Source organism: Labrenzia sp. 5N, assembly GCF_012395805.1.
GTDB classification, from domain to species: Bacteria; Pseudomonadota; Alphaproteobacteria; order Rhizobiales; family Stappiaceae; genus Roseibium; species Roseibium algicola.
On the sequence record NZ_JAAZTM010000006.1, the window covers coordinates 54823 to 101430 of the forward strand.

Sequence of the window (46608 nt, forward strand, 5' to 3'; positions counted from 1 at the left end):
CGGCTTTCGGGTCCACACCCAGCTTATCCGCCGCGAACAAAAACAGATCGGGCGCGGGTTTGCCGTTGGTTACCTGCTCGCCTGAATAGATATGCGGCTCGAAATAAGGGAAGAGCCCCGTGTGCTGAAGCTTGTGGGTCAGCCGGTGCAGGCGGGAGGAGGAGGCGACGGCACGTGGGCCGTCATGGGCTGCCAGCAGCTGTTTGATGCCCTTGATTTCCGCCAGTTCGCGGTCGATCCGCGACTGGGTGGCAGCGTCCAGATCCGGTCCGAATGTTTCAGGCAGCGGTCCCTTGCCAAGGGTCTGGTAATCCGCGTCGAGTGCCGCCCAGAAATCCGTGCTGCCCAGGCCCTGGAACCGGTCCATATACTCATGAAGCTCGTACTTCAGGCCGATCCGGGCCAGATGTTCGCGTTCGACATCGACATAGATGATTTCCGAATCCACCAGAACGCCGTCACAGTCGAACAGGATCGCTTCAAATGCCATGGATGAGGTGCCTTTCGGGTCGTTCTGGGAAAATTGGGGCAGGGACCGCCGGTTTCAATGCCGTATGTCGTTAGTGTGAGCCGTCGAACAGGCCTTTAACGACTTGTCGTTGAAACAATATGACAAGCAGGGCCGGAGGCACGAACGCGAGTACCGCCAGCATCAGTCCGCGCAGGCTGGAATTGCCGAAAAACTGCATGCCGCGCACCAAGGTGTAGGTGCTTTCCTCCGAGGTGACCATTACCGGCCACAGATACTGGTTCCAGCCGTTGACGAAGAGGACCAGGAACAGCGCGGCCGCCGTCGGCGCCGACAGGGGAACCAGAATGTCCTTGAAGAACTTCAGCGGACCAGCGCCGTCGATCCTGGCCGATTCCAGCAGCGCATCCGGAACCGTCATCAGGAACTGGCGGAAGAACAGCGTCCCAAGGCCGGAGGCGACCAGCGGCAGGATGAGGCCCGCACGCGTGTTGACGAGGCCAAGTTCGACGGTCACGGCATAGGTCGGCAGGAACCGGGATTCCAGAGGCAGCAACAGGGTCAGCAGAAGCACGGCGAAGATGGCGCTGGCAAAGCGAACCCGAAAATAGATCAGTGCATAGGCTGTCATGAGGGACAGAACGACCTTCAGGGTCGCAAATCCAGCGCCCAGCAGGAAGGAATTCCACATCATCGACAATGCTGTGACGTCACCGGAAAAGCCCGCGCCGGTCTGCAGAAAGTGTCCGTAGTTTTCCAGCGTGCCACTGCCCAGATCGAGCCTTGGCCGGACCCTTCCGCCCTCATGGGTGGTTGCGGCGAAGATCGAATAGACAGGCAGCGTCATCACAAGCGCGCCGCCGATCAGGATCAGATGATCAAGAAGCTGGGCCTGCCAGCGCCGCCAGTTGGGCATATGAGACTGGTTCCTCAAATCGTTCCGAAGTAACCGGGGCGTGCTGCGGGGACGGAGCGGGGAAATCTCGACGTTGCCGGGGCAGGCGCCAAGACAGTTCCGCAGTGAGCAAATGCCCGGTTCAGACCCGTCGGTGAGACGGCGGCGAGGATCGCCGGGTGCAGAGTATTATGGATTGTGACGGGCGAGGGCAAGACGCAATTCGGTCTGCCTGCAGGTGCCGCCGGCGGGAGACAGGCTGGTTGGCCGGGCCGGAAAAGACCTCGTCCGATGACGTAGCGTTCCAAAAGTGCTGCTATTTTAGGAGGGGGCGTTCTGGAAGTTGTTTTTACCCCTATCCTGTCCCTTGAGTGACAGGGAGCAGTTCTTCAGGCAATATTTCGCGGTATTACGAGACTTTCTTCATCCTGAAAGCCATGTTTCACATTTGGTGCCGGGGGCGCGATATGACACGGATACTCCTTTATAATGGTGAGCTTGATTTTTTGACGCGGGGATATATGGCCGCGCATTCCGGTTACAGCTATTCCTCGACCGATGAAATTCTGGGTCATCTGGTTCAAAACGCGCCATCGGGTGGCTTCGGCGTGGTCGAGCTGGTCTTTCACAGCGGCGTTCCCGGTCAGGTGACCCTTCTGGATGCAGACTGCGTAGGCGGATTCACGGCGGCCAGTCCGGTCGGGATGGTGTCGCACAGTTCCGGGATGGAGAACTTTTGGAGAACGCTGGGCCAATATATCCGCCCTGGCGGCGTCCTTTCCCTCAATGCCTGTTCGATCGCGGAGGGGCGCGCCGGCGGGCACCTGCTTCGGCATCTCTGCCGCGCCATCGGTGGTGGCAAGCGAGTTTGCGGTGGGCTGGGCGACCAGACCTCCGGTGTCTTCGAGTATAACAACGCCTCGCTCATGCGCGGTTATCCCTACTATTTTTAAGACCAGAGGGTTCGGGCCACCGCCTAGAGCACCACAATGCCGGAATGCTTGGCCTTGTGTTCCGGTTCGACGTGAATGGTGATCCGGGCTCCGGGGACATCTTCGACAATGGCAATCTCGATCCGGTCGCAGATCTCATGTGCCTTGTCGACGGACATTTCGCCCGGCACCACCAGGTGAAAATCGATGAAGGTGGATTTGCCGGCAATGCGAGTGCGCAGGTCGTGTGCCTCCAGGGCGCCTTCGCCATGTTCGGAAATCAGAACACGGATCTTGTCCAATGTGTCGTGCGAGGCGGCTTCGTCCATCAGTCCGCCGACGGATTCCTTGACGAGGCCCCAGCCGGACCAGAGAACGGTGAGGCCGACAAGAACCGCAAGCGCGGGATCCATGACTTTCCAGCCGGTGAGCATCACCAGCACAACACCGCCCAGAACCCCGACGGAGCTGACCACATCGGTCATCAGATGCTTGCCGTCCGCAACAAGGGCAGGTGATCTTGCGTGTTTGCCATATCTCATCAGGTACCGCGCCCAGGCGCCGTTGATGACGGCGGCAAGCAGGTTCATGCCGATACCGGCTGGCGAATATTCCGGACTGTCGCCACTGATGAAGCCGAGCCAAGCCGCGCGGAAAATCGACAGGGCGGCAAGCACGATCATCACACCGACGAGAACCGCCGCGAAATACTCAACCTTGTCGTGGCCGTAGGGGTGGTTGCTGTCGGCGGGTTTGGCGGCGAACCAGACGGCTGCAAGCGTAGCGATAGCGGACGCGATATTGACCGTCGTTTCCAACGCGTCTGAATAAAGCGCTATGGAGCCGGTCAACAGGTAGGCGCCGATCTTGAGACCGAGAACGACCACGCCGAAAACGATGCTCAAAAAGGCTATCTGAAGCCTGCGCTTCAACTTCATGCGTTCCCCCAGGACCGATTTGCTTCACCAGACGCCGGCAAAGCAGAGAACCTGACCGGCCACTGCGTTTCGCAAATTGCCCTTGCTTTGGGCGTTTACGATCCCGAGGCGGGTCGAACGGGGCAAGGGGTAGCAGTTTTCTCGGGGGTTACAACCCGGCTTCGAGGCCGGTGGGCTCGTTTTTCAGAGGGAATTGATATTTGGCCACACCACAGCGGCGGTTCACAGACCGCCGCTCTTGTTCATGGTTGCCGCGCCGATGATCCGGCCGGGGCCGTCGGGATTCTCAAGCTGCACGACAACTGCGCAGCGGGCGTCGCCTTTCAGCATCAGTTTGGACTTCGGCATGCGGAATGTCTCCTGGCCGCCGGACCACATTCCCATCGGCTGCAGATTGCGCACCACGTTGACGTAACGCACCTTGCGGCCCGCGTTTTCGCCGCGGCCGATATCAACGAGGGCTTCATCCTGCATGCGCAGGAAATAGACGGTCGCCATGTTGAAGCCCTTGGGCAGGGAGCCTTTCACCGTTGCCTGGACGACCATGTCGGTAATCTTCAGGTCGATTGTCGCGGTAAAGGGGTCGGTACGTGCCAGCGCGGCCCTTACATCGCCTTCGCGGCTGCCGACGACGTGTTCCTCGCCGTTGATCACCATTTGCGGGGTGTAGACCGACCGGTCGCCGCGCCGCGCGGCATAGGCTCGCTGACGCTGCGAGTTGACGGGACTTGCCAGCGTGTCCTTCCAGCCGAGATAATCCCAGTAGTCGACGGGCATCACCATGGTCAGGACGTTGTTATCTTCCTGCACCAGCTTTTCCGCCAGCCGATCGGCCGGCGGGCACGAGGAGCAGCCCTGGCTGGTAAACAGTTCGATGACTTTTTCGGGTTGCGCCTGCGCGCCGTTGATTGGCGCGGCCAGGGCAACTATTCCGCCGGTTACAATAAGCGCGGTGCGGAGGGCCTTGCCGGCCTTCCGGGAAAACGATCCCACCATTTGGCTCAATTCCTTGTTCGATTGCCCCTAAAATATGCAATGGAGCACTCAACCGAAAGTCACGAGCGGGTGACTTTCGTCTTAGACGGCCTCATTCGCGCGTTTGTGACAAGGCCTCACCATTTGGCGTGTCAGGCGTCTTGTGGAAAATACAGGTCGAAACGGGCGTTAGCGTTCTGGCCTGTCTGGCTTTCCGGACCTGCGATGGTGGATTGTCTCGGGCGGAGAATCATGTGTTCTGGTGTCTCGCGCCAGCCGGCCGCCACCTTCGCTTCAGGGCGCTGGCCGATCGTTGCCCGTGGTTCTGGCTGTTGAAACTGGAGACAAGTGCCCCTGTCTGGCGAACGTACCAAAGGTCAAGAGATCCATGACTTTGCGGTTCTGACGAGTGCCGCCCTGCCGTGGATGACCGGACCGTCCTTCATCTCGCTGTGGCACGCCTGCGGGTTGGCAACGCTTGGCTATCGGGTTGTCTATGTTCTTCCCTGGCTGGATGAGGTTTCACAGCAACGGCTGTGGGGCGAGACCCGTTTCGTCGATTTTGACGAGCAGGTCGACTGGCTCCGGACGGAACTTGAGGCATTCGGTCCCTACAAATTTCCGGAATGCCGGCCTTATCGGGCAAGGTTTGTGGCAGGCATGGGGTCGATAGTGCCGATGGAAGACGTCTACCGCGCCGCGCCGCCGGCCCGGTGCCTGATCGCGAGCGAGCCGGAGCATCTGTGCTGGTATCCGGTAACGACCGGGCGCAGGGGCATCCGGGCGGACAAGACGATCGGTCTCAGCATGACGGATTATGAAACCTACATCCGCATGTCCGGGTTGCCGTTTCCAAACAGCCTCGCCCGGCTGGTGTCCTTTCTTCACGGCCGCGCCCTGCGACTGCGCATCGATCTGCCCCTCAGCCTGTCGCCCGCCCTCACCCTGCCGGGCGTCACGATGCCTGTGGAACGGGTGACCGGTGTCATGCCCGGTTACGCGCAGGTGCCTCTCGTTACGCAGGAAACCGAAGGGATCTATTTTCTCGGAGCTTTCTTATGGGAAAAAGGCCTGGACGACCTTGCCCGCATCGCGGCTCGTGCCAAAAGGCCCATCGATGTCATTGGCGGCGGGCGTGATGAAGCAGAGTTTCGCACCTTCGCTCGAGAGGAAGGTGCGGATTTACGGTTCTTCGGACCGAACCGGCGGTTCTGGTCCGATATCGGACGATACCGGGTCATGGTGAACCCTTCGCGCAGCGAAATCCTGTGCACGGCAACCGCCGATGCGCTGGTTGCCGGCCGACATGTCATCCTGCCGGACTGTCCGGGCAACCTTCCCTACAAGGCCTATCCCAACGCCCATTTCTACACCGAACTGGAAGGGGCTCTCGAGGCGCTGGAGTATGCGTTGACGACTGTGCCGGAGCCGCCCATTGCCGCGCGCGAAGACTTCGACTGGATGAGCGCATGCCGCCGGCTGGTCCATCTTGCCGGGCTGGAAAGCGAAGATTGATCTTCCAGGCTCGTATTATCGCCGGGACATCGGGACGCACAGGCGTATCGGCTGCTCACAAACCGAGATCTGCGCAGGGGCATGCGCGACGATATCGCCGTCGGCCTGTATCGGGTCGCCCAGGGGACTCAGGATTTCGACTGTTCTGGCCGGCTGTTGGGCAACGAGACCAAGCCGCAGGAGCAGGCCTGCCGGTATCAGCAGAAAGCGTCCGAAGACAGACAGAGCGCTGCCTGGAGGAAATATCGTTGCGCAAAAAGACGGGTTGGCGAGGTCGCAATTCGGTGCGAGGACAAATGTCCCGCCATACCGTTTGCCACGGCTGACGATCAGTGTCGCTGCCTTTTCGGGCTCACCGTCCAGCCGGACGTCCACCGGCGGGCAGGACCATCGCCGCAGTGTCCGGAAAACTTCGATCAGATAGGCGGCCTTGCCGAAGCGGGTCTTGGTGGCGCGGCTGAGATCCGAAACCACCTGCGCGTCCAGCCCTATGCCGGCCATCATCATGAAGCGGTGCCCGTTGACCTGGCCTGGCCGGATCTTAAGGATGCGCGCTTCCATAAGGCAGTTCGCAATCCGGTGTGGATCCGTGCCGATACCGAGCTCATGCGCCAGCACATTCGCCGTGCCGAGCGGTATGAGCCCCAGAGGCGGCGTCTGCGGGCCGGCTCCCTGAATTGCATCGTTGATCGTGCCATCGCCGCCCGCGATTGCCAGGATATCGGCGTTGTCTGATGTCGTTTCCCGAACGAAACCGGCGGCATCGCCCGCCTTCGTCGTGATCAGGATTTCGCACGTGTGACCGCGTGCCTCAAGCAGCGCCAATACCGCCTTGAAACGCTTCTCGCGCTTGCGGCCTGTGCGGGGATTGTAGACGACCCTGATCTTCAGGCCACGCTCTTGAGGGCGGCTGCCGCCCGTCACGGGGCCCTGGTCGTCCTCAGGCATCGGTCAGGCTCTGGACACGTGCCGGGCGTGCGGCAATTCACCGGCCGGCTGCAAGGAGCCTGCTGCCGGAACACGGGAAGCGCCGATGCGGTCCATGATCTCAAGAATGTCGGCGGGCGATGTGTTGGCGGCAACCGGTTGCCGCGCTTGGCCGCGCTCGATGGCGGACATGGCCGCCTTGAAGCTCTCGCTGAAATCGGAGGACGTCGAAAAGGCCAGTCCGGCTCCCGTCTTCGTCACGTGGCGCAGGACCGCAGCTTCCTGCGGCAGCGCCAGGCTCTTGTCGAGCAGCATGGATACGCCAAGTGCCATGGCTTCGCTGGTGCTGCCCGGACCCGGCTTGCCGATGAAGAGATCGCTGGCGGAAAGATACTGGGCGACCCTGTCGGTAAACCCGAGAACCTGGACCGGAAACGGGAGGTCCATGGCGCGCAGCTGATCGGCAAGCGCTTCGTTCCGGCCGCAAAGAAACACCACCTGGGCGTTATGCGGAATGTCGCGCATCGCGGTTGCCAGTTCGATCATGCGCATGCTGCCCTGGGCACCATAGAGCACGGTCACGACAGGTCTGGAAGGATCGAGATTCAGCGCTTCCCGGCTGGAGCGTTGGGTGGGGTCGGTGAATTCCGGCCGGATCAGCAAGCCGCCCATCGCATGGATCTTGCCGGCAAGCTTCGGCAGCTTTTCGGCATTCCGCAGGGCGTCCTGCGTGCCACAAATTGCGTGATAGTCCGCCCGGTTGGGAAACCAGACACCTTTCGCCAGTTCCGCCCAGTCCGTGATCATCACGGCGCCTTCCGGCAACGGGCCTTCCGTTATGCCAGCGCGGTAGCGTTTCAGCGCCTCCAGCATCACCCGGTTGCCGAGCGGCATGACCGACAGCACGATGTCGGGGCGAATGTCTTCGAAATGCCGGGAAAGAATGCTGATGGCCGGCGGTTCACAGAAAACGTAGTTCAGGCGCAAGGCTGCATAAAACAGCCAACAGGTGAGGCCGGTACGTCCCTGACGCAAGATGACCTCGTTGTAGATATTCTCGCCTGTGCGTGATCCGAAGCGGCTGAAGAGGTCGAGATGCGGGATCAGCGATGTATAGGGATTTATCAGGCTGACCCGGTATCTGCCGGACCCTTCGAGGCATGCTTTCAGGGCGAAGGCGCTGGCCCGGTGGCCACCGCCTGCGTCCGTATAGATCACTGCCACATGGACGGGTTCCGTCATGCACCACCTTCTGAAGATGTACCGGTCGGGGAAGTGCCGGACTTCGGCAGAACCAGATGCTCCCGGGTCATCGGGACATCGTTTTTCAGGCCCCTGGTCATCAGCAGATGGTACAGCCGGTTGTCGCCCCAGCTGAAGGAGGAACTTGCGACTTCCAGATACAGCCGGAAGCTTCTGACGAAGGTGTCGTCATACATTTCGCGGATACGGTCGATATTGGCGTCGAAATTGGCGAGCCAGTATTTGACCGTCGGCGGATAGTGCAGCCGGATATTCTCAAGGTCGATCATGTAGAGATCATTGTTGCCGGCAGCCTCGACCATGGTCGTCAGCGGCGATGCCTGCGTTCCCGGGAAGATGTATTTGTCGATCCAGGGGTCGATCGGCCGGGGGATTTCGTTGCCGATCGTGTGGACGAAGGCAAGGCCCTGTGGCTTGAGAATGTGTGCGATCCGTTCGAAGACCGGTGCGATCTGGGCATTGCCCATGTGTTCGACCATGCCGATCGAGGCAACCTTGTCGTAAAGGCCGTCCGCTTCGCGAGCGTCCTGCAGGCGGATCTCGATCTTGTCGGAGAGGCCGCGCTCGGCGATCTTCTGAATTGCATAGTCGCGCTGTTCTGCCGAAATGGTGAAGCCTACGCCCGTGATGCCGTAGTTTTCGGCGGCATACATCAGGAAGCCGCCCCAGCCGCAACCGAGATCGGCAACATGTTCACCCGGCTTCAGGCACAGCTTGCGGCATACGAGTTCCAGCTTGTTGTTCTGTGCTTCATCCAGCGTGTTGTCGGGCGAGGTGAAATAGGCACAGGTGTAGATCATGCCCTTTCCGAGCAGGATCTCGTAAAAATCGTTGCCGATGTCGTAGCTGAAGGAAATGTTCTCGCGCGAGCGGGCAATGGTGTTGCGTGCGCGCAGGAAATGAAAGGCCAGTTTGATCCGCAGCATCAACGACATGGGCCGTTCCGCAAAATCGATGGCAAAGCCCAGGTAGAAGAGCTTCTTGATGTCGCCTTCCACCTCGATATCGCCCAGCATGTAGCTCTCGCCAAAGCCCATGAAGGCGTCCGAAAGCACCCTGGAGAGAGCCCGCTCGTTCTTGAAATGCAGAATGAACTCTGGCTCGGTCCCGATGGAGAAGCCGGTTCCGTCCCAGTAGCGGACCTCGAACTGCGCATCGGGAGAGGCCGCAGACATGGCTTCTGCGAGCTGGCGGATAACGTCTTTCATTGGCGGGCTTTCTAAATCAATGAAGAGAATTTGCAGGACGGCGCTTGGGTCCGCTGATCGCGGTCCAGAGCGAAATGATGCTGTCCCGGTACTCGGGAATGGTGCGCTTCAGCTCCTCGTGGAGCGCGGGCAGATTGTGATAGGGCACCCCGGGATACATGTGATGCGCCGTATGAAAGCGGAAGCCAACCGGCTGCACGATCAGGGCCAGCGGAGACTCAATCGTGAAGCTGTCGATCATCTGGTCTTCCCGTCCGGAGGTTTCGGCCAGGCGTTCCAGTTCATGTTCCAGCGGGATACGCGCGGTCAAAAGCGCCCAGCCCAGAACCAGGACGGCATAATAGAAAGGCAGCGCCGCGGGGAAGAAGATGATTGCCGCAATGAAGAGCGCGAGCGTAACCCGGGCGTGCCGGGTCACTTCGGCCTGCTGTTCCGGTGTCAGGGCGGAGCTGAGCGAAAAGCCGAGTTTCTCCGTCGCCCAGCGATCGAGCGCAGCTTCGACCCGGAACGCACCGAGCGCGGCGGTCACCGTCATCAGAAGGTTGGTAAAGGGCACCACAAAGGGGATCACGAGCAGAACCATGGCCATGGCAAACGCATTGCCGCGCACGAGCGGGTATTGCGGATCCTCGGGCGTTCCGAAAATGCCGAGCCGATGATGGGCCAGATGCGGCAGTTGAAACCGCAGCGGCGGAACCATCACGATGAGCGCCACTGTCCAGGTGTAGAGTGCCCGGAAACCGCGCAGCTTCTCGTCCTTGATGTGTACGATTTCGTGGCAGAAAAGTCCTGCGCGATGCAGGCCGAATGTCGCCAGCAACCAGGGCAGGATAACCATCGGCCAGGAGGCGTTCAGACCCCACGCAAACCCGACGACAAAAAGCGCCAGATAAAAGCAGAAATCGCGATAGTAGATGGCTGGTCGCGGTATGAAATAGTCACGGGCAATCATGTCGTTCCAACCTTCAGCGATAGGGTCGAGCAAGCAGCACTAGCTTAGGCTTGCGTCTCAGATCAAGCCTGTATTGAAGGCCGCGACACCCATCATGTAGTGAATCAGGATCACACCGGCGATGTTCTGATGCCTGATGTAGATCCAGCCGAAGATAAATCCGGTGCCGATTGTCATCAGCACGGCCGGAATGCCGAAATGAAGGTGGAACATTCCGAACAGCACCGAGGCGAGAAGGACCGACCGCCATTTGCCCTGGTCTCCCAGGAAACGCTGGAAGGAAGACTGCAGAAAGCCCCTGGCGATGATTTCCTGCAAGGCACTGTGAAGAAAGTAGCTCAGTGTTCCCAGCAGGTTGAAGGGCAGTGGCTTGCCGGGCAGCGCGTCGAAATATTTGAGCACTGCCGCCAGTCCCCAGGCAAAGATACAAAGCCCGACCGAAATGATCGCGCCCTCGATCAGGGATTTCTTCAGGCCGACGGTTGTCAGTCCGAGCGCCGAAATCGAAATGCCCATGTGCCGGATGACAAAGAGGCTTGGCACCATCAGGATGGCGAGATACTGCCAGGCGAAGACTTCGGTGTAGACGTCCACGTTGACGATCGTCCGCGCCAACACGTTGTTCACCAGCGTGCCGATGGACATCATGATCAGCGAATAGACGAAAAACTTGCCGAACTGCTGCTGTTCGTTCCGAAGGTCCAGTTCACGCTGCAGGGCTGCGACATGCTCCTGCGTGGAGGCGCGCATGCGCCGTGTCACGAAGGATGCCAGAGCCCCTTTGAATTCTGCAAGTCTGGCTTCGCCATCGGCCAGTTCGAGGATCCGTTCCGGCTCGATTTCAAGCACGGCACCGGCTGTTTCAGCACGCACGGTTGCCGAGCGTGGTTCACCGTCAAGAAGCGCCATTTCGCCGAAAGGTTGCCCCGGCCCAATTTCCGCAACACGGTGGTCCGAGGCCGTGCCGTCGCCCTTGCGGTAAATGCCGAAGGTGCCTTCGAGAACGATGTAGAGCCCGTCGCTTGTCTCACCCTCAACGATGACGTCCTGATGCGCCGCGACCGGCACCCTGCGCGAGGCCGCCCGTACCGCATCGGCGACCCGCTGCGGCATGAACTCCGTCATCCGATGAAAGATCGTTTCAAGATCTTCCGTTTCCTGGACCTTTTCTTCAACGGGGATGGAAGCCGTGCGCATGGGGTTACCCTACCTCGTGGTCCTGAACCAGCGGCCGCCGAAATACAGAAGCACGACGATCGGCATCAGCAGGACGTGATAGCTTCCATAGAGGCCAAGACCCCAGAACCCCGGGCTCTGCATCGGGATCATCGCTGATACACCCAGCGTGAGGAGAATGCCGGCGATCATCGGCAGCGTTCCCTTGTTCTGGCGGAACCGGACAACGCTCAGCACCAGCAGGAATATCAGGCCGATGGAATAATAGAGGATCACGGACAGAAAATCGTCGGAAGTCAGGATCATGAAGACCGGCCAGAGTGCGCCCAGCACGCCGGCAGCCACAAATCCCTGGCGCAGCGGCGAGGAAAGGTACTGAAAGCTGGCCGCGACGATCATGCTGAGACTGCCCAGAACGATGACGATGCGCGTTGCGATCACAAGCGGACGGTGCGCTTCGTGACCGATTGTTTCGAAAAACCCGTGGTCAATGGCACCCAGCATCGAGGCAAGCCCGATCAATGCCAGTGTCAGGCTCCAGATCCAGGCAGGTGAGAAGGTCTGAATGCCCGGACGCAGGCTCAGGCCGGCGAGAAAAAACAGCTCGCAGGCAAGGATCACATCAGTCAGGGCTGAAAGGACGAGTTCGGAAAGCAACAAGAATACTCATGGTTGGCGCCAATCTGACGGGTGGCGGCTGGCGGTATCCGGCCTGAAATTGGCCGGTTCGCCGCAATAATCCGTCGTCAGCATTGAGATTATGTTAAGCGGCTCGCCGCAGCGAGACGCGGAATTTGGTGCGTCAGGATGTTGCCTCGTTCGGTGTTTGTGCGGACCGCTTTCCCTTGACCCATGATTTCAGCGCCCGCTCCGCCGGCATCTCATAAATGCGGTAGAGGAAGATCGAAAACACTGCCGTGATGCACAGCGATACCGGAAAGAAAACGATATCCGCCGGGATGGACGGCCTGAGGAAGATGTTCATCAGGTGAAGCGACGGCTGGTGCACAAGATAGAAGGCGAAAGAGGCATTGCCGAGAAGCACGAGCGGGCGGGTTGAAAACACCCTTGTGAGTGCGGCGCCTTCCGTCAGATGTGCATAGAAGAACAGTGTGATGACCGGCAGGTAGAACAGGGAATAGCGGAAGGGATCCGGGACATCCGGTGCCAGCCACATCGCCAGGAACAGAAGAAGATAGCTGAGTGGCTGCACTGCGCCGGGCAGCCGGACGCCGCGACGCCAGACCTCATGCAGAACCATGCCGACCAGAAACTCCAGAATGCGGAAGCCGGGAAAGACATAGAACAGCCAATGCGAGAACGGGTATTTGCCGAAGAAGATCACATCGCCCAGGAATACCTGAACCAGCAGGGCGGAAACGAACACCACCACACCGAGCCCCAGTGTGACCGCCACAAGCTTTCGCGGTGAAAACGCAACCAGGCCGAAGAAGCACACATAGAAAAACATTTCATCCGACAGCGACCAGGACGGTGCGTTGAGAGAGAAATAGATCGAGGAAACCGGAATCCAGCTCTGCAGGTAGGTCAAATTCAGAACCGTCTTGATGACGCTGAATTCTTCCGAGTAGATCGCCTCGACCTGCATGATCGAGAAATAGAGAAACGGCAATCCTGTGAGGAAATGCAGAGGTGTCAGACGGGCAATGCGCAGCAGGAAGTAGTCGCGAAAGGACATCGTGCCGGCAAGGATTCTCGTCTTGTAGGACTGCGTCAGCACGAAGCCGGACAGGATGAAGAAGAAAGAGACGCCGACATAGCCCTGTTCGGCGATTGTCTTGACGAAGTCGCCGCTGGTATCCCAGCGGAAATGAACGCCAAATACCAGCAAGGCTGCGAAGAAGCGCAGTCCGGTCAGTTGTTCCAGTCGAACCTTTGCCGCGCCGTCGGTCACGTTCATGCGCAAATCATCCCCTCAATTAACCCAGGGACACTAATGACCGCAGGCTTCCGGGAAATCTATGCCAGCGTCGATTTTATTATGGGTAAATGAACTGATGCGGCGGGTCCGATTCAGTCAGTCGAAGATTTTCTGCAGGTTCCCGCGCCAACGGCACATCAAGGTGCGCTGTGCTGCTTCACCCATTCCCACGTTTCTCCGATGCCGCGCCGCAGGGGAACGGCAGGTTGCCAGCCGAATGTCGCTCGTGCCCTGGCAATATCCAGCACCACCCGTGGCACATCGAAGTTGCGGCCCGGCTTGTAGACAGGTTCCAGGGTGCGCCCTGTGGTTTGGCCGATGATGTCGACGACCTGCGAGATGGACGTGCCTTCACCACTTCCGGCGTTGAAGCTGCCGGACGCGCCGGAGATCAGGGCGCGATGGCACAGGTCGGCAATGTCTTCGACGTGAACGAAGTCGCGCACGACGCTGCCGTCCCCCCAGATTTCGATGGGGGCGTCCTCCGCCACCTTGCGCAGATAGGTTCCGATCACGCCCAGAAGGCCGACCTGTGCCTGGCGCGGTCCATAGATGTTCGCCGGACGAAGGGCGACGAACTCGAGCCCGTGGAGCTGTTGTTCCATGCGCAGGTACTGTTCGATCGCCAGCTTGACGATGCCGTAGGATGAGATCGGGTTCAGCGGATGATCTTCCGGCACCGGATCCTTTGTCGGGATGCCATAGACTGTGCCACCGGAGGAAAAGAAGACGAGTTTCCTCGTTCCGCTTGCCCGCATGGCTTCCAGAAGGTGAACCGTGGGAACGAGGTTGCCGGAGATGTCGGCGGCCGGATCGAGGTTCGAGGTCGAGGGAACGGTCGTGCTGGCCAGATGCACCACCGCATCCACACCGGACAGGGTGTCGGCGAGCCGGTGATAATCGGACAGGCTGTGGAAGACGTAGTCGACACCGGGAAGCGGCGGCCGATACAGTTCCGGCCGGGTGTCCATGACCCGCACCGACAGGCCTTGCTGAAGGCACTTGTCCACGACATGAGACCCGATGAACCCGCAGCCACCGATCACAAGTACTTTCAAGACGGGCCTCTCCGGAATCGGCTGAAAAAGATGATCCGGACTTTAGAACGGCCCCGTGGCGATTTGTAAATGGGGCTTGGCCGGTTCGCCGTTGTCACCGCAAACAATCAGCGGGGACAATGGCCTGCGCAGGTGACAGGCAGGCACCACAAGGTTGGCAAGATCAGGATTTGTTGCCGTCCATGATCTTCTGCAGTTCCGGCAGGAAGACGTCGTAATAGCTTTCGGGGCTCAGCGGACCGATGAACTTATACCGGATCGTGCCTTCGCCATCGACGACGAAGGTTTCCGGCACACCGTAGACACCCCATTCGATCGCAGTGCGGCCACCGGTATCAGCGCCGACGCGCTGATACGGATTGCCGAGACTGCCCAGGAAGCGGCGCGCGTTTTCCGGCTTGTCCTTGTAGTTGATACCGAGAAGCTGGATGCCTTCGACCTTTGCCAGCTCTTCCAGAAGCGGGTGCTCCTGGCGGCAGGGCACGCACCAGGATGCAAACACATTGACGACGGAAACCTTGCCGATGAGATCCTGACGGGAAAACCCGGCAACGGCGGTGTCACCATCGGTGAGGCCTTCAACCGGCGGCAGGTCGAATTCCGGCGCCGGCTTGTTGATCAACGCAGAGGGAATTTTTTGCGGATCGCCGCCGAGGGTCAGCTGAAACAGGAACAGGGCGGCGAGCGCTGCGAACACCACCAAGGGCAGCAGCACCAGAACCGGGAAACCGCGTTTGGCAGTCTGCTGCCCGTGTCGGCCGGCACCGGTATCGTGGGACGTCATGAGCTTGCTTTTCCTTCACCGGCCGGCCGGGCGCGGGAAATGCCCCGGGCTGCCAGGTCCTTGAGGGCTTTTTCCTGTTGGGCCTTGTCGATGCGCACCCAGGCGATCAGTCCGATGACCGTGAAGAGGCAAAGGCCGTAGGACGCCCAGATGAAGCCAGCGTGTGGGCCTAGATCCATGAGAATTACTCCGCAGGCTGAGCCGTGGCTGCCGCTGTGCCTGGCTGGGCAGCGCTGGCTGCGCGCAAGCGCAGGGCACGCACGCGGCGGCGCAGGATCTCGTTACGCATTGCCATCAGATGCAACACGAAGAACAGCAGCGTAAAGGCGATCGCCATGACCAGCAGGGGCCAGAGAATGTCCGGATGAATGGTCGGGCCGTCCATGCGCATGACGCTTGCCGGCTGGTGAAGCGTATTCCACCAGTCGACCGAAAACTTGATGATCGGCAGGTTCAGCGCGCCGACGAGCGTCAGCACGGCTGCCGCCTTGCCGGCCTTGATCGGATCTTCCATCGTGCGCCACAGCGTCATCAGGCCGAGATACATGATCAGGAGGACCAGGACCGACGTCAGTCGCGCGTCCCAGACCCAATAGGTGCCCCACATGGGCTTGCCCCAGAGCGATCCGGTCACGAGTGCCATGAAGGTGAAGGCCGCGCCGATGGGGGCCGCGCTCTTGGCGGAAACATCCGCCAGCGGGTGTTTCCACACAAGGGTGCCAAGTGAGGACAGCGCCATCACGGAATAGCACATCATGCTGAGCCAGGCGGCCGGCACGTGGATATACATGATCCGCACGGTGTCGCCCTGCTGATAATCTTCAGGCGCAACGAAGAAGCTCATGTAGAGCCCGGCGGCGAACGCAATGACGCACAAGCCGATAAGCCAGGGCAGAACCACCTGGACCAGCCTCAAAAATCGCGTCGGATTTGCATAATCCCAAATTGCCATGGAACCGTTCTAATCTAGAGCGTTGTCCGCTTCAATGGACGAGTATGCCGCAGGGTGCATTGCGCGGTGTCAAATTGCCGTCAATCTCCTGCAAACCGGAGCGCCGCGGCAGCGGCAAGCGGGCCGATCACCGCCGCAATCAGCGACAGCGAACACAGGATCAGGAACGGCGTCAGAAACGGCACGGGATCATGAATAGCGGCATCCGCGGCACTGACGCCGAAAATCAGCACGGGAATGGCCAGCGGTATCACCAGCACTGCCAGCAGAAGACCGCCTCGGCGCAACGAGACGGTGAGGGCCGCGCCGATGGCGCCGATCAGCGTCAGGGCCGGTGTGCCGACCAGCAGCGTGAGCGTGACGGCTCCCGTGGCGACGGGGTCGAGATTGAGAAAGATGCCGAGCAGGGGGGCGGCGATCACCAGCGGCAGGCCCGTTGCGACCCAGTGCGCCAGGCACTTGATCAGCACAAGCAGTTCCAGCGACCGTCCGGCCATCAGCATCAGGTCCAGCGTTCCGTCCTCCCGATCAGCCTGAAACAGCCTGTCCAGTCCGAGGAGCGTCGCCAGCAGCGCGCCAATCCACAAGATGGCAGGACCGATGCGGGAAAGCAGGTTCAGATCCGGACCGACGCCGAAGGGAATGACGGTGACAACGGCCAGGAAGAACAGCACACCGACAAGCGCGCTGCCGCCGACGCGCACAGACAGCCGAAGATCTCGCCGAAACAGCACAACAGCCCAGGAACTCATGCGGGCAGATCCTCCTCGTGCAGCGAAACGGGTTCAGCGGTGCGCAGATGCAGGATCTTGGTTTTGGCAAGTGCCAGATCGGTGTGGGTAGCAGTTATGATCATGCCGCCGGCGGACAGATGTCCGTTCATCAGGTCCAGAAGCTGGCCTTCCGATGCCTTGTCCAGCGCCGATGTCGGCTCATCCATCAGCCAGATCGGCCGGGGCGTGACCAGAAGCCGGGCAAGGGCCAGGCGCCTCGTCTGACCGGCGGAGAGAAATCCTGCCGGCAGGTCTGTCGTGTGGCCTATGCCGAGGAGATCAAGCGCTTCCTCGGGAGACATTGCCGTTGCGCCAAAGACAGATGCCGAAACCGGTGAGGTGAAGCCTTGCCAGAACGTCAGGTTTTCCAGCACCGAAAGCGCCGCCTTGACTGCGTTCTGATGGCCGAAATAATGGGCGTGTTCAGCCGGTGACCGGTCGGTTTCTCCCTGTTCCAGCCGAAGCGTGCCGCCAGCCAGCGCGACAAGACCTGCCAGCGTCCGCAGCAGCGACGACTTGCCGATGCCGTTCGCGCCCGTCACGACCAGCGCCGTGCCGGAGGGAAGATCAAAGGACAGGTCCTGAAACACCCGGCGTCCGCCGCGATCGATGGTCAGGTTTTCGGCAATCAGTCTCAGGGGAATGCTCCGGCGGCAGGTTGGGTTGAACCTTGTTAGTTGGCCGCACTGTTATGATGCAAGGAAAATTCCCCGCCTTGTCTTTGCTCAAAGACAAAACACCCGGGGCTTGCCCCGGGTGCTTTGGTGTCCGGACCCGCTTGCCGGACAATTTCAAAAAGCAGCGCGGTTTGCCCGCGTTGCAGGGCGATCAGTCGAACACAGATGCGATCTGGTCGACGCTGACGCCTTCCTTGATTTCACGCAGGCGCGCATAAATCAGTGCGACAAGGATACTCAGGAAACCTGCGCCGACTGTGGAAATGGCAGCGAACAGGATGATGCCGATGACCATGCCGATGCTGCCGGCCGAGGCCACGAGGCCGACGACGAACAGAGCGACGATGTTGATGATGGTGGCACAGATGATGGCCAGTACCAGCGCACCCAGGATCGGCCAGCGGTATTCCTTGGTGAGATACTTGCTGCGGCCAAGACCGCCGAAGCCGGCGCGTTCAATCACCACGGCCGGTGCCATGACGGCGAATACCGCATAGACCCAAAGGCCAGGAACGACCAGCAGGACCAGGCCGATACCAACCAGGATCGAGACGACGATCGAAAGGATCGCCAGCGGCACGACAGCACTCAGGGCCGGACCGAAGTAACGGCCAAGCTGTACCGGGCGCGACAGCTTCGCGTCATAGGCAAGCTGCACCAGAAGCGCGGTGGTGATGGAATAGACCACCATGCTGACGAGGATTGACAGCACGTTGGCAACAGCGCTGCCAGGGCCGGTGAACTCCTGCGGCTGGATGCCGAGTGCGGCACCGAAGCCGACCAGCAGGCCGGAAATCAGGAAGCCGATCAGGTTCGGCACGAAGCCTACGATGACGACCTGAATGAAATGCTTGAGGAGGATCGAGAAGCTCTCGCCGATGATGGAGCCAACGCCAAGGGAGGCCGTGGGCTGGCTTAGGGTCGTGTCGGTCATTCAATTGCTCCGTAAAACTTCCAATAGTTTTTTCAAAAGTGGTTATCTAATTCCAGCCCACATACCGACGAACGCTGCCCGCCAAACGGGAGGAGCGACGATCATCCGCCTGAAGCCGTGGACTGTCCGAAAACCGGTAGATCCCGATCGCATGAGCATCTTGCCCGCCCTCTGCCGAAGACAGTTACTCTTGCGATTTTTCACCATAAATCCTTCTGCAGCAGGTCACAAGCGGGGCCGAGCGCGGAAGTTCAACCCTCCTGACACTCAGTCGAAGACATCGGCGACCTGGTCAACGCTGATACCTTCCTTGATTTCGCGCAGTCGCGCGTAAACCAACGTGGCAAGAATTGCCAACGGTCCGCTTGCCAGCGCGTTGGTTGCGGCAAAGACGGGCAGGGCCCAGACGTAACTTCCCTCACGGGCGAGAAGCTCCACTGGAAAAGCGCCGGCAATCGTGACAGCCAGCGAGCAAAGCCAGACCGGCAGCAGTGCGCCGGCAATCTGCCAACGATAGGTTTTCGTCAGCGCCCAGCTGCGGCTCATGCCGCTGAAGCCAATCCGTTCAATGACGACAGCGGGGGCCAGAACCGAGAAGACCGAACATCCCCACAGGGCGACAAAAGGAAGAACCGCAAGCGCCGTGATGGAAATCAGGGTCGTATTCACGAAGATTGCGATGAAGACCAGCGGCAGCGCAATGCACACGAAGATGACGACCAACAGCCCGTTTTGCAGGCAGATCGGTGCGCTGGCCTTGAGGGCCGGGAGCAAATAGCGGGAAATCGAGACCGGGCGGTTCAACCGGGCGTCATAGGTCAGCTGGGCGAGAAAGGCCGCAGTCACGGCAAAAACGATCACATCGACAAAGGCCGTCGCAAGGTCGACGAGGCCGGCCAGGTCGCTGGTGTCGTCCGTTTCCAGATTGAGCGCGGCATCGACGCCGACAAGCGATCCAGCCAGCAGAGCGCCCAGGAGGCTGACTACAAAACCGATCGCAAGCACCGGCACAAGATTCCGGATCGTGATGGAAAAACTGGTTCCTATCAGCGCGCCGATCCCAAGTGACTGCCGGACATGGCGCCCCTGCGACCCCTCGGACTGGCCAACCCGATCAAGGAAATAGGCTCTGAGGCTATGATTATCCTGTTTCTGCAATCTGGCTGATCCACTTGATGACTGGAGCCGGAGAGGGCGAAAGGTCTATTTTTCCTCACCGGATTGGGCGTAGTGCTTGTTTTCCCGCTTGTCGCCGAACAGCTGGCGTTGCTCGAGATGTTCCCGCTGGGCGTTGTAGAACGCCTGCAGGAACGGCATACGATCCACCGGAGGAACCGGAGCGGCATAGCCGATCTTCTTGCGGATCTTTTCCACGATGGCTTCCAGGGTGGCGTTCCGCTGGTGGGCAGCTTCGGCTCCGGACGGTGTATTCTGGCCACGCAGCAGCGTTTCCAGTGTCTGCAGTTCGAAGGCGCCGTAGTGGTCGAGCTGATGGGACAGGAAGACGAATTTCTTGCGTGCAGTCCCGGTCGCGACCGTCTCGCTGGCCAGATCCTTCAAAAGCACCGGTACCGGCAGGTGGATGACATGGGTGCCTGCCATCATGTCGCCCAGCCGGCGCCGGTAGCGGTTGAACAGGGGGATCATCAGCGACATGGCAACCCAGGCAAAAGCGGCGAGCGAGGCAAGCGGCGTTGCCGAATCCAGCGTCAGCAGAAGCGTCCCGGGCAGGAAGATCTCCGCCTCCTTCATCAGGTTGCGCAGGACAAGAGCGCGGGCGGTCAGTGGTCCGCCGTCATGGGAAACCACCTTGATCTTCATCAGCCGTTTCCCGAGGGTCTGGCCGTTCCAGGCCAGTTCGGCCAGCACATAGTAGGGAACCCGGATCAGGAAGAACAGCAGGGCGGCGATGGCCATCAGTGTCTGCGGTGTCGTCAGGTTGATCAGAGCGAGCAGGATCACCAGGCAGGTCGCGGCAATCGCGGTCAGGATGATATCGATGAGCTGGGCAGAAAAGCGCACCCCAACACCCGCGATGGGCAGCGTCAGTGCAACGCCCTCCGGCGGCACAAGCGTTGACGCCGGTGGCCGGTCGGTCTTGGTTCGTTTCCAGAAACGCACTCTCATCGCCGGCTCCGGCCTCCCAACAGGAACCAGGACAGCCAGAGCGCACCGATCCCCCAGCCGATGATCAACCGGGCCTCAAGGCTTTGCACCAGTTGCCGGCCGAAGCCTTCCAGAAGTGCGGCCGCCACCAGCATGATGGCTGCGACAATCGCCAGTTTCACGGCATCGCGACCGGCTTCGCGCAAGGCAACGCTGCGCGATCTGTCACCTGGAAAAAGCACCGCGGCCCCCAGTTGCAACCCGCCACCGCAGGCAATGCAGATGGCAGAGATTTCGGTGACGCCATGGATCGACAGCCAGCCGACGAGATCGAGACCCAGGCCCCGGTCGACGTGAAGGGCGAGGAAGGCACCCAGCGACAGGCCGTTATAGAATGTCAGCAAGACGGCAGGGGCGCAGGCAAAGACACCAAGACCGAAAACGAAGATCGCGATGCGGGTGTTGTGGGAAAACAGATAGGTCGCGAAGGCACCGAGCCCGCTTGCCTGGTCGGTGCCGTAGATCACCGAGCGCAGGGATTCCGTGGTCGCGTCCGGCCCACGGTTGCCTGCAAGTTCGGCCGGCATCATCACGTAGAACCAGTCGTTGTTCTCGAAATAGAGCAGATAACCCGTGAGGGCGCCAAGCGCCATGCACAGGAATCCGATCAGAATGTAGAACCAGGACCGGCGCATCGCCCGTGGCGCACCCTCCCTCAGGAAGTGCTCCAGCAGGCCCCCAAGCCGTTCCTGCGGGGCGTAGACGCACAGATATGCCCGGGCCGTGAGCGCTTCCAGATAGCCGAGCAGGGCCTTGTCGAGCGAGATTTCGCGGGCAATCGCGAGCGAGGTCGTCGCCTGCCGGTAAAGAGAGGCAAGATCTCGGGTCTCCGCGAATTCCATATGCTGAAGGCCCTGGCCTTCGGCCTTGCGAACCAGGGTTTCCAGCCTCTGCCAGTCGGCTTCCCGCTCCTTTCGGAACCGGGCGGAGCGCATCAGATCCTGTGTGTCCATCAGATCAGCTCCCGGGCCTTGATTTCAAGATAGGCGGAAATCAGCCGCGCGGTCACGGCATTCGGTTTGGCGTCGACGATGGTAACGCCCATTCGGGACAGTTTTTCGAACACCAGGCGGCGTTCATTGAGTGCCTGGTTGGCGGCGACAAGCGTGGCCGCGCCATCAAGATCTCCCGGTGCCGTTTCCACCAGCTTCTCAAGGTCGGGATCGCGGATTGCGACGAAAATCAGCAGGTGCCGCTTGGCAAGGATGCCGATGTTCTCCACCAGCAACTCGGCCGATGTGGTGTCGACGAAATCAGTGAAGATGATCAGCAGGCTGCGTTTGGGCGTCCGGGCGTTCAACTCGGTGAGCGCGAGGGTGTGGTTGGTTTCGCGGCTGACATAGGAAAGCTCCGCCGTCCAGCTGCGCAGCCGTGCAAACGCCGTCCTGCCCGGAGCGGGTGCGGAGAAGGTGCGCGGTTTGACGTCGTAGGAATAATAACCGACCAGATCACCGCCAATGGCAGCCGCCCAGGCGGTCGCCAGCGCTGCGGTCACGGCGTGGTCGATCTTCGGCAGGCCGCCGATCTCCTCGCGCATCAGATAGCCGTTGTCGAGTGCGACAATGACATGGTGATTTCGCTCGGCGCGCAATTCCTTGGCGACCAGAGATCGCCGTCGGGCTGACCGCTTCCAGTCGATCGTCTTGATGTCCATGCCCTGGACGAAATCCCGCAGTTGCTGGAATTCCGATCCTTCACCGACAGCGCGGTTTTCCTTCACGCCGTAAAGCGTCGACAGAACGGTGGTGGTGATCTGCCCGGACTGCACCATGCGGATGTTCGGGACCACGCGGATTTCCGCCCCGACGGCCAGTTTCGGCACGAACTCCAGCAGTTTGAGGCGCGAGTGCCAGGATAGCCAGAGTTGGTCCACGCGCCAGACCCCACGCCGGATCGCCCGGCAGGCAACCTCCGCCCGCGAGCCGCCGTCCGCCGCCGGGGTAAACGCGAATTCCGCGTCGCCGCCGAGGCCTTCCGGCCAGTCCAGTTTCGCTCGCAGGGCCAAGGGCGCCTGGGCAAGTTCCAGTTGAAGCTTTGCCGTCTCGCCGACAAATACTTCCGCCGGAGCCTCGAACGTCAGGTTCTGCGGTCGCCGGAGTGACATGGCCATGTCGATGACGACCAGAAGCACGAGCACGATCCAGGGAACCGCGCCGATTTCACGCGCAGCACCCCCGGTGACAACCGTGATCACCGAGATGGCCAGAGCCAATGCGCCAAAGGCGAGCAGTCGTTTGGACGGCCGGATCAGCGGGGAGCCTCGATCTGGTTGAGGATGTTTTCCAGGACCTGCGCCGGGCTGCGGCCTTCGATTTCCGCCGCCGGGCCGAGAACGATCCTGTGGCGGAGGGCCGGTACGAACAGGCGTTTGACGTCGTCGGGAATGGCGTAATCGCGTCCATTGAGCGCCGCTGTTGCCCGTGCCGCACTTGCCAGCGCGTCGGCCGCGCGGGTCGAGGCACCGAAGGCGATCTCGGAGCTCTGGCGGGTCGCGCGGATCAGGCGCAGGATATAGGCGAGGATGTCATCCTTCAGAATGATGCTGTCGACCAGCGCCCTTGTTTCCTCAAGTGTGGTGGAATCGAGCACCTTGGACAGCGTGGCGGTTTCCATGCCGGCTTCCAGCGGCTTGTCCGCATGCTGGCGCAGGATCGCCATCTCGATGTCTTCGGGCGGGAAGTCGATCACCAGCTTGAACAGGAACCGGTCGAGCTGGGCTTCCGGCAGGGGATAGGTGCCCTGCTGCTCGATGGGGTTCTGCGTTGCCACGACAATGAATTCCCGTCCGAGGGAATGATCCGTGCCGTCGATGCTGACCATGCGTTCGCTCATGGCCTGTAGCAGGGCGGCCTGGGTCTTGGGCGGGGCGCGGTTGATTTCGTCGGCCAGCAGCACCTGAGAGAACACGGGTCCCTTGGTCAGCACGAAGGTGTTGGTGCGGAAATCGAAGATCGAGGTGCCGAGCACGTCGCCGGGCATCAGGTCCGGCGTGAACTGGATACGGCCGAAATCGAGTGCCAGAGCCGCCGAGAAACTGCGGGCAAGCAGCGTCTTGGCGGTGCCGGGAGGGCCTTCCAGCAGCACGTGGCCGCGGGCAAACAAGGCGATCAGCAACAGGTCGATGATGTCGTCCTGACCGAGTACGGTTCGGCCGATCTCCGTCCGCAAGGCATCGGTCCGTTCGCGCAGCGCTTCAAGCGTCATGGGTTATTTGCTCCAATACCTGTTCCAATTGGTCGATTTGCTGGATGGCTTCCGTAGCCGGAAGCCGGGCAGGCAGTTTTCGTATGTCGGCCAGGATCGCGCGCAGGCGCGGTGCAAGGGCCGGATGCCGACGTTCGGTGTAGGTCAGGAAGGCGTCTTCCCCGGCATAGTGGCGCGCATGGGCTGGACCGAACAGCGCAGAGGCCGTCGCCGAAATACGGGCGGTCGCATATTCGCGAATGAGAGCGCCATCCTGCCCGGAAAGCCGCATCAGCCTTGCGCGCGCCTGGACCGCCAGATCCTTGCCGGCGCCAGGTCCCGCCTCTTCGTCGCGGATGGGGCCGTAGCGGATGAAGCTGCGCCAGAGCGCCAGCCCCAGCAACAGTGCCGTGCCGAGCCACAGGGTCAGGAAGGGCGGTCCGAAGAAACGGAGCAGATCTTCCCAGGTGCGCTCGCGCTTGGGTTCGTTCACGGGATCGCGCAGCCAGGAAGAGCGGCTGTAGTCGATGACGATATTCCGGGTGCCGGCCTTTTCGGTCAGAACATCAAGGGCAATGCCGGCATTGTCGCCCAATCGCAGGCCATGGTTGTTGATCAGGTCCGGATCGGACAGCACCAGAATACGATCCTGTTCGCCGTCACCGGCATCGGCGAGCGGGCAATCGGCCAGCAGCATTGCGCCGGTGTCACCGACGATCGGGCGGCAGGCCTCGTTGGCGAAGGTCTGGGCGGCGTAGATCTCCGCCCGCAAGGGCTCGCCTTGCTGTGACTGGTGCCGGAAGTCGGAGAAGGGCCGACTTGCGGCGGCAATTTTCGTGCCGCTGGTGCCGGTCACCTTGTTGACGATTGTCTGAAGACGGTCCGCCTCAACCTTCAGGAAAGGGTGGGCAAGGCCTGTCAGGCGCATGCCGCTGCGCCATTTCGGCAGCACAAGCAGCGTTGGAACACGCTCGGCCTTTTCCAGGACGACCGCGGTCGCCAGATCGTATTCATCCTGCTGCAGCAGCAGTTCTTCCTTGGTGCGCGGGCTGCTGCGTTCGCTGTCCGGCAGCGTATCGTAGAGCGGTACCACCAGCAGGCCGACCGCTGTCTGGTCCATCAGCCAGCCGCCGGCGAAATTCTGCGCACTGGCCCCATTTGTCGCCAGCCAGACCTGCAGGCCGTCCAGCCCGGCGGGCGAGCGGCGCAAGACCTGCTGGCGCTGGGACAGGATGTACCAGCCGGCTATCAGAACCGCGACGCAGATCAGTGCGATGACGGCGGTTTCCAGGCTCGGGCCCTTGGGCCGCGTATTTGCAGCGCTCTCGCTCATGCCGCCTCCGGGCCCAGCAGGTAGCGGCAGTTCGCAACGTGGTCGTTGAACTCGTCTTCGCTGACGTTCCTGCCGCCGAATTGCACTCGTTCGGCCATGGTCACGAGCTTGCGCAGCAGTTCCCTCGCCTGGCTTTCGGGCAACTGGCGCAAGGCGTCGCGTGCCGTCCAGCTGCGCTGCATCAGGATGCCGTTGGCTGCAATGGCGGTGGCCAGCACCTTTTGCGTCAGCAGCACAAGCGCCCTCTGTCGGTCTTCCATGCGCAGGATCTCGTCAAGCGGGGCGAGTTTTTCCGCCCAGATCGGGGCCTGTCCGCGGATTCGGGGGCGGGTGCTGTCGGGGTTGCCGGCCTCCCGGCCTAGCGACACCGTGAACCGTCCACCGAAGCGCAGGAAGAAATAGGCAACGGCAACAAGGATGCCGCCTACGATCAGGCCCGGAATCCAGCGGTTGTCGATGGTCGGGTCTGCCTGATCCGCCGCAGGCTTCGGCGGTTCCTGGGTTGTGTCCAGTTTGGGGGGCGGTGCGGAGGGGTCGAAATAGGCCACGTCCGTATCGATCCCGCGCAGACGGATTGCACGCAGGTATTCCGTGCCCGAGTCGCCGATTTCAAGCGGTTCCTGAACGGCTTCTTGTGCATATGAGTGGAGCAATGTCCCTGAAAGGATCAATAAAAAACAGACGATCAAAAATCGGCGCATGACGGGTTTATTAGCGGCTCGGTCTAAGCTTCGCAACCGACAGCTGCTGCCAGGGTTCCGTTAGGATCTCGCTCCCCGTTTTTACCCAGGGCATTCACTGCCCGATCCGCTCCAGATGCTCGCCGAAATGGAGCATGTTCCCGTCCGGGTCCCTTGCGCCGAATTCGCGCATGTCCCAGGGCCGGTCGGTGAGTGCCTCGGCGATATCGGCGCCCGCTTCTGTCACCGAGGTGTAATAGCCGTCGATCCCGGCCACGAAGCAATAGGCCGTCGCCGGATGCCGTCCGGCCCCGGCCGACAGATGCAATTCGACATGGTCCCGGCACAAAATGGCATAGCGGACGGGCTCGGCCTCCGTATCCGCCCATTCGAACCGGCTCTCGAACAGGAGCCTGTTCCGGTAATAGGCGACAGCCGCCTTCAGGTCGGAAACCGGAAAGACCGGAGCGATATTGGAGAGATGCGGTGGTTTGGTATCTGGCATGAGTAAACCTCCGGAACTGCCTGAGGTTGAGCCTGACGGACTTTTCCACCAGTGGCAAATAACAAAAGCGCCCTGCAGGGTCCGCGGCCAGGCGACTAACTCTCGGCTGGTCATTCCGGACGGTCTGCAGCGTAGCTGCATGGCCCGATCCGGGATCCAGTGAATCAGCGTGAGCGAAAGCGAGCGCAAACTCAAACAAGCATCCGACACTTAAAAAGACGCGCCTGCGGCGCGAAGCATGCGCTGGGTTCCGGATCAGCGCGCAGCTTCGCTGCACTTGTCCGGAATGACCCACCGGGGGGTGTTATCCAAAAAAACGGGCCCCTCAGGGCCCGCTTCGATCTCATCTGACTTGAAAAGCCGGCCCTCAGCTCGTCACGAGGTTCCTGAGCACGTAGTGCAGGATGCCGCCGGCCTTGATGTATTCCAGCTCGTCCAGCGTATCGACACGGCACAGGCACTCGATGGTCTTGGTGGTGCCGTCCTCATAGGTGACTTCCACGTCCATCATCTGGCGTGGCTGGATGTCGGCGATGCCCTTGATGGTCACGCGTTCCTTGCCGGTGATGTTGTGCGACTGCCAGCTTTCGCCTTCCTTGAAGGTGAGCGGGATGACGCCCATGCCGACCAGGTTGGAGCGGTGGATACGCTCGAAGGATTGCGCGATGACCGCACGCACGCCAAGGAGGTTGGTGCCCTTCGCGGCCCAGTCACGGGACGAGCCCGTGCCGTATTCCTTGCCGGCGAAGATGACCAGCGGAACACCTGCTTCCTTGTATTCCATGCAGGCGTCGTAGATCCATTCCTTCTTGCCGTCCTTCATGGTGACGCCGCCTTCGACACCCGGAACCATCTGGTTCTTGATGCGGATGTTGGCGAAGGTACCGCGCATCATGACCTCATGGTTGCCGCGGCGCGAGCCGTAGGAGTTGAAGTCCTTCTGGGCGACCTGGTGCTCGGACAGGTATTTGCCTGCCGGGCTGTCCAGCTTGATCGAGCCGGCCGGTGAAATGTGGTCGGTGGTGATCGAATCCAGGAACAGGCCCATGACCGCCGCATTCTCGATGTCCTGAAGCGGCTTCGGCTCCATGGTCATGCCTTCGAAGTAGGGTGGATTCTGGACGTAGGTCGAGGACACCGGCCAGGAGTAGGTCAGGCCGCCTTCCACCTTGATGCCCTGCCAGTGCTCGTCGCCCTTGAAGACGTCGGAATAGCGGGTGCGGAACATCTCCTCGTTGATCGAGGCGCGGATGAGGTCGGTGATCTCTTCCGTGGTTGGCCAGATGTCCTTCAGGTAGACCGGGTTGCCGTCCTGATCCTCGCCGAGAGGATCCTCGGTGATGTTGATGTTCAGGTTGCCTGCAAGGGCATAGGCGACCACCAGCGGCGGCGAGGCCAGGTAGTTGGCACGCACGTCCGGATTGACGCGACCTTCGAAGTTGCGGTTGCCGGACAGCACCGAGCAGGCAATCAGGTCGTTGTCGTTGACCGCCTTGGAGATCGCCGGGTCCAGCGGACCGGAGTTGCCGATACAGGTGGTGCAGCCGTAACCGGCCAGCGTAAAGCCGAGCGCGTCGAGATCGTCCTGAACGCCGGCCTTTTCGAGGTAGTCGGTCACGACCTGGGACCCGGGCGCCAGGGAGGTTTTCACCCATGGCTTCACCTTCAGGCCCTTCTTCAGCGCGTTGCGGGCCACGAGGCCGGCACCGATCAGAACGGACGGGTTGGAGGTGTTGGTGCAGGACGTGATGGCGGCGATCACAACGTCGCCGTTGCCGATGTCGTAGTCCTTGCCTTCAACGGCAACGCGCTTGGACAGCTCGCCTGCCTTCTTGAACTCGTCCGTCATGGTCTTGGCGAAACCGGCTGCGGCATCGGCAAGATTGATACGGTCCTGCGGGCGCTTCGGTCCGGAAATCGACGGAACGACGGTGGAAATGTCGAGTTCCAGCGTGTCGGTGAAAACCGGCTCCTCGCCGCCGGAGCGGTACATGCCCTGCGCCTTGGAGTATTCGGCAACCAGGGCGACGCGGTCCTTGTCGCGGCCGGTGGCTTCCAGGTACTTCAGGGTTTCCTTGTCGACCGGGAAGAAGCCGCAGGTCGCGCCATATTCCGGCGCCATGTTGGCGATGGTGGCCGCATCTTCAAGCGACAGGTTGTCGAGGCCGGGGCCATAGAATTCGACGAATTTGCCGACGACACCCTTCTGGCGCAGCATTTCCACGACGCGCAGCACGAGGTCGGTCGCGGTGATGCCCTCGTTCAGCTTGCCGGTCAGCTTGAAGCCGACAACTTCCGGGATCAGCATGGAGATCGGCTGGCCGAGCATGGCGGCTTCCGCCTCGATGCCGCCGACGCCCCAGCCCAGAACCGCCAGGCCGTTGACCATGGTGGTGTGGCTGTCGGTGCCGACCAGCGTGTCGGGATAGGCGACGGTTTCACCGTCTTCGTCCCTGGTCCAAACGGTCTGGGCCAGATACTCCAGGTTCACCTGGTGGCAGATGCCGGTTCCCGGGGGGACGGCACGGAAATTGTTGAAGGCGGACTGGCCCCAGCGCAGGAACTCGTAGCGCTCGCGGTTGCGCTCGTATTCCAGTTCGACGTTCTGCCTGAAGGCGTCCTTGGTGCCGAAATAGTCGATCATCACCGAGTGGTCGATGACAAGGTCGACCGGAACCAGCGGGTTGACCTTTTCCGGGTCGCCGCCGAGCTTAACGGCAGCATCGCGCATGGCGGCAAGGTCGACCACGGCCGGAACACCGGTGAAGTCCTGCATCAGCACGCGGGCCGGGCGATAGGAGATCTCGTGATCGGACTTGCGGGTCTTCAGCCATTCGGCGCAGGCAAGGATATCTGCCTTGGTCACTGTGCGGCCGTCTTCGAAGCGCAGCAGGTTCTCAAGCACCACCTTCAGCGAGAACGGCAGCCTGGAAACACCTTCGAGGCCGTTCTTCTCCGCTTCGGGAATGGAAAAATAGGTGTAGGTCTTGCCGCCGGCGGTCAGTGTTTTCTTACACTTGAAGCTGTCGAGGGACTGGGTCACGACGTGCGATCTCCTTTATTGTCCAAAAGGCCCGGGCCGTGTGTGCACCGGTGCCTGGCATACTCTCTCAAGGCTCCGGAAACGGAGCTGCAGCGCTCTGTCATCCGGCATCCTTCCGCGCGGATACGATGAGAGCCTCTCCCTCAGTCGCCGCCGCAAATTGATGCGCCGCACCTATAGCAATCTTTGGCTACAACCACCAGACACGACGCCGTCGCCGTTGTCGAGACTTCGGTTGAAGTTTCAGCCTCTTGAAACGGCATCGTCCGGAAATCGAAGCCAGAAAACACCTTCGGAAATTCGAAAATGCGATCTTGGGTGCATGCAGATGCGCCAACCGGTATATAGACATCATTTATTGGATGGGAAGATATTGCATACCATTGTATACTGAATTAAAACGCCGCTCAGCTAGCCTGTCCCGGCCCGCCAGACCTCTCGGCGATTCGGAAGCCAGGCTTCAAACAACACCAGGACGCCGGGATCATCATGAGCTTGTATGAAGACTACCTGAAAGAGATCGAAACGCGCAAAGGCCAGGGTCTGCATCCCAAGCCCATCGAAGACGCTGCTCTCGTTGAAGAGATCGTCGCGCAGATCAAGGATACCGGTAACCAGCACCGGCAAGAGTCGCTCAAGTTCTTCATCTACAACACGCTGCCGGGCACCACGAGCGCTGCCGGCGCGAAGGCGAAGTTCCTGAAGGAAATCATCCTCGGCACGTCTTTTGTTGATGAGATCACCCCGGCGTTTGCCTTCGAACTCCTGTCCCACATGAAGGGCGGCCCTTCCGTCGAGGTTCTGCTGGACCTGGCTCTTGGCGACGATGCCCAGATCGCCAGGGACGCTGCTGAAGTCCTGAAGACGCAGGTTTTCCTCTACGATGCCGATACGGACCGGTTGAAGGCCGCCTATGAGGCCGGCAACGAAATCGCCAAGGACGTTCTGGAAAGCTACGCTCAGGCCGAGTTCTTCACCAAGCTTCCGGACATCGACGAGGAAATAAAGGTCGTCACCTATGTCGCCGCCGAAGGTGACATTTCCACCGACCTTCTGTCCCCCGGCAACCAGGCGCATTCGCGTTCCGACCGCGAGCTGCATGGCAAGTGCATGATCTCCGAAGCGGCCCAGAAGGAAATCGAGGCGCTCAAGCTGCAGCATCCGGGCAAGCGCGTCATGCTGATTGCCGAAAAGGGCACCATGGGTGTGGGGTCGTCCCGCATGTCCGGCGTCAACAACGTCGCCCTGTGGACCGGCAAGCAGGCCAGCCCCTATGTTCCGTTCGTGAACATTGCCCCGGTCGTTGCCGGCACCAACGGCATTTCACCGATCTTCCTGACCACTGTCGGCGTGACCGGCGGCATCGGCATTGACCTGAAGAACTGGGTCAAGAAGCTGGACGAAAACGGCAAGCCGATCCTTAACAATGGCGACAGCCCGGTTCTGGAACAGAAGTATTCCGTCGAGACCGGTACGGTGCTGACCATCAACACCAAGACCAAGAAGCTCTACAACGATGCCGGTGACGAAGAACTGGCCGATGTCGCTTCCGCGCTGACCCCGCAGAAGGTCGAGTTCATGAAGGCCGGTGGTTCCTACGCCATCGTCTTCGGCAAGAAGCTGCAGAGCTTTGCCGCGGAAACCCTCGGCATCGAGATGCCGCCGGTGTTCGCACCCAACAAGGAAGTGTCGCACGAAGGCCAGGGCCTGACGGCGGTCGAGAAGATCTTCAACCGGAACGCTGTCGGCGTTGCGGAAGGCAAGGTGCTGCATGCCGGATCCGACGTTCGTGTGAAGGTCAACATCGTCGGCTCGCAGGACACGACCGGCCTGATGACTTCCCAGGAACTGGAAGCCATGGCGGCAACGGTGATCGCACCGACCGTCGACGGCGCCTACCAGTCCGGCTGTCACACGGCTTCGGTCTGGGATCTGAAGGCACAGGCCAACATTCCGAAGCTGATGAGCTTCATGAACAAGTTCGGCCTCATCACCGCACGCGATCCCAAGGACGTCTATCACCCGCTGACGGACGTGATCCACAAGGTGCTGAACGACATTACCGTCGACGACTGGGCAATCATCATCGGCGGCGACAGCCACACCCGCATGTCCAAGGGCGTTGCCTTCGGTGCGGATTCGGGCACGGTTGCGCTGGCGCTGGCCACGGGCGAAGCAACCATGCCGATCCCGGAATCGGTGAAAGTGACCTTCAAGGGCACCATGAAGGATCACATGGACTTCCGTGACGTCGTTCATGCCACCCAGGCACAGATGCTGAAGCAGTTCGGCGACAACGTCTTCCAGGGCCGCATCATCGAAGTGCACATCGGCACGCTGCTCGCCGACCAGGCGTTCACCTTCACCGACTGGACCGCGGAAATGAAGGCCAAGGCCTCCATCTGCATCTCCAACGACGACACCCTGATCGAATCCCTGGAAATCGCCAAGAGCCGTATCCAGATCATGATCGACAAGGGCATGGACAACGCCAACAAGGTTCTGCAGGGCCTGATCGACAAGGCAGACAAGCGCATTGCCGAAATCCGCTCCGGCGAGAAGCCGGCCCTGACGCCGGACGACAGCGCGAAGTATTTCGCGGAAGTCGTGGTGGATCTGGACCTGATCGACGAGCCGATGATCGCCGACCCGGACGTGAACAACGAGGATGTCTCCAAGCGTTACACCCACGACACGATCCGCCCGGTTTCCTATTACCGCGGCGAGAAGAAGGTCGATCTGGGTTTCGTCGGTTCGTGCATGGTGCACAAGGGCGACATGAAGATCGTCGCCCAGATGCTCAAGAACCTCGAAAAGACCAACGAGAAAGTCGAGTTCAAGGCACCGCTCGTGGTGGCTGCGCCGACATACAACATCATCGACGAGCTGAAGGAAGAAGGCGACTGGAGCATTCTGCAGAAATACTCCGGTTTCGAATTCGACGACAACTCGCCGAAGAACACCGCCCGCACCGAATACGAGAACATTCTCTACCTTGAGCGTCCGGGCTGTAACCTTTGCATGGGTAACCAGGAAAAGGCCGCCAAGGGCGACACGGTTCTGGCAACCTCCACGCGCCTCTTCAAGGGCCGTGTCGTGGAAGATTCCTCCGAGAAAAAGGGCGAATCCCTGCTGGCCTCGACGCCGGTCGTGGTTCTGTCGGCCATCCTTGGCCGGACGCCGAGCCTCGACGAATACAAGGCAGCTGTCGAAGGGATTGATCTGACCAAGTTCGCTCCGCCGAACCAGAAGCCGCTCGACGCACGGTCGGTTCATTTCTAAGAGCAAGCTGCGTTCATTCAGAACACAGACGCAATCTCGGGCCGCCCGATCGATGCCGATCGGGCGGCCCTGCTGCATTTGAGGGTCAGGATGGGACGTTGAAGCCAACGAGGTGATTGTTTGGCGGCAGGAAAAAGTGTTCCATGAGAATGGCCGGTGATTTCGGCCGATTTCTTAAATTCATTTCCATGGGGGCTTTCATGAAATACCGCGTGCCCGCAGTTCTTTTTCTTCTTGCCGGCTCTATGCAGAGCGCACTGGCTGACCCGTGTCAGGATCGTTTCACGGAACTCTATCTGCAACTCGATCAGACGACGCCGACCAAGACCCAGGTGACCACCGCCTTCAAGGGCGCGCCGCCGACCACCAATGACTTTTTCTACCTGTCGCAGGATCACTATCTGACCGTGCCGACCTCACCGGAAGGCCCGTGGGTGCTTGGCTACGGCAATGTGCTCTACCAATCCGCGGACCAGGGGTCGACCTGGGAAAAGATCCGCGAGATGGACACCGGCCAGAACGCGGATCAGGCACGTGCCGACAAGGAAACGAACGCAGCCACAATCCGCAACGCGGCCTGCAGCGAGGAAGAGCTGGAGGGTGAGGCCGTGGAGGTGGTCGCAGCGGATATCACCGTCAGCCAGGGCATGGTCACGGAAAACCGCTACACCTACTATGTTCGCCGCAGTGACAATTTCATCGTCAAGGCGATCTACGACAGCAAGGCCCCGTCTTTCGAGATGGTGACCACCCAGGTGATCGAAAAAGCCCCTGGCCTGAACCTGCCGGTGCCGGAGTAAGGCAGCCAGCCAGGCGGAAGGATCGCGGGGCGGACGGCGGGTGTGCCGATTGCGCGGTCTCTTGCGCGGAACAACAGGTGTTTCTGGTAAGCGGATGGCAAGCGAGGCTCGCCCCACCCTCAGATGTCATCCCGGGCTTGACCCGGGATCCAATCCCCATCACGGCGAGCTCGGAAACCTCTATTGCGTTCAGGCAGTCGCTTTGAGCCTTGGGCAAGTCTTGAGGCTCTGGAAATGAGTTGACCCCGGGTCAAGCCCGGGGTGACACCTCCGGGTGGGGTGCGGCCTGGCGTTGATCGATGGTTCCGAATTCCTGCCCGGACCTCGGGATCGCCATATCCGCGAAGGTAGCCCGTTAGCCTTAGCCGCGTCCGCGATAGGGGGCGACGCCCTGGTCGGGGATCCAGACGCCGTCTGGAGTTGGGCCGGTCTGGTAGAAGACGTCGATCGGGATGCCGCCGCGCGGGTACCAATAGCCGCCGATGCGAAGCCACTCCGGATCGAGCAGGTCTACCAGGCGCTTGCCGATGGAAACCGTGCAGTCCTCGTGGAAGGCGCCGTGGTTGCGGAAGGAGCCGAGGAACAGCTTCAACGACTTGCTCTCGACCAGGAAATCCCGCGGCACATAGTCGATCACCAGATGAGCGAAGTCCGGCGCACCGGTGATCGGGCAGAGCGAGGTGAATTCCGGGGCAACGAAGCGGACCATGTAGCCCGTGCCAGCCTGCGGGTTCGGCACTTTTTCCAGAACCGCCTTGTCGGGATCGTCAGGAAGTTCGGTGGAAGACCCGAGCTGGGTCAGGTTCTCGTAGATGCTCTTGTCGGACATGACTGTCTCCTGATTTTGAGCCCGCTCCGGGGACACGCTTTTGCGCTGTCGGTGGGTGGGCTACGTGTTCTTGAATGAACTCGCAAAGACCCAAAATTTGGACTTTCGCTTCTCTGCGCCCTCATCCTGAGGAGGACCGTCAGGTCCGTCTCGAAGGATGGGCCGCTTGTTCTGTGCGCGCCGCCCCTCCTTCAAGACGCCGCTGGAGCGGTTCCTCAGGATGAGGGAGAGGTTTTGAAAAGCTTCCTCTCCGTCGTCATCCCGGTCGAAGATCCGGGACCGGAGAGGCGAAGGCCTGTCGATTCTGCTCGCGACACCGTTGGCTTCCCGGTCCCGGCTCGCGCTACGCTCGGCCGGGATGACGCCGGAGAGGAAGGTTCTTAAACCCCGCGCAAATTGCCCCAGATCATCGTGTGAAGCTGCGGCAGGACGGTGGCTGCGTACCATCTGTCGGAGGTAACCCGGTCCACAAGCCAGCGCATGCGCTCCATGATGCCGGCCATGTCGATGGTGGCATCGGTGTCGGCTGCCGCCGGCGGGGTGTGGTTGCCCGGCTGCAGGAAGCAGCTGAGGTGCGGGTAGCGGTCTGAGACGTCCCGTGCGAAGGCATAGTCCGCCTCGTCGAAGACGACGACCTTCAGCACTGTCTGCGTCTCCGGCCCTGCGGCCTCGACGCATTCCGCCAGGCGCTGCCAGTCGGTGACCATGCCCGAGGAAGGCGGTTTCGGGCTCAGCGTCAGGACGTCGAGATCGGCAAACCAGTCCTTGGCGAGGCTGCCCTGCGTTTCCAGCGCGAAACGGTAGCCCTCTTTCCGGCCGAGCTCGATCAGGCCTCCAAGCGGCTGGATCGCCGGATTGCCGCCGGAAAGCGACACTGTCAGCGGATTGCCGCCGGACAGGATCTCCACCTGCATCAGGATGGCTTCCGGCGTCATCGGGCACCATTCGTCCCGATGAGCGCTGTCGACCGCATGCAGCGTGTCGCACCAGGAGCAGCGGTAATCGCAGCCGCCGGTGCGCACGAACACGGTGGGTTGGCCAATCAGGGCGCCTTCACCCTGAATGGTGGGGCCAAATATTTCGCTGACCCGGATCTGTTCGATACTCATGCCGCACGCGCCCCCGGATAGACGAGGGGTCGGAATTCGGCGCAGGTCTTCGGCGTTTCCTTCACGCGAACGGCCGAGGTTTCCGGCCAGCGCTGGCGGCACCAGTTGTAGAAATAGCGCGCCATGGTCTCGGCGGTCACGCAATCATCGCCCAGCACGTCATTCAGGTGCCGGTGGTCGAGCGTGTCGTCGATGAAGCGCTTGAATTCGGAAAGTTCGCGGTAATCGCGCACGAAGCCGATGCCGTTCAGCTCTTCCGACATCAGCTCCACCTCGACCACATAGTTGTGGCCATGCAGGCGGGCGCAGGGGTGGTCTTCTCCCAGGCCAAGGATCTGGTGGCTGGCGGAGAAGTGGAATTCCTTGGTGATCCTAAACATTGCACGCCTCCTTCCAGAACGCTTCGTCTGCGTAGACCGTCGGGTCGATGCCACCGGCCAGGTGGAAAGCTTCGCGCCGTTCCACGCAGGTGCCGCAGCGCCCGCAGTGAACCTCGCCGCCCTTGTAGCAGGACCATGTCTTGCGATAGTCGACGCCAAGCCTCAGTCCCTCGGCGGCGATGTCCGCCTTGGAGGTGTGGACGTAAGGCGTGAAGAGGCTGATCTCGCCCATGCCTTCCAGCGCGTGGCGCTGCATGGTCTCGAAGCTTTCGGTGAAGGCCGGACGGCAGTCCGGATAGATGAAGTGGTCGCCGCCGTGGACAGCGGTCGCAACCGCTTCGGCACCGCGCGCGCTGGCAATGCCGAAGGCAATGGAAAGCATGATCGCGTTGCGGTTCGGCACAACGGTGATCTTCATGGTTTCCTCGGCATAATGCCCGTCCGGCACGTCCAGATCGTCGGTCAGCGCCGAGCCGGTCAGCTGGCGGCCGATATTGGAAATGTCGATCAGGATATGCTCGGTGTTCAGCTCATCGGCACAGGCCTTCGCGTAGTCCAGCTCCTTCTTGTGGCGCTGGCCATAGTCGAAAGATACGAGGCCGATCAGCTCGTGTTCCCGCGCAACCTTGTGCGCAAGGGTGACGGAATCCATTCCGCCGGAACAGATGACAAGTGTTTTCAACGATGTGGTCCCTTGTTTTCGCTGGCACCGGGTAGGCTGCGACCGGTGGTTCCCTTTTGGGGAACGGCGCGCGTTTTAGCAGGTTTTGGCGAAAAGGGAAGGGTGGGGCATGCCTTGAAGGATTTTCAGGAAAAGCAGGAAAATGGACAACGCGAGCGCATTACGCCCAGATCGCCATCCTCAGGCCGCGCTCATCGCGGCGGAAGTCCTTCGGAAACGGTTCCGCGTCTCCCCGAAAAATCCGCTCGGCAATCAGGCTGTTGGCGGCGGCATCCAGAAGGTCGTCGCGGCCGCAGCCGCGCGGGGGCTTCTGGTCGAGAAACTCTCCGGGCAACCCCTTGGAGACGAGAAGGTCCCGCCGCTGGTCGAGGCCTGCCGGGTTGGCGCGGCTCTTGACCTTCTTGGGCAGGCTCATTTCCGCTCCGCCGTTGAGGCGCCAGAAGGCAAGTTCCGGGTGCACCTCGTGGACGCATGTCTCCAGCTCCGGTGTCATCAGGGCGTCGATTTCCCGCATTTTCGGGAAAAGGAAGAAACACTGCTTGGAGACTTTTTTCGGCGGGTCGGACGTGGCGAGTGCCGTGTTGCAGGCCTTCAGGTAATCGTCTTCATAAACGGCGGGGCGAGCGGGCACAGAAAACACCGAGGATTGGCGCATGCCAAGGTGCTTGCGAGCAGCCTTTTCCGGGCCGCGACCGCCAGGGCCGATGCGATCCGGAAAGCCTATGGGCATGTCGACAGCGACAATGGCAAGATGCGGGGTGTGTCCGACAATATCCGCGAAGGTCGGAAAGACGATCAGATCCAGATCGGCGGGGTCTTCCAGATTGCGGATGACCGCAACCCAGCCGGCCTTGCAGCCGTCGACACCGGCAACCCTTGTGCCTGCCTTGTCAGGCACGGGCCTTTGCTTCCAGAACCCGGCGCGAGGTGACGAGAGCCATGGCCTTCACCACGGAGTTCTGTTCCTCGGCGAACAGCAATTCGTCCGCGCCCTTGCGCACGCTACGGGCAACCAGTTCAAAAACAGAGGCCGACGCACGTTTCAGGGCTTCCTCGTCGTTTTGACCGGCCAGAAGGTTGGCCAGGAACAGGCCTGCGATCAGGTCTCCGGTGCCGTGCGGTGGATTGGCGATGGAAGCATGTTCGGCTGCAACAGCGCCGCGCGGGCCTGCCAGAAGGTTGGCAATGGCGTTGCGGCGCAGGGCTGGCGAGGAGGTCACCATCACGCGCTCGTTGCCGAGAACCCGGGCGGCGGCGAGAGCCTGCATTTCGCTGTCGATCTCGCGGCCCGTCAGCCAGCCGAGTTCAAAGGCGTTGGGCGTGACGACATCGGCCAGGGGCACCAGCTGGTCTCGGATTGCCTCGGCCGTTGCCGTGGGCACATAAAGGTTGCCGCTGCCGTCGTGCTGGTCGCCCATGACCGGATCGCACAGGTATGGCGCATCCGGATTGTGGGTCTTGACCGCCTTCACAAGTGACGCGATGGCGGCCGCCTGTTCCGGATTGCCGAGATAGCCGGAAATCACCGCGCCGACTTCTGCCAGTTTCGGGGATGCGGCAAGATCCTCAACAATGGCTGTGAAATCTGCTGCAGGGGCAACAATGCGGGTGCCCTTGCCCTGTCCGGGATGCCACGGCAGCAGGATGGTCGGCAGAAACCAGACATCGTGGCCGATCCGTTCAAGTGCGAAGGTCAGACCGCGACCGCTGATACCGCCACGGACCACCTGGGAGGTGATCACCAGAACCGGCTTTCTCTGTGGCTCGGGAGCGCCCGGCTGCATCATGGGGTCGTGTTCCTTCCGGGGTCAGGCAGCGTCGGAGGACGACTTGCTGCCGGTGCCGTAGCGCTTTTCGATATAGTCCAGAACCATCTGCTTGAACTCGTCGGCAATGCCGGGCCCGCGCAGGGTCATGACCTTCTCGCCGTCGATGAAGACAGGGGCTGAGGGGGTCTCTCCGGTGCCGGGCAGGGAAATGCCGATGTCGGCATGCTTGGATTCGCCCGGGCCGTTGACGATGCAGCCCATCACGGCCACGTTGAGGCTTTCGACACCCGGATATTGTTCACGCCACTTGGGCATGGAAACACGGATGTGGTCCTGAATGTCCTGGGCCAGTTCCTGGAAAACGGTGGACGTTGTGCGGCCACAGCCCGGGCAGGCGGCCACCACCGGCACAAAGGCGCGGAAGCCCATCACCTGCAAAAGCTCCTGAGCCACCTGCACCTCGCGGGTGCGGTCGCCGCCCGGTTCCGGCGTCAGCGACACGCGGATGGTGTCGCCGATGCCCTGCTGCAAAAGGATACCCATGGAAGCGGCGGAGGAAACAATACCCTTGGTGCCCATGCCGGCTTCGGTGAGGCCGAGATGCAGGGCATAGTCGCAGCGACGGGCGAGATCGGCATAAACGGCGATCAGGTCCTGCACCTGGCTGACCTTGGCCGAGAGGATGATCTTGTCGCGGCCCATGCCGAGGCCTTCGGCGCGCTCGGCGGACAGAAGTCCGGACTGGATAATCGCTTCGCGCATGACAGCCGCTGCTGAAACCGGATTTGCACTTTCGGCATTCTCGTCCATCAGCTTCGTCAGAAGCTCCTGGTCGAGTGAGCCCCAGTTGACGCCGATCCGGACCGCCTTGTCGTGCTTCTGTGCGATGTCGATGATCTGCGAGAATTGCGTGTCGCGCTTGGCCTTGAAGCCGACGTTGCCCGGGTTGATGCGGTACTTGTCGAGCGCGGCGGCGCAGTCGGGATAGTCGGTCAGCAGCTTGTGGCCGATGTAGTGGAAGTCGCCGACGAGCGGCACTGTAATGCCGATCCGCTCCAGCCGTTCCTTGATCCGCGGCACCTGGGCGGCCGCTTCCGCACGGTCCACGGTGATGCGGACGATTTCGGAGCCGGCGCGGGCAAGCGCGGCCACCTGCGCGACGGTTGCATCGGCATCTGCCGTGTCTGTATTGGTCATGGATTGCACCACGATGGGTGCATCGCCGCCAACCATCACATTGCCGACCTTCACACCGACGGAGGAGCGGCGGGGCAGGGCTTTCGCGAAATCATCGATCATCACAGGAACCAACGGGTTTTGAGCGTTTACCCCTCATATGAGGGAACTGGGGCCGACTTTCCAGCGCATGATTAGGGCGTGCGGCAAAAAAGGGCAATGGCAGAGCCGCGGCAAAGGCAGGTCGATCTTCAGGCTCGCGGACGTTGCCACATGGTTTTCAGCCCGCTATGAGCTTGCATGGGCCGGCCCTAACCGTCGGCCGTCTTGTTGTGGAGGGTGCTGCATGTTGAAACGGTTGCTGTCGGACTCTGTTTCCATTGTCTTTGGCAATCTGGAAACCGTGTTCAAGGTTTGTGGTGGCTGGTTTCTCCTGCAGTTTGTGCTGTCTCTCTTCATTCTGGCATATGGCGCGCAGATCGATGAGGCGACCGCGCCTGAAGATATTTCCGGAACGACGGTCCTGCTGCTGGTAACGACCATGGTGATTGCCTTGTTATCGTCCGCTTCCATTTCGGTCGCCTGGCACCGGTTCGGTCTGTTGAACGAGCGGCCGGGACCTCTGCACTTTCGCGTTGGCGCTGTCGAGTTCCGCTTCATCGGGCAAATGCTTCTGCTGTCGCTGGCCGCGGTCGTTGTCGTGCTGCCTGCAGGGCTGGTGATTGGTGTGCTGTCGAGCCTGTTCAACAGCACCGCCATGACAGTGGTTTTGTGGATCGTCGCGATATTCATTCTCGCCCCGTTCCTGTTCCGCCTGAACCTCAGCCTGCCGGCCGTTGCCGTCGAGCGACCGCTCGGTTTCAGTCAGATGCTTAAGTTCGGAAAGGGCCTCGGCATGCCGATGTTCCTGGCCGCACTCATCCTGATCCTGCCGTTTGTCGTCGTTGGCGAAGCGCTGCAATATGTCCTCGGTCTTTTGTCCGGAGGCCTTCCGGCGGCCCTCATCCAGATGAAGATCCTGGTGCTGAACGTGCTGGTGCAGATCATCGTCACGGTGCTGGGCATCTCGATCCTGACGGCAGGGTACCGGATCGCGATGGAGCGGCCGGAGGGGGCTGGTGCGTCGGCCTGAATCGCGTATCCTGCGGCCGTTGCAAGCAACCGGAGCAGACCATGTTTTTCACCGTTCTGGAACGTTCGCTGTCGTTGGCGCAGCATAATTTCGGGACGCTTCTGAAAACCGGCTGGGCCTATATCCTGCTTCTGGTCGCCCTGAATTTCGCCATTGGCGGATCGCTGATGCCGGAAAGCGGCTTCAAGACCGTTTCCTACATGACCGAGCCGGTGGCCGCTGCCGACGAAGGCGCGCTCAGGGCGCTGGCAGCCATTGCCAACCTGCTGGTCGGCTTTTCCATCGCCATTGCCTATGTGCGGCGCATCCTGATCGACGCGCGGGATTTTCCGGTCACCTTCGGGGCGCGCAACATACGCGTCATTCTCAACCAGATCGTCCTCAGCCTGATCGGCGCCCTGTCACTGATACCGCTGGTGATTGTTTCCCTGCTGCTGGCCGCGGTCACCGCGGGCATCGGGCTGCTGCTTCTGTTTCTGGCACCGTTCATTGCACTGATGGTGGTGCAACGCTTTTCCGTCGTGCTGCCGGCATCGGCGGTGGACGATCCGCTGACGCTCAAGGAAAGCTGGCGGGCAACGTCCGGGCTTGGCTGGGCCATGGCATTTGCGGCGCTGGTGATGAGCCTGCTTGCAGGTTTCCTGGTCGGCATCTGGGCGGTCGTTCTTGGCGTTAGCGATGGATTGATGCCTGCCAGCGTCTTGTGGCAGCAGATCCGTTCGGCGGTCTTTCCGATGGGCACCATGCTGATCCTGGTCTGGGCGTTTGCCAGCCTGCACGCGACCTTCTACGGCCTGATCCGCGAACGCTTTGCCGCGCAACTCGGGCTTCGACAGGAAGATCTTTCCAAAGTGGAGGAAACGCGGGATGCCGCCAGGGCCCGTGCACGCAAGGCGCTTGACGGGGCGCAGCGCATGAACCGGCGCTGATGAAGGCAACATGGATCAAATTTCATCATTCCGATGTTGCAGTGCGGCGACAACTGGTCGAATGTGTGCCTGAAATTTTCTGTTCTGACGCCTTGTTGCCTTCCGTGGAAGGCAGAACGAGGCCAAGCCTTTCAACGATCCGTTTCCGGATGGCCGGACACTCCCGGCCGATGATCCGCCGATCAAGGGAGATCCCAAATGCTTGCCAACAAAACCGCCGTCATCACCGGATCCACTTCGGGCATCGGGCTCGGATGCGCCCGCGCCTTCGCGGAAAAAGGCGCCAATGTCGTGATCAACGGGTTGGGTGATGCCGATGAGATCGAAAAGACCCGGGCCGCCATCGAGGCGGATTTCGGGGTGCGCTGCACCTATTCGCCGGCAAACATGCTGAAAGGCGACGAGATCGCCGGCATGATCGCCGATGCGGAAAAGGAATTTGGCGGTGTCGATATCCTGGTCAACAATGCCGGCATCCAGTTCGTGTCGCCGGTCGACGAATTCCCGGTCGATAAGTGGGATGCCATCATCGCCATCAACCTGACGTCCGCCTTCCATGCGATCCGCGCCGCGTTGCCCGGCATGAAGTCCAAGGGCTGGGGACGGATCATCAACACGGCTTCCGCCCACGCGCTGGTCGCCTCGCCCTACAAGTCCGCCTATGTGGCCGCCAAGCACGGCATTGCCGGTCTCACCAAGACCGTGGCGCTGGAAGTCGCGCAGCAGGGCATCACCGTCAACGCCATCTGCCCGGGCTATGTCTGGACGCCGCTGGTGGAAGCGCAGATCCCCGACACAATGAAGGCGCGCAACATGACCGAAGAGCAGGTCAAGAACGACGTCATGCTGGCCGCGCAGCCGACGAAGCAGTTCGTGACCATTGAACAGGTGGCGGGCTATGCGGTGTTCCTGTGCTCCGATACGGCATCATCGATCACCGGCTCGATCCTGCCCATCGATGGCGGCTGGACCGCACACTGATCCACGCTGCTCGCGGTGCGGGCTGATGCCTGCCCGCGACCATCGCCGAACCACCGGAACGAGGGAGCCGTCATGGCCGCGCCTAAGAAGATCAACCTTGCCCTTCAAGGTGGCGGCGCCCACGGCGCCTTCACCTGGGGCGTTCTGGACTGGTTCCTGGAAGACAAGCGGCTGAAGATCGACGCCATCAGCGGCACGTCGGCCGGTGCCATGAATGCGGTGGTGCTTGCCGGCGGCATGCAGGACGGCGGCGAAGACGGTGCGAGAGAGCGCCTTGAAGCTTTCTGGTACGAGGTCAGCCGACAGGCCAAATACAGCCCGATCCAGCGTTCGCCGCTGGACGTGTTCCTGGGGGAGTGGAGCCTCGATCATTCCCCCAGCTATCTGTTCTTCGATGTGCTGACGCGGTTTGCGTCGCCTTACGAATTCAATCCGCTCAACGCCAATCCGCTGCGCGATGTCCTGGAAAAAACCGTCGATTTCGACCGTGTTCACCAATGCGAACACATGAAGATCTTCGTTTCGGCAACCAACGTCTTCACCGGCAAGATCCGGGTGTTCAGCGAAAAGGAAGTCACGCTGGATGCAGTGATGGCATCCGCGTGTCTGCCGCAGGTGTTCCAGGCGGTGGAAATCGAGGGCGAGCCCTATTGGGATGGCGGCTACATGGGCAATCCGCCGCTCTATCCGCTGTTCTACGACACCGACACGCCGGATGTGATGCTCATCCAGATCAACCCGATCGAACGGCGCAAGGTGCCGAAGACCGCGCGGGAGATCGTCAACCGGCTCAACGAGATCACCTTCAATTCCACTCTCCTTCGCGAGCTCCGGGCCATCGACTTCGTCACGCGCCTGATCGAGGAAGGCAAGCTGTCGAGCGAGGAATACATGAAGGTCAACATGCACAGGATCTCCGCCGGGGAGCTGAAGCCGCTGCAGGCCTCGTCGAAACTCAATGCCGAATGGGCGTTTCTCACCGATCTCAAGGACCTTGGGCGCAAGACCGCGCAGGAATGGCTCGAGCGGCACTATGACGACATCGGCAAGCGCTCGACCATCGACGTCAAGGAAGAGATTTCCTGACGGGCGTCCGGCTCAATTTCTTAACCTTTTGTTAGCCGTGTTTGCAGGTGGCGTTGCAATTTGCAATGCAGCAGATGTGAAGAAAGTCTAAACGGAATCAGCATCTTGTGTCAGGCGGTTTGAACGGAACCAGATCTGGTTTGAATGGCTTTGAAAACAAATTGGCAAGGCTTTTGCGTTTTGATTGGCACGCTGATTGTCAGGTAGTGCGTCGTCAGCGCTTAGATGGACGGAAGGAGTGGGCACTCGCGACCCCGCCTGCTTCTTCCCTCCCTCCCTTGCTTCCCGGCGATGATGCCGCCCTGCGGCAAAGGATCGCCACGAAGTGAAGCGGATCTGCCTCATTTTCTCACTTTTTCAATCTTCTGATCGGATACAGTCCTTCAACCGCCACAAGTGCGACCTATCTTTAGGTGGAGATTGGCAAAGGGATTCGCGATGAAAAACAGGGTGACCCGAGTTCTTGCAGGCTGCGTTGGCGCCATGGCCCTGCTGGTGGCAGCCGGTGGAGCACAGGCTGGCAGTGACCAAGAGCGCATGGCCGAGATCAAGGAAAAGGGCGGTTGCCCCGGTTGCGATCTTCGGCTGGCGGAACTTCGTGGTCTGGTTCTTGAAAACGGTGATTTCGGCCGTGCCAATCTGCGGGAAGTCGACCTCAAGGAAGCCCTGTTGAAAGACGCGAACTTCAAGGGCTCCGATTTCCGGCGGACGGAAGCCGAGCGGGCGGATTTCTCCGGCAGCGATTTTTCCGGTGCGAACATGCGCTCCGTCGATCTTGAAAAAGCCAATCTGAACAAAACGAATTTCCAGGATGCGGACCTTCGGGACGCGGACCTGAACACGGTTGAGGCAAATGGAGCCGTTTTCGACGGCGCGGACATGCGCAATGTCCTGTTGACCCGGTCGATTGCGGACGCGGCTTCCTTCAAGGGTGCCAAGATGGATGATGCCAACCTTGAGCGCGTGGACCTGAATGGCGCCAACTTCCAGGATGCCCGCATGCGCCAGGCCAAGCTCGACAGGGTCAAGGCTCATAACGCCAATTTTTCCGGGGCGGATTTCACCGGCGTGCGGCTGGTCAGTTCGGACCTGACGGGCGCAAACCTGAAGGGCGTTGATTTCGACGGCGCTCTTCTGCGCCGTACGCGTCTTGCCGGGGCGGATCTCTCGGGTGCCTATAATCTCGACCCCAGCCGCATCCTCGGTGCCTGCGGCGACGAGAACACCAAGCTGCCGAACGGCATCAAGCTCGTCCCCTGCGCCTACTAGGTGCGTCCGAGCGGTTCTCCGCCCATCCGACTTGCCACTTCGCAAAGTGAGCGTTCCGGCTTTGCCGAAACGCGTACACGGGTTGCGCAATGATCGTGCCTGCAGGACAGGTCAAGCCGACTTGAACTGAACAACTTTCATGCGTTCCCGGGATGAATGTCCCGAACAGGCGGATCATCCGGCGTGTCGGTCGACCGGAAACAAAAAATGCTGCCACACGTGGTGCGGCAGCATCTTGAAAATTGCGGAAACGGGTTTCCTAGAACAGGTCGAAGGCGAAACGGTAGGTGACGCCGGCACCGATGCTGAACTGGTTTTCGCTACCGTTCTTGGCGATCGGGCTGTCCGCCGCGTCGCCAACCAGCCGGTCATAGCCACCTTGCAGGTGCAGGCGGACGTCGTCGTTGAAATCGTAGCTGGCGCGGGCTGCCAGGCCGACGCTCTTGAAGCCGGCGCTCGGGTTGAACTTCGTCAGGCGACCGCCACTGTTGGCTGCTTCGGTCGAGCTCACGCCGAAATAGGTGTCCATGTATTCGTCAGAGGCAAAGCCCGCACGCGGACCGAAGCTAACTTCCCACTTTTCAGCGGGATAGACGATGCCGTCGAGGCCGAGCTGACCAACCTGGCCCGTGTGCCCGTTGATGCCCTGACGCAGTTCGGCGAAAGCGCGGAAATGCTCGGTGCGGAAACCACCGCCGAGACCGAGTTCAAGCGCCCAGTCGATGGTGTTGGTGCCGGTCAGATCGGTGCTGTCGCTGGCCTTGCGCTCGCCGATGAAGTTGAACGACGGGTAGAAGAACACACCGGACTTGCGGCGGCCATCGACAACCTGGCCCAGGCCGGGGAAGTAGAAGCGGCCGACCGAAACGATCGGGAACGGGTAGACCAGATAGGAGTCTGCAGCCTCGTAACGCGGCTGGACAATGGCGCCGACACCGAGGTCAACCACGAACTGGCGGGTCGCATCCTGCTCAGACAGGTCTCCACTCTGCGCCAGAGCGGCTCCAGACACAGCGCTTAGAGCAAGCGCCAGCGCGGCGCGCGTCATCAACTTGAACATTCAACCCCATCCGACAAGGAATTCCGTTGGCAGGAAGATAGCACGAGAAGAGCTTACACAAACCCTAAGCTGAGAGGGTTTTGCCGGACTGTTGCATTTCCGCACCGCCCTGTTGCTGGTGCGAAGCTTAAGCACAATCAAATGTCGGTGACGCTGCCGTCTTGCAGCAAGGCTGTCAGGAAGCTACATGAGGGCAAGACCAGATTTCGAACGGCAACGGACCGGACCATGACCGCACTCTTCAACGTGATACTGCTCGCCCTGGAACTCTACACGTATGTGATCATCGCCAGCGCGATCTTCTCCTGGCTCTATGCCTTCAACATCGTCAATTCGAGCAATCAGATCATCAATTCCATTGGCCGGGTTCTCTACAATCTGACGGAGCCTGCGCTCAGGCCGATCCGGCGGTTCCTGCCCGATCTCGGCGGTGTCGACATTTCTCCGGTGATCCTGCTGCTGGCGATCATCTTTGTCCGCCAGCTGATCATCCTGAACATCCTGCCGATGTTCCGCGGCTACTGACGCCCTCACCATGAAGGGCCCGGGCCGGTGTGCCGGGCTTCAATAGGTTGCTCCGGCCTCTTCGTCCCAAGTGCTTCACGCACATTTGCATCGGGATGGCGGGTCGCAACAGGTTATAAAAAAGCCCGGGTCAATCGCCGGGCCTCTAAGCCTAAGTGTGGTTGCAAGTAAAACGGCTCCAGCGTTTAGCGAAGCAGACATTCGCGCCAGATTGGCTCGCAGGCGCTTCCCGGCCCAACGGGACGTTCGATCAGTCTGCGGCGAAGGTCTGCCTGGAGCCCGTTCAAGACCTTCGGTGCTTTGCACTCAACGACTTTTA

The 46608-nt window shown here is 60.8% G+C and carries 45 protein-coding genes (1 of these 45 only partly in view); 10 read left to right on the forward strand and 35 right to left on the reverse strand.

Annotated elements, in window-relative coordinates:
- Both HEP89_RS09500 and HEP89_RS09505 read right to left on the reverse strand, forming a co-directional pair.
- On the reverse strand, window positions 1-490 hold the 5' portion of the coding sequence (locus HEP89_RS09500; RefSeq protein ID WP_168691891.1) for an HAD family hydrolase. 194 nt of this gene lie to the left of the window's left edge; only the first 490 of its 684 coding nucleotides appear in the window; its start codon is at window positions 488-490; its stop codon lies beyond the left edge, outside the window.
- A 70-nt stretch (window positions 491-560) separates the two neighbouring features.
- Window positions 561-1385 carry an ABC transporter permease subunit gene (locus HEP89_RS09505; protein WP_168691892.1) on the reverse strand — a complete coding sequence of 275 codons (825 nt, stop codon included), beginning with the start codon at window positions 1383-1385 and terminating at the stop codon, window positions 561-563.
- Between the two features lie 446 nt (window positions 1386-1831).
- On the opposite strand from HEP89_RS09505, the gene HEP89_RS09510 reads away from it, so the two are divergent.
- Window positions 1832-2317: a hypothetical protein gene (locus HEP89_RS09510; RefSeq protein ID WP_023002729.1), complete on the forward strand. Its 486-nt coding sequence runs from the start codon at window positions 1832-1834 to the stop codon at window positions 2315-2317.
- A 23-nt stretch (window positions 2318-2340) separates the two neighbouring features.
- Here the strand turns inward: HEP89_RS09510 and HEP89_RS09515 are convergent, their stop codons facing one another.
- Both HEP89_RS09515 and HEP89_RS09520 read right to left on the reverse strand, forming a co-directional pair.
- Entirely contained in the window at window positions 2341-3234 is an 894-nt protein-coding gene (locus tag HEP89_RS09515) for a cation diffusion facilitator family transporter (RefSeq protein ID WP_023002730.1), read from the reverse strand.
- A gap of 222 nt (window positions 3235-3456) precedes the next feature.
- Entirely contained in the window at window positions 3457-4230 is a 774-nt protein-coding gene (locus tag HEP89_RS09520; RefSeq protein ID WP_023002731.1) for a DUF1223 domain-containing protein, read from the reverse strand.
- Between the two features lie 327 nt (window positions 4231-4557).
- On the opposite strand from HEP89_RS09520, the gene HEP89_RS09525 reads away from it, so the two are divergent.
- Window positions 4558-5724, forward strand: coding sequence for a hypothetical protein (locus tag HEP89_RS09525; protein ID WP_197923186.1), 1167 nt, complete (start codon window positions 4558-4560; stop codon window positions 5722-5724).
- A gap of 15 nt (window positions 5725-5739) precedes the next feature.
- On the opposite strand, the gene HEP89_RS09530 is transcribed toward HEP89_RS09525, so the two are convergent.
- The 23 genes from HEP89_RS09530 to acnA form a co-directional block, all read right to left on the reverse strand.
- Window positions 5740-6672: a diacylglycerol kinase family protein gene (locus tag HEP89_RS09530; RefSeq protein WP_168691893.1), complete on the reverse strand. Its 933-nt coding sequence runs from the start codon at window positions 6670-6672 to the stop codon at window positions 5740-5742.
- A 3-nt stretch (window positions 6673-6675) separates the two neighbouring features.
- The gene (locus HEP89_RS09535) at window positions 6676-7893 is read right to left on the reverse strand and encodes a glycosyltransferase (RefSeq protein WP_168691894.1); all 1218 of its coding nucleotides are present in this window, start codon (window positions 7891-7893) and stop codon (window positions 6676-6678) included.
- Complete coding sequence (locus HEP89_RS09540; protein WP_168691895.1) at window positions 7890-9122, reverse strand: cyclopropane-fatty-acyl-phospholipid synthase family protein; 1233 nt, start codon at window positions 9120-9122, stop codon at window positions 7890-7892. The genes HEP89_RS09535 and HEP89_RS09540 overlap by 4 nt, the downstream gene beginning before the upstream one ends.
- Before the next feature lie 16 nt (window positions 9123-9138).
- On the reverse strand, window positions 9139-10074 hold the full coding sequence (locus HEP89_RS09545) for a fatty acid desaturase (RefSeq protein ID WP_168691896.1): 936 nt from the start codon (window positions 10072-10074) through the stop codon (window positions 9139-9141).
- A 57-nt stretch (window positions 10075-10131) separates the two neighbouring features.
- A complete protein-coding gene (locus HEP89_RS09550) occupies window positions 10132-11271 on the reverse strand; it encodes a cyclic nucleotide-binding domain-containing protein (RefSeq protein WP_077291497.1) in 1140 nt (379 codons plus the stop codon).
- A 9-nt stretch (window positions 11272-11280) separates the two neighbouring features.
- Window positions 11281-11910 carry a hypothetical protein gene (locus HEP89_RS09555; protein WP_168691897.1) on the reverse strand — a complete coding sequence of 210 codons (630 nt, stop codon included), beginning with the start codon at window positions 11908-11910 and terminating at the stop codon, window positions 11281-11283.
- 142 nt (window positions 11911-12052) lie between these two features.
- Window positions 12053-13171 carry an acyltransferase gene (locus tag HEP89_RS09560; RefSeq protein ID WP_062486471.1) on the reverse strand — a complete coding sequence of 373 codons (1119 nt, stop codon included), beginning with the start codon at window positions 13169-13171 and terminating at the stop codon, window positions 12053-12055.
- 158 nt (window positions 13172-13329) lie between these two features.
- On the reverse strand, window positions 13330-14250 hold the full coding sequence (locus HEP89_RS09565; protein WP_168691898.1) for an NAD-dependent epimerase/dehydratase family protein: 921 nt from the start codon (window positions 14248-14250) through the stop codon (window positions 13330-13332).
- 163 nt (window positions 14251-14413) lie between these two features.
- Complete coding sequence (locus HEP89_RS09570; protein WP_023002741.1) at window positions 14414-15034, reverse strand: DsbE family thiol:disulfide interchange protein; 621 nt, start codon at window positions 15032-15034, stop codon at window positions 14414-14416.
- Window positions 15031-15213, reverse strand: coding sequence for a heme exporter protein CcmD (gene ccmD, locus HEP89_RS09575; protein WP_023002742.1), 183 nt, complete (start codon window positions 15211-15213; stop codon window positions 15031-15033). The genes HEP89_RS09570 and ccmD overlap by 4 nt, the downstream gene beginning before the upstream one ends.
- Before the next feature lie 5 nt (window positions 15214-15218).
- Complete coding sequence (locus HEP89_RS09580; protein WP_023002743.1) at window positions 15219-15986, reverse strand: heme ABC transporter permease; 768 nt, start codon at window positions 15984-15986, stop codon at window positions 15219-15221.
- An 80-nt stretch (window positions 15987-16066) separates the two neighbouring features.
- Window positions 16067-16738, reverse strand: coding sequence for a heme exporter protein CcmB (gene ccmB / locus HEP89_RS09585; RefSeq protein ID WP_023002744.1), 672 nt, complete (start codon window positions 16736-16738; stop codon window positions 16067-16069).
- Window positions 16735-17403, reverse strand: a complete 669-nt coding sequence (ccmA, locus tag HEP89_RS09590) for a heme ABC exporter ATP-binding protein CcmA (RefSeq protein WP_353612767.1) — start codon at window positions 17401-17403, stop codon at window positions 16735-16737. The genes ccmB and ccmA overlap by 4 nt, the downstream gene beginning before the upstream one ends.
- Window positions 17404-17587: 184 nt before the next feature.
- Window positions 17588-18370: a hypothetical protein gene (locus tag HEP89_RS09595; protein WP_023002746.1), complete on the reverse strand. Its 783-nt coding sequence runs from the start codon at window positions 18368-18370 to the stop codon at window positions 17588-17590.
- A gap of 267 nt (window positions 18371-18637) precedes the next feature.
- Window positions 18638-19528: a hypothetical protein gene (locus HEP89_RS09600; protein ID WP_088665217.1), complete on the reverse strand. Its 891-nt coding sequence runs from the start codon at window positions 19526-19528 to the stop codon at window positions 18638-18640.
- A 45-nt stretch (window positions 19529-19573) separates the two neighbouring features.
- A complete protein-coding gene (locus HEP89_RS09605) occupies window positions 19574-20497 on the reverse strand; it encodes an RDD family protein (protein WP_062486483.1) in 924 nt (307 codons plus the stop codon).
- On the reverse strand, window positions 20494-21489 hold the full coding sequence (locus HEP89_RS09610; protein ID WP_062486486.1) for a stage II sporulation protein M: 996 nt from the start codon (window positions 21487-21489) through the stop codon (window positions 20494-20496). The genes HEP89_RS09605 and HEP89_RS09610 overlap by 4 nt, the downstream gene beginning before the upstream one ends.
- On the reverse strand, window positions 21489-22730 hold the full coding sequence (locus HEP89_RS09615; protein WP_209014578.1) for a DUF58 domain-containing protein: 1242 nt from the start codon (window positions 22728-22730) through the stop codon (window positions 21489-21491). The genes HEP89_RS09610 and HEP89_RS09615 overlap by 1 nt, the downstream gene beginning before the upstream one ends.
- A gap of 53 nt (window positions 22731-22783) precedes the next feature.
- Entirely contained in the window at window positions 22784-23740 is a 957-nt protein-coding gene (locus tag HEP89_RS09620) for a MoxR family ATPase (protein WP_168691899.1), read from the reverse strand.
- The gene (locus HEP89_RS09625; protein WP_168691900.1) at window positions 23730-25052 is read right to left on the reverse strand and encodes a hypothetical protein; all 1323 of its coding nucleotides are present in this window, start codon (window positions 25050-25052) and stop codon (window positions 23730-23732) included. The genes HEP89_RS09620 and HEP89_RS09625 overlap by 11 nt, the downstream gene beginning before the upstream one ends.
- Window positions 25049-25705: a DUF4129 domain-containing protein gene (locus HEP89_RS09630; protein ID WP_168691901.1), complete on the reverse strand. Its 657-nt coding sequence runs from the start codon at window positions 25703-25705 to the stop codon at window positions 25049-25051. Before HEP89_RS09630 ends, HEP89_RS09625 begins: the two co-directional genes overlap by 4 nt.
- A gap of 142 nt (window positions 25706-25847) precedes the next feature.
- Window positions 25848-26237: a VOC family protein gene (locus HEP89_RS09635; protein ID WP_168691902.1), complete on the reverse strand. Its 390-nt coding sequence runs from the start codon at window positions 26235-26237 to the stop codon at window positions 25848-25850.
- A gap of 367 nt (window positions 26238-26604) precedes the next feature.
- Window positions 26605-29280 (reverse strand): aconitate hydratase AcnA, encoded by a 2676-nt coding sequence (acnA, locus tag HEP89_RS09640; RefSeq protein ID WP_023002755.1) that lies wholly within the window; start codon window positions 29278-29280, stop codon window positions 26605-26607.
- 489 nt (window positions 29281-29769) lie between these two features.
- Here acnA and HEP89_RS09645 point away from each other — a divergent pair, with 489 nt between their 5' ends.
- Window positions 29770-32562: a bifunctional aconitate hydratase 2/2-methylisocitrate dehydratase gene (locus tag HEP89_RS09645; protein WP_168691903.1), complete on the forward strand. Its 2793-nt coding sequence runs from the start codon at window positions 29770-29772 to the stop codon at window positions 32560-32562.
- 143 nt (window positions 32563-32705) lie between these two features.
- Window positions 32706-33362 carry a hypothetical protein gene (locus HEP89_RS09650; RefSeq protein WP_168691904.1) on the forward strand — a complete coding sequence of 219 codons (657 nt, stop codon included), beginning with the start codon at window positions 32706-32708 and terminating at the stop codon, window positions 33360-33362.
- 361 nt (window positions 33363-33723) lie between these two features.
- Here the strand turns inward: HEP89_RS09650 and queF are convergent, their stop codons facing one another.
- From queF to ispG, 7 genes are all read right to left on the reverse strand, one after another.
- Window positions 33724-34191, reverse strand: coding sequence for a preQ(1) synthase (gene queF, locus HEP89_RS09655; protein ID WP_168691905.1), 468 nt, complete (start codon window positions 34189-34191; stop codon window positions 33724-33726).
- Window positions 34192-34571: 380 nt separating this feature from the next.
- Window positions 34572-35300 carry a 7-carboxy-7-deazaguanine synthase QueE gene (gene queE, locus HEP89_RS09660; RefSeq protein WP_152509195.1) on the reverse strand — a complete coding sequence of 243 codons (729 nt, stop codon included), beginning with the start codon at window positions 35298-35300 and terminating at the stop codon, window positions 34572-34574.
- Entirely contained in the window at window positions 35297-35680 is a 384-nt protein-coding gene (queD, locus tag HEP89_RS09665) for a 6-carboxytetrahydropterin synthase QueD (protein ID WP_023002759.1), read from the reverse strand. The genes queE and queD overlap by 4 nt, the downstream gene beginning before the upstream one ends.
- Window positions 35673-36362, reverse strand: a complete 690-nt coding sequence (gene queC / locus HEP89_RS09670) for a 7-cyano-7-deazaguanine synthase QueC (RefSeq protein ID WP_077291507.1) — start codon at window positions 36360-36362, stop codon at window positions 35673-35675. Before queC ends, queD begins: the two co-directional genes overlap by 8 nt.
- A gap of 160 nt (window positions 36363-36522) precedes the next feature.
- The gene (locus tag HEP89_RS09675) at window positions 36523-37260 is read right to left on the reverse strand and encodes a DUF429 domain-containing protein (RefSeq protein WP_168691906.1); all 738 of its coding nucleotides are present in this window, start codon (window positions 37258-37260) and stop codon (window positions 36523-36525) included.
- Window positions 37253-38149 (reverse strand): pyridoxal kinase, encoded by an 897-nt coding sequence (gene pdxY, locus HEP89_RS09680; protein ID WP_168691907.1) that lies wholly within the window; start codon window positions 38147-38149, stop codon window positions 37253-37255. Before pdxY ends, HEP89_RS09675 begins: the two co-directional genes overlap by 8 nt.
- Window positions 38150-38170: 21 nt before the next feature.
- Window positions 38171-39430: a flavodoxin-dependent (E)-4-hydroxy-3-methylbut-2-enyl-diphosphate synthase gene (gene ispG / locus HEP89_RS09685; RefSeq protein WP_075284112.1), complete on the reverse strand. Its 1260-nt coding sequence runs from the start codon at window positions 39428-39430 to the stop codon at window positions 38171-38173.
- A 223-nt stretch (window positions 39431-39653) separates the two neighbouring features.
- On the opposite strand from ispG, the gene HEP89_RS09690 reads away from it, so the two are divergent.
- From HEP89_RS09690 to HEP89_RS09710, 5 genes are all read left to right on the forward strand, one after another.
- Window positions 39654-40439, forward strand: a complete 786-nt coding sequence (locus HEP89_RS09690; RefSeq protein WP_168691908.1) for a hypothetical protein — start codon at window positions 39654-39656, stop codon at window positions 40437-40439.
- 41 nt (window positions 40440-40480) lie between these two features.
- Window positions 40481-41368, forward strand: a complete 888-nt coding sequence (locus HEP89_RS09695; protein WP_168691909.1) for a 4-hydroxy-3-methylbut-2-en-1-yl diphosphate synthase — start codon at window positions 40481-40483, stop codon at window positions 41366-41368.
- 198 nt (window positions 41369-41566) lie between these two features.
- Window positions 41567-42349, forward strand: coding sequence for a 3-hydroxybutyrate dehydrogenase (locus HEP89_RS09700; protein WP_023002766.1), 783 nt, complete (start codon window positions 41567-41569; stop codon window positions 42347-42349).
- 72 nt (window positions 42350-42421) lie between these two features.
- Window positions 42422-43435 carry a patatin-like phospholipase family protein gene (locus HEP89_RS09705; protein ID WP_031270129.1) on the forward strand — a complete coding sequence of 338 codons (1014 nt, stop codon included), beginning with the start codon at window positions 42422-42424 and terminating at the stop codon, window positions 43433-43435.
- Between the two features lie 438 nt (window positions 43436-43873).
- Entirely contained in the window at window positions 43874-44704 is an 831-nt protein-coding gene (locus HEP89_RS09710; RefSeq protein WP_168691910.1) for a pentapeptide repeat-containing protein, read from the forward strand.
- Window positions 44705-44963: 259 nt separating this feature from the next.
- Here the strand turns inward: HEP89_RS09710 and HEP89_RS09715 are convergent, their stop codons facing one another.
- Window positions 44964-45764, reverse strand: a complete 801-nt coding sequence (locus tag HEP89_RS09715; protein WP_152509204.1) for a MipA/OmpV family protein — start codon at window positions 45762-45764, stop codon at window positions 44964-44966.
- Window positions 45765-45992: 228 nt separating this feature from the next.
- Between HEP89_RS09715 and HEP89_RS09720 the strand changes: the two genes are divergently transcribed.
- Window positions 45993-46289 carry a YggT family protein gene (locus HEP89_RS09720; RefSeq protein WP_023002770.1) on the forward strand — a complete coding sequence of 99 codons (297 nt, stop codon included), beginning with the start codon at window positions 45993-45995 and terminating at the stop codon, window positions 46287-46289.
- The last annotated feature ends 319 nt before the right edge of the window (window positions 46290-46608 follow it).

Coding starts and splice junctions, on each gene's coding strand:
- HEP89_RS09715 (WP_152509204.1), bottom strand. CDS start 45,764: ATGTTCAAGTTGATGACGCGCGCCGCGCTGGCGCTTGCTCTAAGCGCT.
- HEP89_RS09705 (WP_031270129.1), top strand. CDS start 42,422: ATGGCCGCGCCTAAGAAGATCAACCTTGCCCTTCAAGGTGGCGGCGCC.
- HEP89_RS09650 (WP_168691904.1), top strand. CDS start 32,706: ATGAGAATGGCCGGTGATTTCGGCCGATTTCTTAAATTCATTTCCATG.
- HEP89_RS09710 (WP_168691910.1), top strand. CDS start 43,874: ATGAAAAACAGGGTGACCCGAGTTCTTGCAGGCTGCGTTGGCGCCATG.
- HEP89_RS09545 (WP_168691896.1), bottom strand. CDS start 10,074: ATGATTGCCCGTGACTATTTCATACCGCGACCAGCCATCTACTATCGC.
- queD (WP_023002759.1), bottom strand. CDS start 35,680: ATGTTTAGGATCACCAAGGAATTCCACTTCTCCGCCAGCCACCAGATC.
- HEP89_RS09515 (WP_023002730.1), bottom strand. CDS start 3,234: ATGAAGTTGAAGCGCAGGCTTCAGATAGCCTTTTTGAGCATCGTTTTC.
- HEP89_RS09690 (WP_168691908.1), top strand. CDS start 39,654: ATGTTGAAACGGTTGCTGTCGGACTCTGTTTCCATTGTCTTTGGCAAT.
- HEP89_RS09625 (WP_168691900.1), bottom strand. CDS start 25,052: ATGAGCGAGAGCGCTGCAAATACGCGGCCCAAGGGCCCGAGCCTGGAA.
- HEP89_RS09695 (WP_168691909.1), top strand. CDS start 40,481: ATGTTTTTCACCGTTCTGGAACGTTCGCTGTCGTTGGCGCAGCATAAT.
- HEP89_RS09580 (WP_023002743.1), bottom strand. CDS start 15,986: ATGGCAATTTGGGATTATGCAAATCCGACGCGATTTTTGAGGCTGGTC.
- HEP89_RS09535 (WP_168691894.1), bottom strand. CDS start 7,893: ATGACGGAACCCGTCCATGTGGCAGTGATCTATACGGACGCAGGCGGT.
- ccmB (WP_023002744.1), bottom strand. CDS start 16,738: ATGAGTTCCTGGGCTGTTGTGCTGTTTCGGCGAGATCTTCGGCTGTCT.
- HEP89_RS09540 (WP_168691895.1), bottom strand. CDS start 9,122: ATGAAAGACGTTATCCGCCAGCTCGCAGAAGCCATGTCTGCGGCCTCT.
- HEP89_RS09620 (WP_168691899.1), bottom strand. CDS start 23,740: ATGACGCTTGAAGCGCTGCGCGAACGGACCGATGCCTTGCGGACGGAG.
- pdxY (WP_168691907.1), bottom strand. CDS start 38,149: ATGATGCAGCCGGGCGCTCCCGAGCCACAGAGAAAGCCGGTTCTGGTG.
- HEP89_RS09645 (WP_168691903.1), top strand. CDS start 29,770: ATGAGCTTGTATGAAGACTACCTGAAAGAGATCGAAACGCGCAAAGGC.
- HEP89_RS09700 (WP_023002766.1), top strand. CDS start 41,567: ATGCTTGCCAACAAAACCGCCGTCATCACCGGATCCACTTCGGGCATC.
- HEP89_RS09530 (WP_168691893.1), bottom strand. CDS start 6,672: ATGCCTGAGGACGACCAGGGCCCCGTGACGGGCGGCAGCCGCCCTCAA.
- queF (WP_168691905.1), bottom strand. CDS start 34,191: ATGTCCGACAAGAGCATCTACGAGAACCTGACCCAGCTCGGGTCTTCC.
- HEP89_RS09610 (WP_062486486.1), bottom strand. CDS start 21,489: ATGGACACACAGGATCTGATGCGCTCCGCCCGGTTCCGAAAGGAGCGG.
- HEP89_RS09595 (WP_023002746.1), bottom strand. CDS start 18,370: ATGACCGACACGACCCTAAGCCAGCCCACGGCCTCCCTTGGCGTTGGC.
- HEP89_RS09605 (WP_062486483.1), bottom strand. CDS start 20,497: ATGAGAGTGCGTTTCTGGAAACGAACCAAGACCGACCGGCCACCGGCG.
- HEP89_RS09635 (WP_168691902.1), bottom strand. CDS start 26,237: ATGCCAGATACCAAACCACCGCATCTCTCCAATATCGCTCCGGTCTTT.
- HEP89_RS09560 (WP_062486471.1), bottom strand. CDS start 13,171: ATGAACGTGACCGACGGCGCGGCAAAGGTTCGACTGGAACAACTGACC.
- HEP89_RS09570 (WP_023002741.1), bottom strand. CDS start 15,034: ATGACGTCCCACGATACCGGTGCCGGCCGACACGGGCAGCAGACTGCC.
- HEP89_RS09510 (WP_023002729.1), top strand. CDS start 1,832: ATGACACGGATACTCCTTTATAATGGTGAGCTTGATTTTTTGACGCGG.
- ispG (WP_075284112.1), bottom strand. CDS start 39,430: ATGATCGATGATTTCGCGAAAGCCCTGCCCCGCCGCTCCTCCGTCGGT.
- HEP89_RS09720 (WP_023002770.1), top strand. CDS start 45,993: ATGACCGCACTCTTCAACGTGATACTGCTCGCCCTGGAACTCTACACG.
- HEP89_RS09520 (WP_023002731.1), bottom strand. CDS start 4,230: ATGGTGGGATCGTTTTCCCGGAAGGCCGGCAAGGCCCTCCGCACCGCG.
- ccmD (WP_023002742.1), bottom strand. CDS start 15,213: ATGGATCTAGGCCCACACGCTGGCTTCATCTGGGCGTCCTACGGCCTT.
- HEP89_RS09505 (WP_168691892.1), bottom strand. CDS start 1,385: ATGCCCAACTGGCGGCGCTGGCAGGCCCAGCTTCTTGATCATCTGATC.
- HEP89_RS09550 (WP_077291497.1), bottom strand. CDS start 11,271: ATGCGCACGGCTTCCATCCCCGTTGAAGAAAAGGTCCAGGAAACGGAA.
- queE (WP_152509195.1), bottom strand. CDS start 35,300: ATGAGTATCGAACAGATCCGGGTCAGCGAAATATTTGGCCCCACCATT.